The sequence below is a fragment of the Micrococcus sp. GbtcB5 genome, assembly GCF_019091605.1.
GTDB lineage: Bacteria > Actinomycetota > Actinomycetes > Actinomycetales > Micrococcaceae > Micrococcus > Micrococcus luteus.
In genome coordinates this window covers 57,672-109,093 of record NZ_JAGXJK010000005.1, presented here as the reverse complement: position 1 = coordinate 109,093, position 51,422 = coordinate 57,672, and the positions used below count along the sequence as shown (strand labels likewise).

Annotated in this window: 37 protein-coding genes and 2 pseudogenes (1 of these 39 only partly in view); 17 read left to right on the top strand and 22 right to left on the bottom strand. The window is 73.9% G+C overall.

Features of this window, described 5'->3' with window-relative positions; all coding sequences use genetic code 11:
* The 5 genes and pseudogenes from KVS67_RS03050 to KVS67_RS03030 form a co-directional block, all read right to left on the bottom strand.
* Positions 1 to 358, bottom strand: a pseudogene (locus KVS67_RS03050) (transposase); the annotation flags it as partial.
* A 369-nt stretch (positions 359 to 727) separates the two neighbouring features.
* Positions 728 to 1,427, bottom strand: a pseudogene (locus KVS67_RS03045) (transposase); the annotation flags it as partial.
* A gap of 248 nt (positions 1,428 to 1,675) precedes the next feature.
* On the bottom strand, positions 1,676 to 4,378 hold the full coding sequence (gene acnA / locus KVS67_RS03040; protein WP_036314132.1) for an aconitate hydratase AcnA: 2,703 nt from the start codon (positions 4,376 to 4,378) through the stop codon (positions 1,676 to 1,678).
* A 201-nt stretch (positions 4,379 to 4,579) separates the two neighbouring features.
* Positions 4,580 to 6,052 carry a class I SAM-dependent RNA methyltransferase gene (locus KVS67_RS03035; protein ID WP_020625083.1) on the bottom strand — a complete coding sequence of 491 codons (1,473 nt, stop codon included), beginning with the start codon at positions 6,050 to 6,052 and terminating at the stop codon, positions 4,580 to 4,582.
* A 159-nt stretch (positions 6,053 to 6,211) separates the two neighbouring features.
* Positions 6,212 to 8,164, bottom strand: coding sequence for an APC family permease (locus tag KVS67_RS03030; RefSeq protein WP_036382845.1), 1,953 nt, complete (start codon positions 8,162 to 8,164; stop codon positions 6,212 to 6,214).
* Positions 8,165 to 8,298: 134 nt separating this feature from the next.
* Between KVS67_RS03030 and KVS67_RS03025 the strand changes: the two genes are divergently transcribed.
* Positions 8,299 to 9,000 carry a TrkA family potassium uptake protein gene (locus tag KVS67_RS03025; protein WP_020625081.1) on the top strand — a complete coding sequence of 234 codons (702 nt, stop codon included), beginning with the start codon at positions 8,299 to 8,301 and terminating at the stop codon, positions 8,998 to 9,000.
* Positions 8,997 to 9,710 carry a TrkA family potassium uptake protein gene (locus tag KVS67_RS03020; protein WP_036382825.1) on the top strand — a complete coding sequence of 238 codons (714 nt, stop codon included), beginning with the start codon at positions 8,997 to 8,999 and terminating at the stop codon, positions 9,708 to 9,710. Before KVS67_RS03025 ends, KVS67_RS03020 begins: the two co-directional genes overlap by 4 nt.
* Here KVS67_RS03020 and KVS67_RS03015 read toward each other — a convergent pair.
* The 4 genes from KVS67_RS03015 to dut are packed head-to-tail and all read right to left on the bottom strand — an operon-like array spanning position 9,662 to position 11,959.
* A complete protein-coding gene (locus tag KVS67_RS03015; RefSeq protein WP_020625079.1) occupies positions 9,662 to 10,366 on the bottom strand; it encodes a DUF3159 domain-containing protein in 705 nt (234 codons plus the stop codon). The two genes, KVS67_RS03020 and KVS67_RS03015, sit on opposite strands and share 49 nt — an antisense overlap.
* 23 nt (positions 10,367 to 10,389) lie before the next feature.
* Positions 10,390 to 10,707: an OB-fold nucleic acid binding domain-containing protein gene (locus KVS67_RS03010; RefSeq protein ID WP_036382824.1), complete on the bottom strand. Its 318-nt coding sequence runs from the start codon at positions 10,705 to 10,707 to the stop codon at positions 10,390 to 10,392.
* A complete protein-coding gene (locus tag KVS67_RS03005) occupies positions 10,704 to 11,480 on the bottom strand; it encodes a DUF3710 domain-containing protein (protein WP_036382823.1) in 777 nt (258 codons plus the stop codon). The genes KVS67_RS03010 and KVS67_RS03005 overlap by 4 nt, the downstream gene beginning before the upstream one ends.
* On the bottom strand, positions 11,477 to 11,959 hold the full coding sequence (dut, locus tag KVS67_RS03000; RefSeq protein ID WP_036382821.1) for a dUTP diphosphatase: 483 nt from the start codon (positions 11,957 to 11,959) through the stop codon (positions 11,477 to 11,479). Before dut ends, KVS67_RS03005 begins: the two co-directional genes overlap by 4 nt.
* 117 nt (positions 11,960 to 12,076) lie before the next feature.
* Here dut and KVS67_RS02995 point away from each other — a divergent pair, with 117 nt between their 5' ends.
* Complete coding sequence (locus KVS67_RS02995) at positions 12,077 to 12,619, top strand: DUF3093 domain-containing protein (RefSeq protein ID WP_036382817.1); 543 nt, start codon at positions 12,077 to 12,079, stop codon at positions 12,617 to 12,619.
* Between the two features lie 19 nt (positions 12,620 to 12,638).
* Here KVS67_RS02995 and KVS67_RS02990 read toward each other — a convergent pair whose 3' ends face one another.
* The gene (locus KVS67_RS02990; RefSeq protein WP_002858157.1) at positions 12,639 to 12,938 is read right to left on the bottom strand and encodes a DUF4193 domain-containing protein; all 300 of its coding nucleotides are present in this window, start codon (positions 12,936 to 12,938) and stop codon (positions 12,639 to 12,641) included.
* A 291-nt stretch (positions 12,939 to 13,229) separates the two neighbouring features.
* On the opposite strand from KVS67_RS02990, the gene sepH reads away from it, so the two are divergent.
* Entirely contained in the window at positions 13,230 to 14,654 is a 1,425-nt protein-coding gene (gene sepH / locus KVS67_RS02985) for a septation protein SepH (protein WP_036382816.1), read from the top strand.
* Positions 14,655 to 14,684: 30 nt separating this feature from the next.
* Here the strand turns inward: sepH and KVS67_RS02980 are convergent, their stop codons facing one another.
* From KVS67_RS02980 to KVS67_RS02970, 3 genes are read right to left on the bottom strand one after another with little or no spacing between them, the layout of a single operon-like run.
* Positions 14,685 to 15,866, bottom strand: coding sequence for an alkaline phosphatase family protein (locus KVS67_RS02980; RefSeq protein WP_036382815.1), 1,182 nt, complete (start codon positions 15,864 to 15,866; stop codon positions 14,685 to 14,687).
* Positions 15,863 to 16,531, bottom strand: a complete 669-nt coding sequence (locus KVS67_RS02975; protein WP_036382843.1) for a DUF5998 family protein — start codon at positions 16,529 to 16,531, stop codon at positions 15,863 to 15,865. Before KVS67_RS02975 ends, KVS67_RS02980 begins: the two co-directional genes overlap by 4 nt.
* 57 nt (positions 16,532 to 16,588) lie before the next feature.
* Positions 16,589 to 19,318 (bottom strand): GNAT family N-acetyltransferase, encoded by a 2,730-nt coding sequence (locus tag KVS67_RS02970; protein ID WP_036382814.1) that lies wholly within the window; start codon positions 19,316 to 19,318, stop codon positions 16,589 to 16,591.
* A gap of 48 nt (positions 19,319 to 19,366) precedes the next feature.
* Between KVS67_RS02970 and KVS67_RS02965 the strand changes: the two genes are divergently transcribed.
* A complete protein-coding gene (locus KVS67_RS02965; protein WP_036336994.1) occupies positions 19,367 to 21,973 on the top strand; it encodes a DNA topoisomerase (ATP-hydrolyzing) subunit A in 2,607 nt (868 codons plus the stop codon).
* Between the two features lie 10 nt (positions 21,974 to 21,983).
* Here the strand turns inward: KVS67_RS02965 and cydC are convergent, their stop codons facing one another.
* Genes cydC through KVS67_RS02950 form a run of 3 tightly spaced genes read right to left on the bottom strand, consistent with a single transcriptional unit; the run spans position 21,984 to position 28,120 of the window.
* Entirely contained in the window at positions 21,984 to 25,499 is a 3,516-nt protein-coding gene (gene cydC, locus KVS67_RS02960; protein ID WP_122054347.1) for a thiol reductant ABC exporter subunit CydC, read from the bottom strand.
* On the bottom strand, positions 25,496 to 26,518 hold the full coding sequence (gene cydB / locus KVS67_RS02955; RefSeq protein WP_036314110.1) for a cytochrome d ubiquinol oxidase subunit II: 1,023 nt from the start codon (positions 26,516 to 26,518) through the stop codon (positions 25,496 to 25,498). The genes cydC and cydB overlap by 4 nt, the downstream gene beginning before the upstream one ends.
* A gap of 27 nt (positions 26,519 to 26,545) precedes the next feature.
* The gene (locus tag KVS67_RS02950) at positions 26,546 to 28,120 is read right to left on the bottom strand and encodes a cytochrome ubiquinol oxidase subunit I (protein WP_036314107.1); all 1,575 of its coding nucleotides are present in this window, start codon (positions 28,118 to 28,120) and stop codon (positions 26,546 to 26,548) included.
* Positions 28,121 to 28,390: 270 nt separating this feature from the next.
* On the opposite strand from KVS67_RS02950, the gene KVS67_RS02945 reads away from it, so the two are divergent.
* Genes KVS67_RS02945 through KVS67_RS02935 form a run of 3 tightly spaced genes read left to right on the top strand, consistent with a single transcriptional unit; the run spans position 28,391 to position 33,447 of the window.
* A complete protein-coding gene (locus tag KVS67_RS02945; RefSeq protein ID WP_036314104.1) occupies positions 28,391 to 29,422 on the top strand; it encodes a 3-oxoacyl-ACP synthase III in 1,032 nt (343 codons plus the stop codon).
* An 18-nt stretch (positions 29,423 to 29,440) separates the two neighbouring features.
* Positions 29,441 to 32,377, top strand: a complete 2,937-nt coding sequence (locus KVS67_RS02940; protein ID WP_036314102.1) for an alpha/beta fold hydrolase — start codon at positions 29,441 to 29,443, stop codon at positions 32,375 to 32,377.
* Complete coding sequence (locus KVS67_RS02935; protein ID WP_217564740.1) at positions 32,374 to 33,447, top strand: NAD-dependent epimerase/dehydratase family protein; 1,074 nt, start codon at positions 32,374 to 32,376, stop codon at positions 33,445 to 33,447. The genes KVS67_RS02940 and KVS67_RS02935 overlap by 4 nt, the downstream gene beginning before the upstream one ends.
* Positions 33,448 to 33,589: 142 nt before the next feature.
* Here the strand turns inward: KVS67_RS02935 and KVS67_RS02930 are convergent, their stop codons facing one another.
* Positions 33,590 to 35,695, bottom strand: coding sequence for a DNA topoisomerase IV subunit B (locus KVS67_RS02930; protein ID WP_166437737.1), 2,106 nt, complete (start codon positions 35,693 to 35,695; stop codon positions 33,590 to 33,592).
* 252 nt (positions 35,696 to 35,947) lie between these two features.
* Between KVS67_RS02930 and KVS67_RS02925 the strand changes: the two genes are divergently transcribed.
* Positions 35,948 to 36,157, top strand: a complete 210-nt coding sequence (locus KVS67_RS02925) for a hypothetical protein (RefSeq protein ID WP_080981729.1) — start codon at positions 35,948 to 35,950, stop codon at positions 36,155 to 36,157.
* 94 nt (positions 36,158 to 36,251) lie between these two features.
* On the opposite strand, the gene KVS67_RS02920 is transcribed toward KVS67_RS02925, so the two are convergent.
* The 3 genes from KVS67_RS02920 to KVS67_RS02910 form a co-directional block, all read right to left on the bottom strand.
* Positions 36,252 to 37,799 (bottom strand): RNA polymerase sigma factor, encoded by a 1,548-nt coding sequence (locus KVS67_RS02920; RefSeq protein ID WP_254629183.1) that lies wholly within the window; start codon positions 37,797 to 37,799, stop codon positions 36,252 to 36,254.
* Between the two features lie 160 nt (positions 37,800 to 37,959).
* Positions 37,960 to 39,018 (bottom strand): DUF4192 domain-containing protein, encoded by a 1,059-nt coding sequence (locus tag KVS67_RS02915; RefSeq protein WP_012750911.1) that lies wholly within the window; start codon positions 39,016 to 39,018, stop codon positions 37,960 to 37,962.
* A gap of 36 nt (positions 39,019 to 39,054) precedes the next feature.
* Positions 39,055 to 40,011 carry a PAC2 family protein gene (locus tag KVS67_RS02910; protein WP_036384622.1) on the bottom strand — a complete coding sequence of 319 codons (957 nt, stop codon included), beginning with the start codon at positions 40,009 to 40,011 and terminating at the stop codon, positions 39,055 to 39,057.
* Between the two features lie 234 nt (positions 40,012 to 40,245).
* On the opposite strand from KVS67_RS02910, the gene KVS67_RS02905 reads away from it, so the two are divergent.
* The 4 genes from KVS67_RS02905 to KVS67_RS02890 all read left to right on the top strand — a co-directional run bounded on the left by KVS67_RS02905 (position 40,246) and on the right by KVS67_RS02890 (position 45,600).
* Entirely contained in the window at positions 40,246 to 41,778 is a 1,533-nt protein-coding gene (locus KVS67_RS02905) for a leucyl aminopeptidase (protein ID WP_145951433.1), read from the top strand.
* A gap of 115 nt (positions 41,779 to 41,893) precedes the next feature.
* Positions 41,894 to 43,273, top strand: coding sequence for a dihydrolipoyl dehydrogenase (lpdA, locus tag KVS67_RS02900; protein ID WP_036336938.1), 1,380 nt, complete (start codon positions 41,894 to 41,896; stop codon positions 43,271 to 43,273).
* Between the two features lie 98 nt (positions 43,274 to 43,371).
* On the top strand, positions 43,372 to 45,237 hold the full coding sequence (sucB, locus tag KVS67_RS02895; RefSeq protein WP_063189715.1) for a 2-oxoglutarate dehydrogenase, E2 component, dihydrolipoamide succinyltransferase: 1,866 nt from the start codon (positions 43,372 to 43,374) through the stop codon (positions 45,235 to 45,237).
* 18 nt (positions 45,238 to 45,255) lie between these two features.
* Complete coding sequence (locus KVS67_RS02890) at positions 45,256 to 45,600, top strand: hypothetical protein (protein ID WP_010078527.1); 345 nt, start codon at positions 45,256 to 45,258, stop codon at positions 45,598 to 45,600.
* Positions 45,601 to 45,716: 116 nt separating this feature from the next.
* Here KVS67_RS02890 and KVS67_RS02885 read toward each other — a convergent pair whose 3' ends face one another.
* The gene (locus KVS67_RS02885; RefSeq protein ID WP_063189717.1) at positions 45,717 to 47,387 is read right to left on the bottom strand and encodes a serine/threonine-protein kinase; all 1,671 of its coding nucleotides are present in this window, start codon (positions 47,385 to 47,387) and stop codon (positions 45,717 to 45,719) included.
* A 108-nt stretch (positions 47,388 to 47,495) separates the two neighbouring features.
* Between KVS67_RS02885 and lipB the strand changes: the two genes are divergently transcribed.
* From lipB to KVS67_RS02870, 3 genes are read left to right on the top strand one after another with little or no spacing between them, the layout of a single operon-like run.
* Positions 47,496 to 48,197 (top strand): lipoyl(octanoyl) transferase LipB, encoded by a 702-nt coding sequence (gene lipB / locus KVS67_RS02880; protein WP_036314221.1) that lies wholly within the window; start codon positions 47,496 to 47,498, stop codon positions 48,195 to 48,197.
* Entirely contained in the window at positions 48,194 to 49,201 is a 1,008-nt protein-coding gene (gene lipA, locus KVS67_RS02875) for a lipoyl synthase (RefSeq protein WP_036383060.1), read from the top strand. Before lipB ends, lipA begins: the two co-directional genes overlap by 4 nt.
* Positions 49,202 to 49,227: 26 nt before the next feature.
* Positions 49,228 to 50,040 carry a DUF4191 domain-containing protein gene (locus KVS67_RS02870; protein ID WP_036314203.1) on the top strand — a complete coding sequence of 271 codons (813 nt, stop codon included), beginning with the start codon at positions 49,228 to 49,230 and terminating at the stop codon, positions 50,038 to 50,040.
* A gap of 77 nt (positions 50,041 to 50,117) precedes the next feature.
* Here the strand turns inward: KVS67_RS02870 and KVS67_RS02865 are convergent, their stop codons facing one another.
* Positions 50,118 to 50,618 carry an RDD family protein gene (locus KVS67_RS02865; RefSeq protein WP_049146950.1) on the bottom strand — a complete coding sequence of 167 codons (501 nt, stop codon included), beginning with the start codon at positions 50,616 to 50,618 and terminating at the stop codon, positions 50,118 to 50,120.
* Between the two features lie 151 nt (positions 50,619 to 50,769).
* Here KVS67_RS02865 and glnA point away from each other — a divergent pair, with 151 nt between their 5' ends.
* Positions 50,770 to 51,422: the 5' portion of a type I glutamate--ammonia ligase gene (gene glnA, locus KVS67_RS02860; RefSeq protein WP_036314201.1), read on the top strand. It continues 772 nt past the right edge of the window; the window shows 653 of its 1,425 coding nt (coding positions 1–653); the start codon lies at positions 50,770 to 50,772; its stop codon lies beyond the right edge, outside the window.

Here is a 51,422-nt window from a genome sequence, read left to right as displayed (position 1 = left end):
CGGCACGCCATCCGTTCGCTCACCCGCAACTTGCGCTTGAGGTGATCGACGGCGGCGCGGCGCCTGTCCGGGCTTAGAAGTTTCCCTCAGCCAGCTCCTTGAGCGCGGCCTTCTCCAGCTCCGCTTCCGCGAGCAGACGCTTCAGGGTCGCGTTCTGCTTCTCCAGCTCCTTCAGGCGCTTTGCGTCGTCGGCCTTGAGGCCGCCGTACTGGTTCCGCCACCGGTAGTACGTCTGCTCGGACACCCCGAGCTCCCGGCACACCGCCGCGACGTCCTGACCATCGGCGAGCATCCTGTCGGCCTGCCCGAGCTTACGGACGACCTGCTCGGGGGTGTGACGCTTCCTGCTGTTCGTCATGATCTGACCAGTCTCCCTGCCCGCGACCGCGGGCAACAGGACGACTCTCATAACGACTGGACCTACGAAACGGGGTCAGCCCAGTCCCATCCTTGGACTCCCACAGGGTCTCGGCGTCCCGATGTGAGGATTCGCCCGAGAGCCGGCTTCAGAGTCATCGCAGGGCATCACCAGACCGGGCTGAAGCCTCGTCGACCAATATCAACCAGTGCCAACTGAAGAGCACTACATCGCTCACTCTGTTTCACGATGTGCATTTCGGGGGATCCTCTCTGTCCAGGTCCTCACGCTCATACCTGCCGGTGCTGAGCCTCGCCGAGCTTCTCGAGCACTTGACCTGGATCGTCGATCAGTTCGAACACGCCACTCGGGCGTGTCCGACAATGCCGTCGACCACGCGAGCACAGCATTCAGGACCACGGCAGCCCAGTACACGATCGCGTACTCGTCGTACCTGCTCGCCAGGCCCGGCCATTGCTTCAGGTGCGCGTCCTGGCGCTCGATCACGTTCCGGCCCGTGTAAGCCTCCGAGTCCAGGCCCACGGGTCGGCCGCCGGCCGAGCCGCGGCGTCTGCGGTGGCCCTGCTGGTCAGCCGGTTGGGGAGGACGGCCTTGATGCCACCGGCGCGCAGATGGGTGCCGATCGCCCGCGAGGAGTACGCCCTCTCGCCCAGCACCGTCGACCAGCTGATGGGTCTTCGTGCTCAGCCCGCTCCGTGAGCGCCCGAGGCCGTGGTCGGCGGGCTCTTCACGCGGATTCCTTGTCGTTCGATCCAGCCCCCTGTGAGCCGGGTGGTGTTCCTCGCGTGCTGATGGGCGCGGGCGATCGTGGAGTCCACCGAGACCGACCAATCGATCACGATTTCGGCATCCGCTGCGGCGGTCAGTGTTGCCAGCACCGTGTCCCACGTGCCCTCTTCGGCCATGCGGCCGTGCCAGGTCCACACGACTCAGCCAGGGCCCGTAGATCTCGGGCAGGTCCCGCCAGGGGATCGATGCACCTGTACCGGTGGATGATGGCGTCGACCATCGTGACGGCATCGGCGAAAGGCCGGCCCTGCCGGCCTGTGGGGGCGTGGGAGAGCATCTGGAACCGGGACCGTGTCTTCGAGGGTGCCGGCCTTCCCCCGGCTTCATTGTCAGACACGCCCGAGGACCGTCTGGCCCAAGGGTTGGCCGGTCCCTGCACTGGGGGATGAAGAGCGGTCCTGCACCGGCTTCGGCCCCGGCGCCCACGACGACGGCGGCCCGCCGCCCTCCGTGCGGAGGGCGGCGGGTCGCCGTCGTGATGCCCGCGCGCGGGCTGTGTCCCGTGGATCAGGCCTTCGAGGCGATCTGACGGAGCACGTACTGCAGGATGCCGCCGTTGCGGTAGTACTCGGCCTCACCGGGGGTGTCGATGCGGACGACCGCGTCGAACTCGGTGACCTTGCCGTCCTCACCGGTGGCCGTGACCTTCACGGTCTTCGGCGTGGTGCCCTCGTTGAGGGCGGTGATGCCGGAGATGTCGAAGGTCTCGGTGCCGGTCAGGCCCAGCGAGTCGGCGTTCTCACCCTCGGGGAACTGCAGCGGCAGCACGCCCATGCCGATGAGGTTCGAGCGGTGGATGCGCTCGAAGGACTCGGTGATCACGGCCTTGACGCCCAGGAGCGCCGTGCCCTTGGCCGCCCAGTCACGGGAGGAGCCGGAGCCGTACTCCTTGCCGCCCAGGACCACCAGCGGCGTGCCCTGCTCGGCGTAGTTCTGCGCCGCGTCGTACACGTAGGCCTGCGGGGCGCCCTCCTGGGTGAAGTCGCGGGTGAAGCCGCCCTCCACGCCGTCGAGCAGCTGGTTCTTGATGCGGATGTTCGCGAACGTGCCGCGGATCATCACCTCGTGGTTGCCACGACGGGAGCCGTAGGAGTTGAAGTCCTTGCGCTGCACGCCGTTCTCCAGCAGGTAGCGGCCCGCCGGGGTGTCCGACTTGAAGGAGCCGGCCGGGGAGATGTGGTCCGTGGTCACGGAGTCACCCAGCTTGAGCAGGACGCGGGCGCCGGAGATGTCCGACACCGGGTCCGGCTGCATGGTCATGCCCTCGAAGTACGGGGGCTTGCGCACGTAGGTGGACTTCTCGTCCCACTCGAAGGTGGAGCCCGAGGGGGTCTCCAGGGACTGCCAGCGCTCGTCGCCGTCGAAGATCGTGGCGTACTGCGAGGTGAACATCTCGGTGTCGATCGACGCGTCGATGATCTGCTGGACCTCGGTCGGGTCCGGCCAGATGTCCTTGAGGAAGACGTCGTTGCCCTCCGTGTCCTGGCCCAGGGCCTCGTTCTCGAAGTCGAAGTCCATGGTGCCGGCCAGGGCGTAGGCGACCACCAGCGGCGGGGAGGCCAGGTAGTTCATCTTCACGTCCGGGTTGATGCGGCCCTCGAAGTTGCGGTTGCCGGAGAGCACCGCGGTCACGGACAGGTCGTTCTCCTGGATGGCCTCGGAGATCTCGGACTCCAGCGGGCCGGAGTTGCCGATGCAGGTGGTGCAGCCGTAGCCGACCACGTTGAAGCCGAGGTCGTTGAGGGACTCGCGCAGCCCGGACTTCTCGTAGTAGTCGGTCACCACGCGGGAGCCCGGGGCCACGGAGGTCTTCACCCACGGCTTGGACTTCAGGCCCTTGGCGACCGCGTTGCGGGCCAGCACGCCGGCCGCCATCATCACGGAGGGGTTTGACGTGTTGGTGCACGAGGTGATCGAGGCGATGGACACGGCACCGTGGTCCAGCTGGAACTGGCGGCCGTCCGGCATGGCCACGTCCACGAGCTTGGACGGGCGGCCCTCGCCGGCCTCGTCCTGCGTGGCGTAGTTGTGCAGGTCCTTGCGGAACTGGTCCTTGGAGTCGGTGAGCTCGATGCGGTCCTGGGGACGCTTCGGGCCGGAGATGGAGGGCACCACGGTGGACAGGTCCAGCTCGAGGTACTCGGAGTAGGCGACCTCGGAGGACGGGTCGTGCCACATCCCCTGCTCCTTGGTGTACGCCTCCACGAGGGCGACCTGCTCCTCGGAGCGGCCGGTCAGGCGCAGGTAGTCGAGGGTGACCTCGTCGATCGGGAAGATCGCGGCGGTGGAGCCGAACTCGGGCGACATGTTGCCGATGGTGGCGCGGTTGGCCAGGGGCACGGAGCCGACGCCCTCGCCGTAGAACTCGACGAACTTGCCGACCACGCCGTGCTGGCGGAGCATCTCGGTGATGGTCAGCACCACGTCGGTCGCGGTGGCGCCGGACGGGATGCTGCCGGTCAGCTTGAAGCCCACGACCCGCGGGATCAGCATGGACACGGGCTGGCCGAGCATCGCGGCCTCGGCCTCGATGCCGCCGACGCCCCAGCCGAGCACGCCCAGGCCGTTGACCATGGTGGTGTGCGAGTCGGTGCCGACGCAGGAGTCCGGGTAGGCGCGCAGCACGCCGTCGACCTCGCGGGTCATCACGGTGCGGGCCAGGTTCTCGATGTTGACCTGGTGGACGATGCCCATGCCCGGGGGGACGACCTTGAAGTCGTCGAAGGCGGTCTGGCCCCAGCGCAGGAACTTGTAGCGCTCGCCGTTGCGCTCGTACTCGATCTCCATGTTCCGCTCGATGGCGGCGTCGTTGCCGAAGGAGTCGATCTGCACGGAGTGGTCGATCACGAGCTCGGCCGGGGAGAGCGGGTTCACGCGCTCCGGGTCGCCGCCCAGGTCCTGGATGGCCTCACGCATGGTGGCCAGGTCCACGACGCAGGGCACGCCGGTGAAGTCCTGCATGATCACGCGCGCCGGCGTGAACTGGATCTCGGTGTCCGGCTGGGCGTTCGGGTCCCAGGCGGCCAGGGCCTTGATCTGGTCGGCGGTCACGTTGGCGCCGTCCTCGGTGCGCAGCAGGTTCTCCAGCAGCACCTTCAAGGAGTAGGGCAGCTTCTGCGCCCCCTCGACCTTGTTCAGACGGAAAATCTCATACTCGGCGCCCTTGACGTCCAGGACGCCCTTGGAGCCGAAGCTGTCGACGGTGGTCACGAGAGGACTCCTCTTCCCGCCCGGTTTCCTCCGGGCGCTCGTCCAGTGGGGGGTGGTCACCCGCGGCCGCGGACCGCGCCCCGTCCGGGACGGGCGTCGTCTGCGTCACAGGTGCCGCACTGCGTCCCAGGGTACCGCGCCGGTCCCGTGTGACGCGGGCATGGCGCGCGGCGGCCCGCAGGCCGCCACGCGGATGCCGGGTCAGATCTCGACGACGGCCGCGGCCGGGGCGCTCTGGGCGGCCGGCACCAGCACGGTCACCGACTCGAGGTGGTGGGTGTCCGGGTAGAGGTCGAACACGCGGGCGCGCTCCACCTCGTAGCCGCCGTCGCGCAGCCACGCCAGGTCGCGGGCAAACGAGGCGGGGTCGCACGAGACGTACACGATGCGGCCCGGCTCGAGCGCGAGGATGCGCTCGATCGCCCGCCGCCCCGCGCCCGCCCGCGGCGGGTCCAGGACGACGGTGTCCAGCGCGGCACCGCCGAGGCCGCCGTCCGCCACGGGACGCTCGGGGTACTTCAGCCAGCTGCCGAGCACCTTGTCCGTGGGGCCGTTGAGCACCGAGGCCTGCGGCTGGTCGTGCAGGTTGCGGCGGGCGTCCTTCGAGGCCTGGCGGGAGGCCTCCACCGAGTACACGCGGCCCTCGGGTCCCACGGCGTCCGCCAGGTACGCGCTGAACAGGCCGGCGCCGCCGTAGAGGTCGGCCACGACCTGGCCCGGCTCGACGCGCGCGTCCTCGAGCACCGCGTCCACGAGGGTGGCCGGGGCGTGCTGGTGGACCTGCCAGAAGCCGTCACCCGTGACGCGGAAGCGCTTGGTGCCGCCGCGCTCGGACTCCACGGTCTCCTCGACCCAGGTCTTGCCGGTGATGCGCTCGACCTTGACCGGCTGGAACTGCTTCGGGCCGGGCAGGGCCAGGCCGGTGGAGACGTCCACGCCGCACGCATTGGCCGCCTGGCGGATCCGGGTGCGCAGCCGGCCGAGCTTGACCTCGTCCGCCCGCGTCTGCGGGGTGGGCGTCACCAGCACGAGGGGGCGGGAGCCGGAGGCCGGCGTCGCGACGTCCACGCGGGCGGCTCCGGTGAAGTCCCAGTCCCACAGGGCGAGCGCATCGAGGGCCGGCACGCCGAGCGGCATGTTGCGCACGGGTAGGAGGGTCGCCGAACGGTAGGCGTGCATCGCGATGTGCCCCTGGGGGGTCACCGCGAACGCGTTCCGGGTCCGCCAGCGCTGGCCGGTGGGCTCGTCCTCGGAGCCGGCGAAGCACACCTCCGGCTCCACCGCGAGGTCGGCGATGCGGTGCACCGTGTCCCGGAAGACCTGGGCCTTGAGCCGGCGCTGGTGCGGGACCACGATGTGGCCGAACTCGGCGCCGCCCACGGGCGGGCGACCCGAGGCGTGGGCGCGCAGCATGTCCGCGAGCTTCCACTGGTGGATGCGGCGGAACTCGGAGGGCCGCAGCACCTCCACGACGTCGCCGCGCCAGAAGCGGGCCCCGTCCTCGGCCTCGGTCAGGGCCACCCGGACCTTCTCGCCGGGCACGGCGTGGCGCACGAAGACGACCCGCCCCTCGTGCCGGGCCACGCAGTGGCCGCCGTGGGCCATGGCCCCGACCTCCACCTCGATGGTCCTCCCGATCCCGGTGACGTCTGTGGACGTGTCGACGACTGCCATGTCTGGCTCCTCTCGCATCGCAGCGCGCTTCAGGTCTTGCCCTGAGCATCGACTGGTCAGATCATCATCATCCTTGCAGACCGATGCGGCTGTGTCGCCTCGATCGTGGGCGCGCCGTCGGACGGCGTCATCCGCCGCTCCCCGGGGGCGCCGGGGCGGTCAAGAGCCCTGGCCCTCGTGGACCTGCCACGGCACCGAGCCCACCATCACGCCCGGCTCCCGCTGCAGTCGCCGCGTCTGGCGGGTGGCGGTCCGGTTGTGCAGGAGCGTGCGCCAGCCCGGCCGGACCACGTACTCCGGGATGAACACCATGGTCAGGTCCCGCGGGGAGCGGCGTCGGTGCTCGCGCACATGCCGCACCAGGGGGGCCACCGTGTCGCGGTAGGGCGAGGCGATCACGGTGAGCGACATCGGCAGGCCGGCACGCTCCCAGGCGTCGATCACCTCCAGGGTGGCGGCGCGCTCGGCGTCCACGACGACGGCCTCGAGGGAGGACGGCCGCGACGCGCGGGCGTAGGCCAGCGCCCGCAGCGCCGGCCGGTCCAGCGTGGTCACGACGACCACCACGTGGACCCGCGAGGGCAGGGCCCGCGCGTCGTCCTGGGGGTCCGGTGCGAGCTCGCGGTCCACGTCCGCGTAGTGGCGGCGGATCCGCCCCATCACCAGCGAGCCGAGCACGATCGCCAGCAGCGCCACCCACGCGCCCTGCGTGAAGCGGGTGACCAGGACGACGACGCCCGCCAGCGCCGTGACCACCCAGGCCACCGCCGTGATGATCAGGCGCAGCCGGACGGCCGCGCGGGCCCGGGCGCCCGGCGTGTGCACGAGCCGGCGGCGCCACAGCCGCAGCATGCCGGCCTGCGCGAGCGTGAAGGCCAGCAGCACGCCGATGACGTAGAGCTGCACGAGCAGGGCGGTCCGGGCCTCGAAGAACAGCACGAGCGAGAGGGCCACGGCCCCCATCCCGAGGACGCTCCACGTGTGCACCAGCCGGTCGCTGCGGACCCTCAGCTGCCGGGGCAGGTAGCCGTCCTCGGCCACGCGCGCGGCCAGGGCGGGGAACGAGCGGAACGCCGACTTGGCCGCGAACAGCAGGAGCAGGGCGGTGGCCGCGATGGTGGCGACGGACAGGATGCTGCCCGGGCCGTACACGGTGTCCGCGAGCTGGGCGAGCACGGGGGCGGGGGCGCGGTCGGGCGTGACCTCGGCACCCGCGGCGTCCCGGAGGTTCTCCAGCTCCAGCCCGACGACGACGCCGGTGCGCTGGGCCAGGTGCATGACGCCCACGGTCAGCGCGCCGAGGGTGAGGGCCATCACGGTGAGCACCCACCGCACCGTGGGCACGGCCGGCCGGGCCATCAGGCGGGTGCTCGAGACCGGCACCTCGACGCCGGTGAGCAGCACCGATCCCGCGCTGAACGCGCGCAGGGCGAGCAGCGCCGTCGCCACGGTGCCGACGGTCCCGCCGACCCCGGCGCCCTCCTGCGTCCAGCCGGCCGTCGGCGCCGCGCCGAGCAGCCCACGGCCCTCCTGCCACAGGCCCGCCAGGACGAGCAGCGCGGTCAGGGCGACGAACACGCTCACGAGCACGGGCAGCACCCACCGGGACAGCCGCACCCCGCGGAGCGCGGCCAGCAGTACGCCCACGAGCGCGGCCGAGGCCACCAGCACGCGGCTGCCGACGGTGAGTCCGGGGGCCAGCGCCGCCACGAAGTGGGCGAAGGCGGCCACGGAGACCGCGGCGGTGAACACGAAGTCCAGCAGGAGCGCGGCCGAGGCGACGACGCCGGCCCTCGGGCCCAGCTTCATGCCGGCCATGTGATAGATGCCGCCGTGCGGAACGGCGGCGACCGCGGCGCGGAAGGACACGACGATGAGCAGCATCACCGCGACGACGGCCCAGCCGACGGCGGGTCCGAGCGCGAGCGCGGACGTGCCGGCCGCGACCAGGGTGAGGATGACCTCGTCCGGGGCGTAGGCGAGGGAGGACAGGGCGTTCGACGACGTCACGGGCAGCGCCCGCCACCGGTTCATGCGGGGCTCGTCGGCGGCGTGCGACGTCACGGGGCGACCGAGGAGGCCGCGGCGCAGGAGGGAGGACAGCGTGGCCACCGCACCACGGTACCCCCGCCGGGCCCGGACGCCGCGGCGACGCGGATGCTCCCGGACGTGCCCGCCGGATGCGAGGATGGAGCGCGCGTCGGCTCCCCGGCGCACGGAGCACCGCACGAGAGGCAGGGACGGGCATGGCCCACTACGTGATCGTCGGCGGCGGACGGGTGGGCACCCGGTTGGCGGCCGCGCTGGACGCGGCCGGTCACGGCGTCGCCCTCGTGGACCGCGACCCGCGGACCGTGGAGGGGCTGGCCCCCGGCTTCTCCGGCGAGCTCGTGGCCGGCGTGGGCTTCGACCGCTCCGCGCTGCTCGCCGCCGGCATCGACCGCGCGCAGGGCCTGGCGGCCGTGACCGCGGACGACAACACGAACATCATCGCCGCCCGCGTGGCCCGCGAGACCTTCCACGTGGACCACGTGGTGGCGCGCATCTACGACGCCGACCGGGCCCGGCTGTACCAGCGCCTCGGCATCCCCACGGTCGCCTCGATCCAGTGGACGGCCGACCAGGTGCTGCACCGGCTGCTGCCGGCCGGCACCGCCGACGCGGAGCACCGCGACGCCTCCGGCCGGCTGCTCGTGACCGAGCTGGTCCCCCACTCTTCGTGGTGGGGCCGTCGGCTGACCGACGTCGAGTCCACGGTGGGGATGCGCATCGCCTACCTCACCCGGCTCGGCGACGGCCAGCTGCCCCGGCCGGGCGACCGCCTGCAGGAGGGCGACGTGCTGCACGCCGTCTACCCGGTGGACCGCCGGGACCAGGTGGAGGCCGCCCTGCAGGGCGAGGCACGCGTGCCGGACGGCACGGACGAGGACGAGGAGGGACGGGCATGAGGGCCGTCATCGCCGGAGCCGGCGCCGTGGGCGCCTCCATCGCGCGGGAGCTGCACGCGCACGGCCACGAGGTGGTCGTCGTCGAGGCGCGCACGGACGCGGCCCGCAAGGCCGACGTCGGCGGCGCACGCCTCGTCCTCGGGGATGCGTGCGACCTGACCGTGCTCGAGCAGTGCGGCGCCCTGGAGGCGGACGTGCTCGTCGCGGCGACCGGCGACGACCGGGTCAACCTCGTGTGCTCCCTGCTGAGCCGCTCGGAGTTCGGCGTCGGCCGCACCGTGGCTCGCGTCAACAACCCGCTCAACGACTGGCTCTTCGACGAGTCGTGGGGCGTGGACGTGGCCGTGTCCACCCCCTCGATCATGACGGCGCTCGTGGAGGAGGCCGTGGAGACCGGGGACCTCGTGCGCCTGCTCAGACTGGAGGCCGGCGGCGCGGCGCTGTCCGAGTTCCGGGTCCCGGCGGAGCACTGGCTCGAGGGCCGGCGCATCGGCACCGTGTCCTGGCCGCAGGAGGCTCCGCTCGTGGCGGTCGTGCGCGACGGCGCCCCCCGGCAGGCGTCGGCGGACGAGGTCCTGGAGGTGGGCGACGAGCTCTTCTTCCTGGCCGCCGGCTCCGCCGAGCCGGCCCTGCGTCGCCTCCTCGTCGGCGAGGGCCGCGCTCAGGGACGCTCGGAGGCGGCGGAGTCCGCCGGCACGCCGTCGTCCTGACCGGGCGAGCTGACGGACCAGGCGAGCCAGAGCCCCAGGGCATAGAGCGGCAGGCCCATCACCAGGCGGGCCACCCCGAGCGCGGTGACGGCGTCCCCGAGGTAGAGGGGCACCTGCACCGCCAGGCGCAGCGCGAACACGGCCACGAGGATCCAGGTGGCCGCGGCGTAGGCGCGGCGCCGACGCCGGTGGGCCCGCCAGCGGGTGCCCTCGGCGCGCACGAGGCCGAGCACCAGGCCCGCCGCGGGCCAGCCCACGAGGACGGACACCGCGAACGCGAGGCCGTAGGCGGCGTTGGTGACGAAGCCCCACAGGTAGTAGTCGCGGGCCTGGCCGGTGGTCAGGGAGACCACGACGGACAGGACGACGACGGCGAGGCCGGCCAGCACCTGGACCGGCGACTGGCGCTGGACGAGGCGCGCGACGCCCAGCACGAGTGCGACCGCGACGGCCGCCACGCCGGAGGGCCACACCTGCTGGGTGGCGACGTAGCCGACCATGTAGACGAGGGTGGGCAGGGAGGCCTCGACGATGCCGCGCCAGCCACCGACGCTGCCCAGCGCGTCGAGGCGGCCGCGCTCGTCCAGGCGGGCTCGAGACGGCAGGGGGCCGGCCCCGTCCGGGGCGGCGGTGACGGGGCCACGCGGCTCGGTCATGGGCTCTCCTCTCGGGGCCGTGCTCAGAGCGTGGCCTCGGGCGCGTCGACCAGGTCGAACTCGGGGTTGTGCAGGGTGGGCACGCCATCCATCTGGGTGACGCGGCCGCGGACCGTCAGCCACTCCCCCGGCATGACGCCGGGCACGCGGCGCCGCCCGTGCCAGACCAGCTGCAGCGTCTCGGCGGGCGCCATGCTCCCGGGCGCGGGCAGGCGGTCGGCCAAGACCGCGCGGAAGACGGTCGCCTCGTCCACGCCGGGCAGCGTGACGGAGGCGATGACGCCGCGGCGCTCGATGCGGCCCGCGGTGCCGGTCGGGCGGGCCGCGACGGCGGGGCTCACCGGGTCTCCGTGATCTCCGGACCGCGCTCGGGCAGCGCGGTGGCCTCCGGTGCCGTGCCGTCCCCCGGGCCGGCGGCGGTGTCCGCGAGCACGTCCCGGCCCTCGTCCGGGGCCGGGCGGCGACGCTGCAGCGGGCGCGCGTTGGGAGGCGGACGCAGGGGCAGCAGCTCGCGCGGCGGGAGCGGCTCGTCGCCCCGCACCACGACCAGGTCGGAGAACACCTGTTCCAGCGGCTCAGCGGCCTCCGGCTGGAAGGCGGCCTCGCCGTGGAACACACCGCGGACGAACCAGCGCGGACCGTCCACGCCCACGAACCGGGCGACGTTCCACCCCGGCGAGCCGTCCGGCAGCGCCGCCGGCACGCGCGTGAGGATCTCGATGCCGAAGCGGCCGGTCTGCTCCTGCACGGTCGCATGGGCGGTGGTCGACAGGGAGTCGTGCAGCTCGGCGCGCAGGTCGTCCCACAGACCCGTGCGGCGCGGGGCGCTGAACGCCTGGACCTGCAGCGCCGAGCGGCCGAGGCTGACGGTGGCGGCGACGATCCGCTTCGTCGCGTCCTCGACGTCGAGGCGCAGCTTCATGCCCTGGACCGCCCGCAGGCGCAGCGACCCCAGGTCGATCATGCCGGCGGGATCCGGGCGGGTGGCGACGTCGTGCGGACCGACGTCGGCTGCCTCCGGCGCGGCGGCGATCTCGAGGTCGCGCTCCTCCAGCAGCTCGGCCGGCAGGCTGACCTGCTCGTGGCGCACGGTGCGGTTGCGTCCGAAGATCACGACGTCCTCCCAGGGGTGGTGTCGGCGGTGAAGCCGCCGGTCGAGCCGAAGCCGCCGGCCCCGCGTTCGGAGTCGGGCAGCGCGTCCACGGGCTCGAAGCGGGCCCGCACGACCGGCTGCAGCACGAGCTGGGCGATCCGGTCGCCGCGGCGCAGCACGATCGGCTCGGTCGGGTCCAGGTTGATCAGGGGCACCTTGATCTCGCCGCGGTAGCCGGCGTCGATGGTGCCGGGGGCGTTGACGACGCTCAGGCCGTGGCGGACCGCGAGGCCCGAGCGGGGGTGCACGAACCCCGCGTGGCCCTCCGGGATGGCCAGCGCCACGCCGGTCGGCACGAGGGCACGCTCACCCGGGGCCAGGGTCACGTCGACGGCGGTGCGCAGGTCCGCGCCCGCGTCGCCCGGCTGCGCGTAGGCGGGCGGGGCCAGGCCCGGATCGAGGGCGTGCAGGGGCACGGGCAGCTCGGCGGAGTCGGTCACGAGGCCCGACCCTACACGAGCACCCGTCGGCCCGGGGCCGCGTCGAGGCGGCCGGGCGGGCGCCCTTGCCGGTGCCGCGCGGCGGGACCGGAGTCCGGATGTGGGAAGCTGGGACCCATGCGTGATCCCCAGCAGCACCCCGTCGCCGATGCCTCCCGCCGCGCCCCCGAGGGCGCTGCGGCGGGACCCGATCCGGTCCTGTTCGAGGAGCGGTTGACGCCCTCCCCGGGGGTCTGGGCCGTGGCGCTCATGCTGGCGGCGCTGACGATACTCGTGTTCGCGCCGATCGACCTCGGGGTGGGCATCGCGGCCGCCGTCGCGTTCTTCGCCGTCGAGGTCCTGATCCTGGTGGCCACCACCCCGCGCATCGTGGTGCGCGAACGCACCCTCCAGGTGGGCCGCGCCAGCATCGAACGGCACCACGTCGGTCAGGTCACGGGGTATCGCGGCGAGGACGCCCGGGCCCAGCGCGGCCCGCTGCTGCACGGGCTGGCCTTCGTGAACGTGCGCGGCTGGATCGCGCCCGTCGTGCGGATCCAGCTGACCGACGAGCGCGACCGCACACCCTACTGGCTGACCAGCACCCGGCGTCCGGAGGAGCTGGTCGCGGCCCTCGGCGGGACCATGGCCCGGCAGGAGGGGACGGCCGAGGGCCGCTGACCGCCCCGGCGGCGGGGGCTCAGCCCTCGCAGTCGGTGCAGTAGATCAGGCCGTTCTTCTCACGCGCGGCCTGCGAGCGATGGCGGACCAGGAAGCAGGAGGCGCAGGTGAACTCATCCGACTGGGCGGGCAGCACCCGCACCATCAGCTCTTCACCCGAGAGGTCGGCGCCGGGCAGCTCGAACCCCTCGGCGGCCTCCGCTTCGTCCTCGTCCACGACGGCGGACTGGGTGTCCGTGCGCCGTGCCTTCAGCTCCTCGATGGAGTTCTGGCTCAGCTCTTCCTCGTTCTTGCGAGGGGCGTCGTAGTCAGTGGCCATGGGGTTTCACGCTCCGCTGGTGGGGGACGGCACCGGGACCGGTGCCGGCACTGCGCGGGCGGCGTCGTGGGCGGACCACGCGTCACCGGCCTGCGCCGTTGCGCGTAGATTGTGCACCATGGCCGAACCCGTGCCAAATGTTGTCGGGCACGCTCGCCCAGGGCGGATTCGCGCGGGCGCTCGTCCCTCGCCCGGGCCGTGGTCTGCGGCACGGCGGCTAGGATCGGGGCATGCCCGGCCGGGCGTCCGCATGCCCGGTGACCAGAACACGATGTGGGAGGGACCACCGCCATGGCAGAGCTGCGACTGACCGGACCCACCGAGGACGGCGACGCGCTGCGCCTGTCGGGGCCCGAGGGCGAGGAGCACACGCTCCCCCTCTCCCCCTATCTGCGCCGGCTGGTCATCGAGGGCGCCGCGCCCGAGGACGGGCGACCGGCCGAGGACGGCCCCGCGGCCTGGCACGACATGACGGAGATGGACGTCCCCGGGGCGGACGACGAGGACGCCGAGGGACCGGTGGACGCGGCGACGCACGCCGACGATGCCGCGGAGGAGGACGAGCGGGCTCCCGAGGCGCCCTCCGGCCCGGCCCGGCCGGACGAGGACCTCGCGCTCACCCCGCGGATCGACCCGCGGCCCGTGGCCGACGACTCGACCGCGGACGGACCGACCCCGGCGCCGCTGACCGACCAGGAGTCCGTCAAGGCCGCCGCGACCCAGGAGGCCGTGCCCCTCACCCCCCGGGAGATCCAGCAGCGCATCCGTGCGGGCGCCTCCGTGGAGCAGGTGGCCCGGGAGAGCGGGAACGCGTTCTCGCGCATCCGCACCTACGGTCACCCCGTCTTGGCCGAGCGCGACTGGATCGCCCGGCAGGCCCGCGCCGTCGAGGTCTGGGTCGGCGGGCCCGACCTCTACTCGGACCTCGTCCAGGACGGCGGCCCCACCACGCTCGGCGAGCTCGCCGCGCACCGGCTCGCCGAGCTGGGCGTGGACGAGGCGAGCCTCGAGTGGGACGCGTGGCGCGAGGACCAGGCCGGCTGGACCGTGGCCGCCCGGTTCGCCGTGGCCGGTGCGAGGAGTCTGCCCACCCGCGAGGAGCCGCCGGCGCTCTGGACGTTCCGCCCGGCCGGACGCCACCTCGAACCCGAGAACGCCTGGGCCCGCGCCCTGTCCGAGGCGGAGGCCTGGGACCTGGTCCCCCGCGCCCCCGCGGCCGAACCGGTGACGGACGACGTGGACGCCGAGGACGCCGTGACCCCCGCGGGTGCGCACTCCCCGGCCGCCGACCGCGACGCCGATCTGCTGGAGATCCTGCGGGTGCGCCGGGGTCAGCGTGTGGGCGCGGACCTGGAGTCGGACGACGCGCTCGCGCACCTGATCGCTCGCGAGCACCAGGACCGGAGTCGGCGCGAGGCCGCCCAGGCGCCCGAGCGGCTCGCCCCGGTCGACGCCGAGGGGGCCCTGACGACCGCCGACGACGCCCCGGTCGTCGACGCGCCGGAACCGGCCGCCGAGACCGACCGCGCCGAGGACACTGCCGCAGACGTCGCGGACGCGGGTGTCGAGGACGAGGGGGCGGAGCCCGCGCCTCGCGAGCGTGCCGCGCGCCCTGCCATGCCGACCGTCACGCCGCGCCCCCGGGCCCGCTCGGCCGCTCGCCGCGCGTCCGTGCCCAGCTGGGACGAGATCGTCTTCGGCCGCAAGGGCGACTGACCCCGGCCCGGCCCCGGCCGCGGGGCGGGCTCAGCGGTGCCAGGTGAGCAGCGGGACCTCCCGCTCGGCGCGCGTGGGCGCGCCGTGCTGGCCCACCATCTCGAAGGCGTGCGGGGGCACCCGCCGGCCGTCGTAGAGGGCCAGATCCCCGTGCACGGCGACGAGCAGATCCCCGATGCGGGCACGGACCCGGTCCTCGACGACGGCGCCGAACCAGCCGGCGTCGACGGCCTCGTCCCGCGTGAGCACCCACGCGTGCGCCCCGTAGCGCTCGGCCCAGGTGCGCCGCACCCTCGCGCGCACGTCCGGACCCGCGTCGGACCGGAAGTGCAGCTGCACGAGGCGGGGCTCCCCCGCGGTGTGCGCGATCCCCTCGAGCAGCGCGGGGTCGGCGAGCTCCCCGGCCTCGTCCAGGGCGGCGTAGTCCACGCGGCGCGACGGCGGCACGTCGACCATGCCGTGGTCGCCGGTGGCGAGCACCACCGTCCCGGCGGGCACGCGGTCCACCAGGCGCCGCACCGCCGCGTCGATCTCCTCGAGGGCGTGCAGCCACCGTTCCGAGCCCACGCCGTCCCGGTGGCCGGCCTTGTCCAGCTCGTTGACGTAGAAGTAGACGAGCGTGGGCATGCGCGCGTCCTTCATCACGCGTTCGGCGGCCTGGGCGCGGGCGATCAGGGTGCGACCGGCCACGAACCGGCCGCCACGCAGCCCCGCCCGTGTCAGGGCCGAACGCTCGAAGGCGGGCAGCGAGACCGTGACGGCGTCCACGCCGGCCGCGGCGGCGCGCTCGAACACGGTGGGCTTCGGCTGCCACCCCACCGGGTCGGTGGCCTCGTCCCAGCCGCCCAGCTGATTGATCACCACGTCCCGGTCCGGGTCGAGCACGTCGTAGCCGGCCACGCCGTGCTCCCCGACGTCCAGCCCGGTGCCCAGGCTCGTGAGGGAGGCGGCCGTCGTGGTGGGCACGGCCACCTCGAGGACGCGGCCGCCGTCGGCCATCGCCGAGCGCAGCGTGGGGGCGTGGCCGCCGAAGCGCTTCAGCAGGGACCGTCCGAGGCCGTCCACCAGGGCGACGACCACGCGGCGGCCCGCCGGGACCGCGAGCGCGTTCTCACAGCCCGGGACACCGAGGGCGGCCGCGGCGGAGGTCAGGACGGAGCGCAGGGCACGGTCGGCGGGGACCACGCCCGCGGGGAGGGCGGGCCCCGTCACGTGGTGGCCGCCAGGTGGGCGCGGCGCAGGGCCCGGGCGAAGGCCAGGGCGCCGTCGACGGCCCCCTGCCCGTCGGCGTCGGCGGCGACGCGGATCACGAGGTCCTCGCGGGTGGCGGTGCCGGTGTAGCCGTGGTCGAGGTCGCACTGGGGGTCGGCGCAGCCGGCGGGCTGCAGGTCCAGTCGCTGGCCTCCGGCCCACATCAGCCCGAGGGTCATCTCGGCCACGGGGTCGGACGGCCGGAAGCGGGCGGGGTCGGCGTGGCCGGTGGTCAGGACCACGGAGCCGAGGGCGCGGACCGGGACCATCTCGGTGGAGACCTGGGCGAGGACCGCCTGGCCGGCCGGGTCGGCGGCGTGGTCGTCGAGGTGGACGGCCAGCAGGGTGTCCCCGGCGAGCACGAGGGCCGTGATGTGCCGGTGGATCTCCTCGTAGTCGAAGTGCGTGTCCACGTGGACGAGGTGCGCGTCCGGGGTGCGGCCTTCGAGCTCGACGGCGATGGCGTGCGCCACGAGGTCCGGGTAGAAGCCGGCGCGGACGAGCGAGGCGTCGAGGCCGCCGCTGCCGTCCAGGGTGCGGGCCTCGCGCTGCCGGCCCTCGGCCTCGGGGGCGTCGGGGCGGTGGTCGGGACGGCCGGGCTCGTGACTCCTGCGGAACGGGCTCATGTCCCCCATGCTACGGGTCCGGTGCCGGGCCGTCCGGGCCCGCTGTGGACGGCCCGGTCAGCGGCCGCGCAGCGCGCGCCGGGCCGAGTCGGTGCGGCGGGCCGCGTTGGCGACGTGCACCTCGGCCTGCAGCACCGTCACGCCCTCGGGGGCGGCCAGCACGGGCGCGAAGCGCAGGCGGGCGACCTGCGGCAGGTCGTCCTTGAGGACGCTGACGCGGCCCACGAGGTCCTCCAGCGCGGCGAGGTTGACGGAGGGCACCCCGCCGGTGCCGCGCAGCTTCACGGCGGCGCGGGGGGCGCGGACCATGCGGGCCACGTCCCGGTCCGTGAGCGGGGGCACGCGGTGCACCCAGTCCCCCAGCAGGTCCGTGGCGTCGCCGGCGATGCCGAAGGAGACCACGGGGCCCAGCAGCGGGTCCTCGAGCGCCGTGAGCATGCAGGCCTGGCCGGCGGGGGCCATGGCCTGGACCTCGAGCTCGCGCACGCCGAACGGCGCGAGCAGACGGCGCATGTGCTCGACGTTGCGGCGCAGGGAGTCGGCGTCCACCACGTTCAGGCGGACGCCGCCCAGGTCGAGTCGGTGCCGCAGGTGGGGGTCCACGGCCTTGAGCGCCACGGGGAAGCCGAGCCGCTCGGCGGCCGCCACGGCCTCGTCGGCGGTCTCGAACCGGGCCGAGGGCAGCACGGTGATCCCGTAGTGGCCCAGCAGCGTCTCGGTCTCCTCGTCGGAGAGCCGGACGAGTTCGGTGCCCTCGGCACGCGCGGCGGCCGCCTCCACGAGCTCCTCGGCCTCGTGCGGGTGCAGGCCGGTCGGCTCGAGCGGCTCGCCGACCTCCTGGCGGCGCCAGTGGACGTAGTCCGCGAGCGCGCCGAGCACGGTCATGGCCTGCTGCGGCGACGGGTAGAAGGGCAGACCGGGCTGCAGGGAGCCGGGCTCGGCGTCGTCGTCGACGGGACCGGCGGCGCCGAGCGTGGCCCCGCGGTAGCGCGGGGAGACGACGTCGGTCAGGCAGCCGAGCACGGGGATGCGGGCGTCCCGGGTCGCGTCGGCGAGGGCGTGGGCCAGTCGCTCCGGCTCGTCGTCCGCCTGGTGCAGGCCGAGGCGGGCCAGCACCACGACGGCGTCGGCCTGCTCGTGGCGGACGGCGTCCCGGACGGCGGAGACCAGCGTCTCGGCGGGCGGGGCGATGCCCTGCTCGCTGCCGACGAGGCCGACGGTGGCCGTGACCTCCAGCCCGGCCTCGGCCGCGGCGTCGCGGCCCAGCCGGTCCAGGGCGAGGGAGTCGGCCACGAGGACGACGCGGTGGCCCGTGGGCAGCGGCTGGCTGGCCACGGCCATGAGGATGTCGAGCATGGCCTCGTGCGTGTGGGCCTCGAGCACGCCGGTCTGGTCGAGCATCGAGTCCACGGTGCCCTCGGGGGCCTGGGTGGTGCGGGTCTCGTGGCCCGGGGGCAGGAAGCGCCCGGTGACGTCGGAGCGGACCACCACGACGGGCTTGGTGCGGGAGAGCCGCCGGGCGATGCGGGAGAACTTGCGTGGGTTGCCGAACGACTCGAGGTACACACCGACGGCGGCGGTGTGGGGGTCCGCCTCGAAGAACTGCATGGCGTCGTTGCCCGAGACGTCCGCACGGTTGCCGGCGCTGATCGAGGTGGAGATCCCCACCCCGCGGCGCTTGACGCCGGCGGAGACCATGGCGCCGACGGCGCCGGACTGGCTGAACAGCCCGACGGGGCCGCGCTGGGCCAGGCCCGGGGACGGGGAGGCGTTGAGGCGGATCGCGGGGTCGGTGCGGACCAGGCCGGCCGAGGCCGGGCCGATCACGCGCATGCCGTGGGCGCGGGCGAGGGAGACCAGGCGGCGCTGGGCCTCGAGCCCCTCGGCGCCGGCGTCGGCGTAGCCCGAGGTGAGGACCACGAGGCCCTGGGCCCCGGCCGCGGCGGCCTCGGGGATGAGGGCCTCGACCTCGTCGGCGGGCACAGCGACGACGACGAGGTCGACCGGCTCGCCGATGTCGGCCAGGGAGCGGTGGGCGGTGAGGCCCTGGACGTCCTCGGCGGCGCGGTTCACGGCGTGGACGGCTCCCGTGAAGCCCGCCTCGAGGACGTGGCGCAGCACGAGCGAGCCGACGGCCTGCGGATCGCGGGAGGCGCCGACGACGGCCACGGACGCGGGCTCGACCAGCTCGGCGACGCTGCGGGACTCGGCGCGGTGCTCGCGGGACTCGACGACGGCGCGCCACCGGGCGGTGGGGTCGATGGGGAACTCGACGGCCACGACGCCGTCCTCGAAGCGGCGAGTCACCTCGAAGCCGGACTCCTGGAACACCGAGAGCATCTTGCGGTTCTCGGGCAGGACCTCGGCGGTGAAGCGGCGGATGCCGTTCTCGCGGGCGGCCACGGCGAGGTGCTCCATGAGGATGGAGCCCAGTCCGCGGCCCTGCGCGGCGTCGGAGATGTTGAAGGCGACCTCCGCGGCGTCGGAGTCCCCGTAGCGGTCGTAGCGGCCCACGCCGAGCAGTCGGCCGCCGCGGGTGATCACGAACGCCACCCGGTCCCGGTGGTCCACGTGGGTGAACCGGTCCAGGTCCTTGGCGCTCAGCTCGGACTTGTACGTGAAGTAGCGCAGGTAGATGGAGTTCTCGGACTGCCCGGCGTGCATGCGCTGCAGCTCGGCGGCGTCCTCGGGCGAGATGGGCCGCAGGTGGGCCGTCGCACCGTCACGGAGCACCACATCGGCCTCCCAGTGGGAGGGATATCCGCGGACGGCTTCGGTCTCACCCATAGGATCACTGTAGACAATCCCCGACGCCGTGAGGACTCCCCGACCACCATGATGGCCCGTTCATCCCGTTCCCGCCCCGCCGAGCAGGACGCCCCGCGCCCGCTGCCGCTGGAGCAGGAGAACATCGTCGACGTCGACGTCTCCGAGGAGATGGAGGCGTCCTTCCTCGAGTACGCCTACTCGGTGATCTACTCGCGCGCCCTGCCGGACGCGCGCGACGGCCTCAAGCCGGTGCAGCGGCGCATCCTCTACATGATGTCCCGCATGGGCCTGCGCCCGGACCGCGGCCACGTGAAGTCCGCCCGTGTGGTGGGCGAGGTGATGGGCAAGCTGCACCCCCACGGCGACGCCGCGATCTACGACGCGATGGTCCGCCTCGCCCAGCCGTTCTCCCTGCGCCTGCCCGTGGTGGACGGGCACGGCAACTTCGGCTCGCTCGACGACGGCCCCGCGGCCCCGCGCTACACGGAGGCCCGCATGGCCCCGGCCGCCCTGGCGCTCACCGCGGACCTCGACGAGGGCACCGTGGACTTCGTCCCCAACTACGACAACCAGCTCCAGCAGCCGGCCGTGCTGCCCGCCGCCTACCCCAACCTGCTCGTCAACGGCACCACCGGCATCGCCGTCGGCATGGCCACGAACATGGCCCCGCACAACCTGCGCGAGGTCGTGGCGGGCGCGCGCCACCTGCTCGCGGACCCCGAGGCGGACCTCGAGGCGATCATGGCCCACATCCCCGGCCCCGACCTCCCCTCGGGCGGCCGGATCGTGGGGCTCGACGGCGTCCGCGACGCCTACGCGACCGGCCGCGGCACGTTCCGCATGCGGGCCGCCGTCGCCGTGGAGCAGGTCTCCGCGCGGCGCACCGGCCTGGTCGTCACCGAGCTGCCGTACGGCGTGGGCCCCGAGAAGGTCATCGAGCGGATCAAGGCCGGCGTCGACGCGAAGAAGCTCAGCGGCATCGCCGACGTCGTGGACCTGACGGACCGCAAGAACGGGCTGCGCCTGCAGATCGAGCTCAAGTCCGGGTTCAACCCCCAGGCCGTGCTGGCCGCCCTGTACCGGCACACCCCGCTCGAGGAGACGTTCGGGATCAACAACGTCGCGCTCGTCGACGGCCAGCCGCAGACCCTGGGCCTGCTGCCCCTGCTGCGGGTCTACGTGGACCACCGTCTGGACGTGGTGCGGCGCCGCACCGGGCACCGCCTCGGCAAGCACCGCGACCGCCTCCACCTCGTCGAGGGCCTGCTGCTGGCGCTCGTGGACATCGACGAGGTCATCGAGATCATCCGTTCCTCGGACGACACCACGGCCGCGCGCACCCGCCTCATGGGCGTCTTCGACCTCACCCAGGTGCAGGCCGACCACATCCTGGAGCTGCGGCTGCGCCAGCTGACGAGATTCTCCCGCATCGAGCTGGAGGCCGAGCGCGACGAGCTGCAGGCCGCGATCGCCGAGCTCGAGGCGATCCTCGCCTCCGACGCGCGGCTGCGTGAGGTGGTCTCGGCCGAGCTGCAGGCCGTCGCCGACGAGCACGGCGACGACCGGCGCACGGTCCTGCTCGAGGCCGAGACCGCCGCGGCCCCCGCCGCCGGGCCCGCACCGTCCGGGCCCACCCCCGCCGGCGCCGCGGAGGCCGGGGCGGACCTGATGGTCCCGGACACGGCGTGCTGGGCCCTGCTCTCCACCTCCGGACGCCTGCTGCGCACCGCGGACCGCACGCCGATCGCCCCGCAGGGCCGGCGCCGCAAGCACGACGCCTTCGCCTCCGTGGTCCCGACGACGGCCCGCGGTGAGATCGGGGCCCTCACCTCCGCCGGCGCGCTGCACCGCCTCCAGGCGGTCGACCTGCCGGTGGCCGGCGAGCCGTCCGCGGCCCCCGCGATGACCGCGGCCGTCCCCGCCGCGGAGCTGGTGCCCCTGGCCAAGGGCGAGACGCTCGTGGCCCTGGTCCCCCTGGACGCCGTCCTGGCGCTGGGCACCGCCCACGGGGTCGTCAAGCGCGTCCGGCCGGAATGGCCCCTGAACCGCCAGGTCGTCGACGCCGTCGCCCTGAAGGACGGCGATGCGGTGGTCGGCGCCGCCCCCGCCCCGGACGAGGCCGACCAGCTCGTCTTCCTCACCCGCACCGGCCAGCTGCTGCGCTACGCCGCCTCCGCCGTGCGCCCCCAGGGCCCGGCCGGCGGCGGTGTCGCGGGCATCCGGCTGGCCGCCGGGGACACGGTGCTCGCGTTCGGGGTGGCCCCCGCCGCCTCCCTCACCGAGACCGGTGCGGACGCCGCCGCCCACCCACGGCCCGCCGTCGTGGTGACCGTGACGGACGGCGAGGCGGACGTGCTCGGCTCCGCCCCGGGCTCCGTCAAGGTCACGCCGCTCGGGGAGTATCCGGCCAAGGGCCGCGGCACCGGCGGCGTGCGCGCCCACCGGCTGCTCAAGGGCGAGAGCGGCCTCGAGCTCGGCTGGATCGGCGCTGCGCCCGCGCTCGCGGCCTCGCGGGCCGGGGTGGCCCGCGCGCTGCCGATCGAGTACGGGCGTCGGGACGGCTCGGGCGTGCCCGTGGACCAGCGCATCGAGGCCGTCGGTGCCGGCGCCTCCCCCGACCTCGTCTCGGCCCCGCCCGCCGAGGACGACGCCGTGGCCGTGTCCGCGGACTGATCAGGGGGCCTCAGCAACCGACCCGCACAGGGACGTCACCGTCCTCGAGCAGCCTGCCGTCATGGGTGACGATCACGACGATCCTGTCTGCCAGAGCCCGGCGCAGATCCGTGATGAGGGCGCGTGCCTCGTCGGCGTCCACGTGTGCGGTCGGCTCGTCCAGCAGCACGACATCGGCGCGGGCCACGAGAGCCCGGGCCACGGCCAGGCGTTGACGCTGCCCGCCCGAGAGCCGCTGCCCGCCAGGGCCGACGCGCGTGTCCAGGCCCTGCGGTGCCGCGGCCAGCCACGGACCCAGTCCCACCAGCTCGAGCGCGGCGGTGAGCTCTGCGTCGGACGGGGCGTCCGCGACGCCGCGGGCCAGGGCGAGGTTGCCGCGCGCCGTGGAGTCGAAGATCAGGGCGTCCTGCGGGGTCCAGGCGACCCGGGCCAGCGCCGTCGCGTCCGGGCGGACCGGGTCCGGCTGGGGCGTCGGGGGCACGGTCTCGAGCGTGTACCGGCCGGCGGTCAGGGGCAGGAAGCCCAGCAGCACGGCCAGCAGGGTCGACTTCCCGGATCCGGAGGGCCCGGTGACGACGGCGACGTCCCCGGGGGCCAGGTCGAGCTCCAGGTCGGTCCACAGCGGCGGCGCACCGGGGTGGGCGAAGGCGGCCTCGACCAGGCGCAGGCGGCACACCCGTGCCTCCGGCTCTGCGGCCTCCGCCGGCTCAGGCGGCGCCGCGGCAGCTCCGCCCTCCTCCGGGCCGAGCAGCTCGCCGGTCGCCCGCGCCCGATCCGCCAGGGTGCCCCAGTGCTGGGCGGCGGCGGCCAGCGCCCCATAGGGCTCGGCCCAGGAGAGTGCGAGCAGCACCACCAGGGCCGCGACCGGCGCTGAGGTGCCGGTGTGGGCCGCCGCGGCCGCCGCGGCCACCGCGATCCCCCCGGAGGCCGCGACCGCCAGCGCCCGGCCCCCGCCGGCGGCCCACGCGGCCCGACGGCGGGGACGCTGCAGCCGGTCGTCCAGCACCGCCAGTCCCCTCAGCGCAGGCTCGGTCAGCCCCAGCCCGCGCAGGTCCCCGGCCGCGTTCAGCACGGCGGCCACACGGTCGACGAGCGCGCCCTGCCCTCGCACCTGGGCCGCGGTCTGGCGGCGGTCCAGGACGGCGACCAGCGCGGGGATCACCACCAGGGCGACCGCCCCGGGCACCAGGGCCACGACCGCCAGCTCCGGGGCCAACGCCCAGGTCAGGGCGGCGGTGGCCAGCCAGGCGAGCAGGGCCGCCGGGGCAGGCACGAGCACCCGGGGCACCGCGTCCCGAAAGGCGTCCACGTCCGAGACCAACAGGGACAGGGCGCCGTCGGTCCGGCCCACCCGCCCCCACAGCCGGGGTTGACGGCCCAGCGCGTCCCACAGGCGCAGCCGCAGCTCCGTGGCCCAGCCGAACACGGCGTCGTGGGTGGTCAGCCGGTCCAGGTAGCGGAACACGGCCCGGGACAGGCCGAACCCGCGCACCAGCACGATCACGGCCAGCAGGTAGAGCACCGGCGGCCGCGTCGAGGCGGTGACGATCAGCCAGCCGGACAGTGCCGCCAGCAGTGCCGCGGACACGTGGGTCCCGGCGGCCCAGCCGATGCCGGCCCAGAGCTTCGGTTGCCGCCACGGCAGCAGCCGCAGTCCGGCCCGCAGCGAGACCTGTCGCGGGGTGACCGGCTCCGGCCGCGCACGCCCCTGGGCGGCGGCGACCGGCATAGCCGTGGCCGGGGATCCGGCGGTCGGACCGGCGCCGGGGGCCAGCCGGACGATGGCGTCGGCGGCCGTCAGCAGGGTGGGATCGTGGGAGGCGGCCAGCACGGTGCACTGCGGCGTGCTCAGCCCGGGCACCGCACCGGAGGGCAAGGCCGCGAGGGTCTCGACGACGACGGCGGCGACGGCGCCGTCCAGGTGGGCGGTGGGCTCGTCCAGGAGTACGAGCCACGGGCCGGTCCCGTCCGCGGCGTGCAGGCGGGCCAGGAGGCGGGCGACCGCGACCCGCCGGCACTCCCCCGGACTCAGATCGGCCGGGTCCCGCTCCTGGAGACCCTCGAGCGCCACGGCGGCCAGCACGGCGGAGCGAACGGGACCGGGCAGCGCACCCCCGGCGGCCAGGTCCAGTTCGCCGGCGACCGTGCGCTCGGTCAGCACGGGGTGCTGCCCGATCCAGAGGGTGCGTTCCGTGTCGACTCCGGCGACCCGGCCGGTGGCCTCGGCGGCGTCCTGGCGCAGCAGGCCGGCCAGCAGACGCAGGACGGTGGACTTGCCGGTGCCGGAGGGCCCGGCCAGGGCGGTCAGATGCCCCGGGGGCGCGGTGAGGTCGAGACCCTCGAGCACCTGCCGTCCGGCCATCCGGACGCTCAGGTCCTGCACCAGGACGCCGCCGTCCCGGTCCGGCCCGGAGGCCGGCCCGAGCGTGTCGAGCACGGGGGCCGGGACGGGGGCGTCGGCCGCGGCCCGGGCGCGGGACTCGGCCTCGCGGCCGTCCTCGGAGGCGTGGAAGGCCGCGCCGACCTCCCGCAGCGGCAGGTAGAGCTCGGCGGCGAGGATGAGGACCACCAGGCCGTCGAGAAGCGCCATCTGCCCGTTCACCAGGCGCAGTCCGATGAACACCGCCATGACGGCCACGGACAGGGAGGCGATCAGCTCGAGGGCGAGACCGGAGAGGAATGCGGTGCGCAGCGTGACCATCGTGGCCGCGTGGTGCCGCTGGGAGACCTCCTGCAGAGCGCGGCGCTGGACGCCGGCCCGGTGGAGTCCGACGAGCACCGGCAGGCCGCGGGCGAGCTCCAGCAGGTGCCCGGCCAGCCGGTCGAGCCCGTCCTGGGCGGCATCGATGCGCTCCTGGGTGTGGCGGCCCACCAGGATCATGAACAGGGGAACCAGGGGCAGGGTGATGGCGGCCACCACGGCGGAGACGAGGTCGTGGGTGAGGATCCACACGCCCAGGGCCGCCGGGACCACGGCGGTGGCGGCCAGCGCGGGCAGGGCTTCGGTGTAGTGGTCGTCCAGGCTCTTGAGGCCGTGGGTGACCACGACGGCATCGGCGCCGGAACGGGGGCGTCCGCCGTCGGCGGCGGCCAGCCGTTGGGCGACGACGGCGGCCCGCACCTGCTGCTGGGCCCCCAGCGCGGCGCGGCGGCCCACCACGCGCTGCCCCGCCTCCGCCAGGGCACGCAGGGCCACCCCGGCCGCCCCGAGCAGCACGGGGCCGCTCAGGGTCTGCGCGGCGGGCACAGGGCCCACGGGGGCCGGCGGGTGGAACAGCAGGTCGAGCAGCCGGGCGGAGTCCTCGGGGTCCAGGGTCATCGCCAGGCCGGTGATCAGCCGGGCCAGGGATTCGGCGAGCAGGATCCAGCCGAGCGCGCGCAGCACGGCGAGGGCCAGCAGGGCCGGCAGGGCCCGAAGTGCGGCCGGGGTCATCGGGGGCCGGGCCCGACGGGTCGGGCCCGGAGGCGGCCCGGCCGCCGAGGCGGAGCGCTCGACGGCCGGGGCGGCGGGGCGGCTGGGGCTCACAGCGGCTCCACCAGGTGGGCCTCCGGGATGTGGGTGTCGGCCAGACGGCGGCGGAACATCCAGTAGGACCACCCCGTGTAGGCCAGCACGATGGGCACGAAGATCAGGGAGATCACGGCCATCAGGCCCAGGGTGTACGGGCCGGAGGAGGCCAGCTGAGCGGTGAGGCTGAACTGCGGGTCCACCGTGGAGGGCAGCACGACCGGGTACTGGGTGACCATGATCGCCGTCCACGCCAGCACCAGAACCAGCGTCAGGGACGTGAAGGCCAAGCCCTCGCGGCCGGCCCGGGCGGCCACCACCGACGCGGCCACCGCCACGACGGCCAGCACCAGCAGCGCCCAGGTCCACGGGCGGTCGCCGCGGGCCACCACGAGCCCTGCCCAGACCAGCAGCGGCAGCACGGCCAGCGGGGTCCACGTGGACAGGAAGCGGGCGGCCGACCGGCGGGGGGCGCCGTCGGTCTTCAGGCCGATGAACGCCCACGCCTGCGCCAGGGAGAAGCCGACCACGGCCAGACCACCGAGCAGCGCCGGGCCGGTCACCCACACGAAGGGGCCGCCCACCCGGTCCCCGTTGGCGTCCAGCGGCAGGCCGGTCGTCGTCAGCACGAGCAGCACGCCGGCCATGAAGGCCGCCAGGAACGAGCCGATGCCCAGGGTCCAGGTCCAGATCTCCCGGCCGGCGTCGGTGGCGGCCTTGCCGCGGTACTCGATGGACACCGCCCGCAGGATCAGACCGAACAGCATCACGAGCATCGGCAGGTACAGGGTGGAGAACACCGCCGCGTACCAGAACGGGAAGGCCGCGAACATCGCTCCGACGGCGGTGATCAGCCACACCTCGTTGCCCTCCCAGACGGGGCCGATGATGTTCAGCAGCACCCGGCGCCGTGGCTCGTCCCGCGCCCAGAAGCGCACGAGCATGCCGACCCCGAGGTCGAAGCCCTCGAGGGCCAGGTAGCCGAGCCAGAGCACGGCGATGATGACGTACCAGTAGACGGGAAGGACCTCAGCCATGGTCGTGCTGTCCTCTCTGCGAGCGGGTCAGTAGGCGAACGCGAGCACGTCGTCGCGGTCGCGCTTCTGTTCATCGGAGTGCTCGGCGGCGGTGAGCTCCGGCATGGCGGCCGGGACGCCGCCGCGGACGAACCGGGTCAGCAGGAAGACCTCGACGCCCAGCAGCACCGCGTAGATCCCGACCAGGACGATCAGGGACACGAGGACCTCTTCACCCGTGACCCCGGGCGAGACGGCCGCGGCGGTGAACATGTACACCTGATCCACGCCCATCGCCGGGTTCGGGTACACCACGAACGGCTGCCGGCCCATCTCGGTGAACACCCAGCCGGTCATGTTCGCCGCGAACGGCGCCCCGATCGAGGCCACGGCCAGGCGCATCCAGCCACGGGAGGCCGGGACGGTGCCGCGGCGGGAGAACCACAGCGCGCCCAGTGCCGCGAGCGCGCCGAGTCCGCCGAAGAGGATCATGAGCCGGAATCCCCAGTAGGTGACCTCCATCAGCGGCAGATAGGAGATCTCGCTGCCGGCGCGGTCGCCGTAGAGCTCGGAGTCGGGCAGGTGCGTGCCGTACTTCTGCTCGAACTCCGGCAGCAGGGTGTTGATGCCGCGCACCGGCGTGGTGAAGTCCTCGTACGCGAGGTAGGAGAGCAGGCCCGGCACCTCGATCACGCCCTGGACGTCCTCGCAGGTGGTCGCTCCACCCGAGCGCACATCGCCGAGGGTGAGCACGGAGAACGCGGTGCCGTCGTGGCAGGCGGCCTCCGCGGCGGCCATCTTGGTGGGCTGGAAGTGGATCATCTGCTGGGCCTGGGCATGGCCGGAGAATGCGGTGCCGACGAAGCCGATCAGGGCGACGGCCGCCCCGGCGCGCAGCGAGGTGAGCCAGACGCGGTGGTCGGTGCGGTCCCGGGCGGCGGTGCCGGCGTCGCCGACGACGACCCGGCCCGCCTCGTCCACGACGTCGATGCCGTCCCGGCGGCGCTTCCACAGGTGGTACCAGGCGATCCCCACGAGGAAGCCGCCGGCCACGGCCCAGGAACCGAAGATGGTGTGCGGGTAGTGGGTGAGGACGATCGGGTTGGTCAGCACGGCGCCGAGGTCGTTGAGCACCGGGCGGCCGTCGACGACCTCATAGCCCACCGGGTGCTGCATGAAGCCGTTGGCCACCATGATGAAGTAGGCCGAGAGGTTGATCCCCAGCACCGCGCACCACAGGGCGGCCAGGTGGAGTCTGCGCGGGATCCGGTCCCAGCCGAAGATCCAGATGCCCAGGAACACCGATTCCAGGAAGAACGCGATGAGCGCCTCGAGGGCCAGCGGCGCCCCGAAGACGTCCCCGACGAACCGGGAGTACTCCGACCAGGCCATGCCGAACTGGAACTCCTGCACCAGCCCGGTGGCCACGCCCATGATGAAGTTGATCAGGAACAGCTTTCCCCAGAACTTCGTCATCCGCAGGTAGTGGTCCTTGCCCGTGGCGACCCAGAGGGTCTGCAGGACGGCGACGACGAGGCCGAGTCCGATGGTCAGCGGGACCATGAGGAAGTGGTAGACGGTGGTGATGCCGAACTGCCACCGTGCGAGTTCGAGGGGATCCACGAGGCTGCGCTCCTGAGACAGGCGTTCGACCGCGACAACGCGGTCGCTGGATACCACCACCCTAGTCCGTCGGACGTCGTGACATCGCCGGACGGCGCCGGGCCGACGACGCCCTGACCGTGTCCGCGGACTGTCCCGGCCGAGGCGACCCTGTTCGCCTCGGGCCGATCGAGGCCTCCGACGGGCGCCCCGCCCGACCCCTCCGATACAGTGGGCTGTCGTCTCACCGCAGGTGAGCGCCCCCTCCCCGACCCCCGCAGATTGGTCCTGGTGACGAACGTGTCCGGCAACGCCAGCTACGAGTACTCCCGCGCCGCCCTCCTGGCGGTCACCGAGGTGGAGGCCCCCGTCGAAGTCACCTCGCAGGACCTCGACGACCAGCTGGCGGAGGTGCTCACCCGCCTGCGCCTGCCCGGCTCCCTCCTGGAGCGGGTGGCCGGTGTGCGCAGCCGACGGAACTGGGACGAGACCGAGGACTTCCAGGAGGCCGCCGCGCGCGCCGGCGTCGCGGCCCTGGAGCAGGCCGGCGTCCCGCGGGAGCGGGTGGGCCTGCTCGTGAACACGTCGGTGACCCGGGCCACGCTCGAGCCCTCCGTGGCCGTGCGGATCCACCACCTCATGGGGCTGCCCACCTCGGCGACCAACTTCGACATCACGAACGCGTGCCTCGGGTTCGTCAACGGCCTCATGCTCGCCTCCACCCTGGTGGACGCCGGCCAGATCGACTACGCGGTCGTGGTCGCCGCCGAGGACGCCTCGAAGGTGCAGGCCGCCACCGTGGCCAACCTGCACGCCGAGACCACGCACCGCGGCAACTTCATGGAGCAGTTCGCGTCCCTGACGTTGGGCTCCGGGGCCGCCGCCGCCGTCGTCGGCCGCATCGAGGACCACCCGGACGCCCATCGGATCGTCCGCGGGATCACCCGCGCCGGCACCGACCACCACGGCCTGTGCGTGGGCGACCACCACGGCATGTACACCGACTCCACCGCCCTGCTCAAGGACGGTCTCGAGCTCGTGATGGACGCGTGGCACGACGTCCCGGCGGAGTGGGCGTGGCCGCAGGCCGACCGGTTCATCACCCACCAGGTCTCGCAGATGCACACCGACGCGATCGCGGAGTCCGCCCACCTGGACCCGGCGCGCATCCCGACGACGTTCCCCACGCTGGGCAACGTCGGCCCGGCGTCGCTGCCCATCACCCTCGTGCGGGAGATGGACGCCCTGGAGGACGGGGACACGGTGGTCTGCCTGGGCGTGGGCTCGGGCCTGAACACCGCGATGCTCGAGATCGAATGGTGAGCTGAAGGAGCCAGAGCCATGCCCCAGATCCCCGCCGCCCCCGCCGCCCTGCCGCCGGCCGACCGACTGCCCGGCTGGGACCCGGCGTGGTCCCGCCTCGTGGAGATCCGCTCCGCCGCGGACCCGGAGGGGACCGTGCGGACGCTGCACGTGGCGGACACCGGACCCGTGCTCGCGGCGGCCGGGGCGGAGATCGTCGGCACGATCGTGGCGGTGCACGGCAACCCGACGTGGTCCTGGCTGTGGCGGTCCCTGCTCGCGGAGACCGTGCGCCGGGCACGCCGGGGCATGGCCGCGTGGCGCGTCGTGGCGCCGGACCAGCTGGACATGGGCTTCTCCGAGCGCCTCGCGCACGCGGGCTACCCGTCCGCCGCGTCGATGGGCCGTGCCGGCGACACCTACCGCACGCTGGGCGGCCGCATCGCCGACCTGGACGCGCTGCTGGCGGCTCTCGGGCTGCGCGACCTGGCAGCCACCGGCCACCCGCTGATCACGCTCGGCCACGACTGGGGCGGCGTCGTGTCCCTCGGCTGGGCGGCGCGTCATCCGGAGCTGGTGGCCGGCGTCGCGACCCTGAACACCGCGGTCCACCAGCCCGAGGGGGCGCCGATCCCCGCCCCGCTGCAGGCCGCCCTCGCCGGGCCCGTCCTGCCGGCCTCCACCGTCACCACGGACGCCTTCCTCTCCGTGACGACCTCCCTCGCCACGCCGGCCCTCGACCGCGAGACCCGGGCGGCCTACCACCTGCCCTACGACGCGGCGGCCCGACGCGGCGGCGTCGGCGGCTTCGTCGCGGACATCCCGGCCGACCCCGGCCACGGCAGCCATCCCGAACTGCAGCGGGTGGGCGAGGACCTCGCCTCCCTGGGCCGCACCGACGTGCCCGCCCTCATCCTGTGGGGCGCCGACGACCCGGTCTTCCTGGACCGCTACCTCGACGACCTCCGCGACCGCCTGCCCCGCGCGCGCGTGCACCGTTACGAGCAGGCGGGACACCTGCTCGTGGACGACCGCGACATCACCGCGCCCCTGCTGCAGTGGGCCCAGCTGCTGCGTGGCGGCCAGCTCTCCGACCCCGCCTCGGGGCTGCCGGGCCCCGTCCCGCACGCCACCACCGACGCGGCCGCCGACCCGGGCCTGGAGGTGGACCTCGGGGAGGAGCCCGGAGCCCGCGATCCCGGGGTGGTCCGGCTCTGGGACCACCTGCGCGACTGGGGCGCCCCCGGCTCGGACCACCGCGAGTACACCGCGCTGGTGGACATGGCCGGCGCCCAGGCCGGCCGCTCGCTGGTGGGCACCGCCCGCCGACCCGTGGCCGTCACCTGGGGTGAGCTGCAGGAGATGGTCTCGGCCATCGCCACCGGGCTGTGGGCCGCGGGCATGCGGCCGGGCGACCGGGTCGCCATGCTCGTGCCGCCGGGTCGCGACCTGTCGGCGGCCCTGTACGCCGTGCTGCGCGTGGGCGCCGTCGCCGTGGTGGCCGACCAGGGCCTCGGCGTCAAGGGCATGACCCGGGCGATGAAGTCGGCCCGCCCCCGGTGGATCATCGGCCGCACCCCCGGGTTGACGCTCGCCCGTGCCCAGTCGTGGCCGGGCACCCGGATCTCCGTGACCGAGCCGGGCGCCGCCCAGCGCCGCCTGCTCGACGTCTCCGACTCGCTCTACGCGATGGTGGACCGCCACCGCGACCCGGCCGCGGGCGACGCCGTCGACGAGCACGGCACCGTGCTGCCCGAGCCCGCCCTGGACGCAGACGCCGCGGTGCTGTTCACCTCCGGCTCCACGGGCCCGGCCAAGGGCGTCGTGTACACGCACGAGCGGCTGGGCCGCCTCGTGGCGCTGATCTCCCGCACCCTGGGCATCCGCCCGGGCGGGTCCCTGCTGGCCGGCTTCGCCCCGTTCGCGCTGCTCGGACCCGCCCTCGGCGCCGCGTCCGTCTCCCCGGACATGGACGTCACCCAGCCGGCCACCCTCACCGCGCAGAAGCTGGCCGACGCCGCGATCGCCGGGCAGTCGAGCGTGCTGTTCGCCTCCCCCGCCGCCCTGGCGAACGTGGTCGCGACCGCCGACGGGCTCGACGCTCCCCAGCGCGAGGCGCTCGACGCCGTGCGGCTCGTGCTCTCGGCCGGCGCCCCCGTGCACCCGCAGCTGATGCGGCAAGTCTCGGACCTCATGCCGAACGCCCGGGTCCACACGCCGTGGGGCATGACCGAGGGGCTGCTGCTCACGGACATCGACGGCGACGAGGTGCAGCGCCTGCGCACCGCCGACGACGCGGGCGTCTGTGTGGGCTCCGCGCTGCCCACGGTGTCCCTGGCCATCGCGCCGCTCCTAGAGGACGGCAGCGCCGACGACGTCATCCTCGACCCCGCGCGGGGCCACGGCGTCCTCGGCGAGATCGTGGTCAGCGCCCCCCACCTGAAGGACCGCTACGACGCGCTCTGGCACACCGACCAGCAGAGCAAGCGCGACGGGCTGTGGCGGCGGGACGGCCGGGTATGGCACCGCACCGCCGACGTCGGCCACTTCGACGCCGAGGGCCGCGTCTGGCTCGAGGGTCGGCTCCAACACGTGATCACCACGCCCGAGGGCCCGGTCGGTCCGGGCGGGCCCGAGAAGACCGTCGACGCGCTCGGGCCGGTGCGGCGCAGCGCCGTCGTCGGCGTCGGGCCCCGGGGCACGCAGGCCGTGGTCGTCGTCGTGGAGGCGGCCGTGCCGGCCACGCGCCCGGCGCGACGCCCGGGTCACCACCGCGACGGCCGACCCAAGCAGGGCCTCGCCCCGACCGCGCTGGCCTCCGCCGTGCGCGCGGCCCTCGAGCCGCTGCCGGTGGCCGCGGTGCTCGTGGCGGATGAGATCCCCACCGACATCCGGCACAACTCCAAGATCGACCGCGCCCGGGTGGCCGACTGGGCGGAGGCCGTGCTCGCCGGCGGGAAGGCGGGTGCGCTGTGAGCGGCTTCGGCTACGACGTCGGCCTCGACGCCGCCGGCATGCCCGACCTCGTCGAGCGCCTCGAGTCCCGCCGCGTCCTGGTGACCGGCGCCTCGGGGCTGCTGGGCGCGGGCGTCGCCCGGGTGCTCGCCGATGCCGGCAACGACGTGACCACCCTGCAGCGGCGTCCCTCGGGCGTGCCCGGTGCGCGGGACGTGCGCGGGTCGGTGACCGACCCGGCCGCCGTCGAGGAGGCCCTGACCGGCGCGGACACCGTGGTGCACGTGGCCGCGAAGGTGTCCGTGTCCGGCCCCAAGCACGAGTACGAGGCCGTGAACGTCGAGGGCACGCGCATCCTCCTGCACGCCGCGCAGCGGCACGGCGTGCGACGCTTCGTCCACGTCTCCTCCCCCTCCGTGGCGCACGCCGGCGACTCCATCGTCGGCGAGGGCGCCGGAGCCGCCAGCCCCGAGCACGCGCGCGGACCCTACGCCCGCACGAAGGCGGCCGGCGAGCGTCTGGCCCTGGCCGCCGACCGCGACGACTTCCGCGTCCTCGTGCTGCGCCCCCACCTGATGTGGGGGCCCGGGGACCTGCAGCTCACCGACCGGATCGTGCAGCGCGCGCGGGCCGGGCGGATGCCCGTGCTCGGCACGGGCGCTCCCCTGGTCGACACGCTGTACACGGCCAACGCCGTCGAAGCCGTGGTGGCGGCCGTGTCCGCGGCGGACGTGCACCACGGCGAGGCCCTCGTGGTGACCAACGGCGAGCCGCGACCGGTCGGCGAGCTGATCCGCCAGATCGCGCTGGCGGGCGGCGCCACGGAGCCCGAGCGCCGCGTCCCGGCGGGCCTGGCCCGGCGCGCCGGCGCCCTGATCGAGCGGGCGTGGGAGCGTGACCTGTTCGGGCTGCGGTCCCGGGGCGTGGGCTCCGACGACGGCGAGCCGCCGCTGACCGAGTTCCTCGCCGAGCAGCTCTCGACCGCCCACTGGTTCGACCAGCGTCGCACCCGTGAGGTCCTCGCGTGGACGCCGACCGTGAGCATCGACGAGGGCCTGCACCGCGTCGCGGCGTACTACCGCGACCGCTGACGTCCGCCGCGGTCGGCACGGGCGCCCGCCCAGGGCTTTCGTTCGGGAAACGGCGGCGACTGCGCCGCCGTCGCCTCGGTGCCCGCCGTTTCCCGAACGACGACGCTCCTGGGGCCGCCGTTTCCCGAACGAAAGTGGGGGGTCAGGCGTCGATGCGCGCGCGGTCCAGCTCGTCGGCGTGGGAGACGATGAAGTCCTTGCGCGGGGCCACCGCGGAACCCATGAGCAGGTCGAAGACGCGCTCGGCGGCCTCCACCTCGGCGATGTTCACGCGGCGGAGCATGCGGTGGCGCGGGTCCATGGTGGTCTCGGCCAGCTGGTCCGCGTCCATCTCGCCCAGACCCTTGTAGCGCTGGATCGGCTCGCGATACGAGCGGCCCTCCCGCTCCAGGCGGGCGAGCGTCGCGTGCAGCTCCTGCTCGGAGTACGTGTAGATGACCTCGCGTTCCTTCACGCCGCGGGTCACCGCCTCGATCCGGTGCAGCGGCGGGACGGCCGCGTACACGCGCCCGGCCTCGACCATGGGCCGCATGTAGCGGAAGAAGAGCGTCAGCAGGAGGGTGCGGATGTGGGCACCGTCCACGTCCGCGTCCGTCATCAGCACGACCTTGCCGTAGCGGGCCGCGTCCAGGTCGAAGCTGCGCCCCGCGCCGCCCCCGACGACCTGGATCAGCGCCGCGCACTCGGCATTGGCCAGGATGTCCGAGACGGAGGCCTTCTGCACGTTCAGGATCTTGCCCCGGATCGGCAGCAGGGCCTGGAAGTCGGAGGACCGGGCCAGCTTGGCGGTGCCGAGCGCCGAGTCGCCCTCGACGATGAACAGCTCCGAGGAGGCGACGTCGTTGCTGCGGCAGTCCGCCAGCTTGGCCGGCATCGTCGAGGTCTCCAGGGCGTTCTTGCGCCGCTGGTTCTCCTTGTGGGTGCGCGCGGAGATGCGCGACTTCATCTCCGCGACGACCTTCTCCAGCAGCGTGTGCACCTGCTGCTTCTGGGCGCGGGCCGTGGAGGTGAGGCGGGCGGTCAGCTGCTTCTCCACCACCTGGGAGACGATCCGCCGCACCGCGGAGGTGCCGAGGATCTCCTTGGTCTGTCCCTCGAACTGCGGCTCGGCGAGCCGCACCGTCAGGACAGCGGTCATGCCGGCCAGCACGTCGTCCTTCTCCACCTTGTCCGACCCGGCCTTGAGCCGGCGCGCGTTGGCCTCGACCTGGGCGCGGAACACCTTCAGCAGTGCCGCCTCGAACCCGGACTGGTGGGTGCCCCCCTTGGGCGTGGCGATGATGTTCACGAAGGACCGGAAGACGGTGCCGTAGCCGACGTCCCAGCGCAGGGCGACGTCCACCTCGCACGTGCGCTGCACATCCTGCATGGAGGTGCGCCCGTCCTCGCCGAGCACCGGGACCCGCTCCTTGAAGGTGCCGGAGCCCTGGATCCGCCACACGTCCGTCACCGGGGTGGCGGGCGTGAGGTGCTCCACGAACTCGGAGATGCCGCCGTCGTACTGGAAGACCTCCTCGACCGGGCCGTCGGCGCCGGGCGTGCCGGGTCGGCGGCGCAGGTCCTTGACCGTGATCCGCAGGCCCGGGATCAGGTAGGCGGTCTGGCGCGCCCGCGCCTGGAGCTCCTCGGCGGAGAACGTCGCGTCCTTCACGAAGATCTGCTCGTCCGCCCAGTAGCGCACGCGCGTGCCGGTCTGCCCACGTTTGGCCTTCCCGACGACGTCCAGCGGCGAGGCGTCCGTGGACGGCTCGAACGGGGCGTCCGGCGACGGGCGCGACCCGTCCTGGAAGCGGCCCGGCTCCCCGCGCCGGAACGACATCTGATGGACCTTGCCCCCGCGCAGCACCTGCACGTCCAGGCGCGAGGACAGGGCGTTGACCACCGACGCGCCCACGCCGTGCAGGCCACCCGAGGCGGCGTAGGAACCGCCGCCGAACTTGCCGCCGGCGTGGAGCTTGGTGAACACCACCTCGACGCCGGACAGGCCGGTGCGCGGCTCCACGTCCACGGGGATGCCGCGCCCGTTGTCCTCGACCTCGACGGAGCCGTCCGGATGCAGGGTGATCTCGATCGACTGCCCGAAGCCGGCCAGGGCCTCGTCCACCGAGTTGTCGATGATCTCCCAGAGGCAGTGCATGAGGCCGCGGGAATCGGTGGAGCCGATGTACATGCCCGGCCGCTTGCGGACGGCCTCGAGCCCCTCCAGCACGGAGAGGTGGCGGGCGTTGTACTCGGTGTTCGCGGGCACGGGGGCGGGCCTTTCGGTGGACGACAGCGGCCGGTCCAGCCTACTCCGCGGGCCGGACACGCCGGGCTCCGCGCCGGACGTCGCGGGCCGCCCGGCTGGGCTCCTCGCGTACGCGGGTGGCGAAACGCGGGTGGAGGGCGGGCGCGCGGGGAAGTTCCCTGCCATCCTTGCTGTTCCATGGGACAAGAGGAGGACCGGCCCGCCCCCACGGCGACGCCGCCCTCCGGACCCGAGAGATCTGAGGAGGACTCCATGTCCATCACCGCCGTGGCCGAGCCGGCCGCCCTCACCCGTTCCGACCGCTGCGACCGCTGCGGTGCCCAGGCCTACGTCCGCGCGGTGCTGCCCTCCGGCGGCGCCCTCCAGTTCTGCGGCCACCACGCCCGCGCCGTGGAGGACGCGCTGCGTCCCCAGGCCGCTCACTGGCAGGACGAGACCGACCGCCTGACCGCCGGCGCCTGACCGCGGCGCACGCCTCGCGCGCCGGCGAGGCGCCCCGCACAGCCGAAGGGCCGGACCCCCGCGGGGGTCCGGCCCTTCGTCATGCCGCCTCGGCTCAGTCCAGGTAGTCCCGGAGCACCTGCGAGCGGGACGGGTGGCGCAGCTTGGACATGGTCTTGGACTCGATCTGGCGGATGCGCTCGCGCGTCACGCCGTAGACCTTGCCGATCTCGTCCAGGGTCTTGGGCTGGCCGTCGGTGAGACCGAAGCGCATCGCGACCACGCCGGCCTCGCGCTCCGAGAGCGTGTCCAGGACGGAGTGCAGCTGCTCCTGCAGGAGCGTGAAGGACACGGCGTCCGCGGGGACCACGGCCTCGGAGTCCTCGATGAGGTCGCCGAACTCGGAGTCGCCGTCCTCGCCGAGCGGGGTGTGCAGCGAGATCGGCTCGCGGCCGTACTTCTGCACCTCCACGACCTTCTCCGGGGTCATGTCCAGCTCCTTGGCCAGCTCCTCCGGGGTGGGCTCGCGGCCGAGGTCCTGGAGCATCTGCCGCTGCACGCGGGCCAGCTTGTTGATGACCTCCACCATGTGCACCGGGATGCGGATGGTGCGGGCCTGGTCCGCCATGGCGCGGGTGATGGCCTGACGGATCCACCACGTGGCATACGTGGAGAACTTGAAGCCCTTGGTGTAGTCGAACTTCTCGACGGCGCGGATCAGGCCGAGGTTGCCCTCCTGGATGAGGTCCAGGAACAGCATGCCGCGGCCGGTGTAGCGCTTGGCCAGGGAGACCACCAGACGCAGGTTGGCCTCGAGCAGGTGGTTCTTGGCCTTGCGCCCGTCCGCGATGATCAGCTGGATGTCCCGGCGCTCGCGGTAGTCGTCGGAGGCCTCGTGCTGCACGACGTGCTCGGCGTAGAGGCCGGCCTCGATGCGCATGGCCAGGTCCACCTCCTGCTCGGCGTTGAGCAGGGCGACCTTGCCGATCTGCTTCAGGTAGTCCTTCACCGGGTCCGCCGTGGCGCCCGCCACGACCACCTGCTGCACCGGGGCGTCGTCCTCGGAGTCGTCCATGACGAACGCGCCCTTGGACTGGGCCACCTTCTGGCCCGTGGCGGCCTTCGTGCCGGTCACGGCCTCCGCGTCCATCGCCGGGCGCTCCGGAGCGTCCGAGCCGTCCGCGTCCTCGTCGTCCGAGTCCTCGGTGGCGGTCTCGTCCTCCACCACGTCCTCCTCGACGGCGTCCGCGGCCTCGGTGCGCTCGCGCGCCTCGACGAACTCCTCGTCGTCCTCGGCCTGCTCGGCGGAGGCGGCGGACGCGGTGGCCTTCTTGCCCCGGGTCGTGGCGGACTTCTTCGTGGCGGTGGTCTTGGCCGCGGCGGGCTTCCGGGTCGCCTTCTTCTTGGCCGTCGGCGTGGCAGCGGTCTTGGTCGCCGCCGACTTCGTCGCGGTCGTCCGCGTCGTGGCGCTCTTCGTGGCTGCCGACTTCTTGGCTGCCGACTTCTTGGCTGCCGACTTCTTGGCTGCCGTGGAGCGGGTGCGCGTGGTCGTGGCCTCGGAGGCAGTGGTCTCCTTGCCGTCCTGCACACCGCTGGTCGTCGAAGTGGTCACTCGAGGCCTTTCCGTCTCGTCCGCGGCCACCCGCGGATCCTTGCAGTCCATAGACACGTGACCCTGTCAAGTCGCGGCCTCGGACGACCGACGTCGTCCGGGCCCGCCGACTGCAGGGTCCGTGAGTGCCAACGACGGCTGAGACCGATCTATTCCGAACCCGGGAAACGGGCTGCGGTCGGCCGTGCCGTCGTGAAGCCGCATCATTCTCTCATGGGCGGCCACCGTCGGGCCGCCACGCGGTGGCCGGGTCGGTCGCCCAGCCTGCGACGCACCCCGCGGCCACGATGCGTCGCAGGACGGAGACGAACGGGTCGCCGGGACTCAGCGCCGCCGCCGCGGTCAGGTGGGCGTCCGCGTCGGAGCCGTGGCCGCGGGCCCAGCCGACCCACCCGGCCAGTGCCAGGGCCTGAGCCGCCACGGCCGGCGTCGCGACGGGCACGAGCGCGCGCAGCCCCGCCCGCAGGGCGTCCAGCCGGTCCCAGGCCGGCGCCCGGCGCGAGGCCGCGGTGAGGATCCGTTCCTCGTCCCCCGGATCCCCCGTGGCCGCGCCGGACGGCGCGGCGGCATGGAGCAGCAGGCCGTCGCGCCAGGCCGGACGCGTCAGCGGCGAGCCCAGCACGGCGGGGGCGGGCGCACCGCGGCCACGCGCCGTGCCGGTCAGCACCGGCTCCCACTGCGCCAGCCACGCGCGGCGTGCCGGGGGCGCGTCCTGCTCGGGCGGCCGCCACCGCGCGTCGTCGGGCCGGGCCGCGGCGGGACCACGACGCGGGACCGGGTCGGACACCGCCGCGCGGTCCCAGACCGAACCGCGGGTCATCAGGTGCAGGGACAGCGGCGCGGCTCGGGGGTCGAGGGTGCCCTCCTCGGCGATGCTGCTCCCCCACCAGGGGCGCGCCCGTCCGTGCGCGCACGTCCAGGCCGCGGCCAGGGGGCGACCCGCGGACGCCAGGGCGTCGTCGAGCGCCGCGGCCCAGCCGGGACGGGTCAGCGTGGCTCGGGCGCCGTCCGGCAACGCGAGGCAGAGCGTCGCGTCCGCTGCCGCGTCCCGCCGGCACACCTCGGCCACGGCGCAGGCCCAAGCGTCGACGTCGACCTCCTCGGGAGGCAGATCGACCCGCACCACAGCGCGCAGGCGCCCGTCGTGCAGGGTGAGGAGGACGAGGCTGTCCTCGGGCAACCGCCCGAGGGCGTGGCCGACGTAGGCGAGCAGGTCCTCCGGGCCGCGGGCCGGCAGGACGGGGGCGTCGAGCGAGGTGGGGGCTTCCATGCCGCCACCCTCGCCGACCGGGCCCCCGCGGTGGAATCAGTCCCCGTCGTCGGTGGACGGACGGCCGGGTCCGTCCTCCTGTGCAGGAGCGGACCCGCCGCCGGCGTCCCGCGCGGCGAGGTACGCCTCGACGGCGGAGGCGAGTTCGTCGCCGTCGGGCAGGCCCTGCTCGGTCTCGAGCAACGACCGCTCCTGGTCCTCGGCGTTCTGGTCGTAGTTGCGCTCCAGGCCGGCGATCATCTGCTGGATCTCCCCGGACCCGGAGACCTGGCGCTCCAGCTCGGCCTCGATGTCCCGCGAGGCGTCTCGCAGGTCGTCCGAGGGCAGCATGAGCCCCATGGCGGCCCCCGCGTACTCGAGCGCGGCCACGGCCGCCTGGGGGAAGGACGCCTCGGCCACGTAGTGCGGCACATGGACGGTGTAGCCCGCCGTCGGCAGGTCCGCCTCCTCGGCGCGCAGCTCCAGCATCTGCAGCAGCCCCGCGACGATGTCCGCCTGCGGGCTCCAGGTGGACAGCCCCTCGACGGCCTCGGCGCGGGACCCGTGGGTCGTGACCCCGAGCCGCCGCGTGTGCGGCACGGGCAGCGGGGCCGCGTCGAGGAACGTGAGCGAGTCCACCTCCCACTCCTGCGCGAGGCCGAGCACGGCCTCCGTCACCGCCTGCCACCGGAAGTCCGGCTCGGGGCCGGACAGCAGCAGGAAGGGGTGGCCGAGCAGGTCCTCGACCAGCTGCACCTCGAGCGCGGGCAGGCGCAGATCGCGGTAGCGGTCCCGGTCGAACCGGAGCCGGGGACGCCGGGCGCGGTAGTCGAACATCGAGTCGACGTCGAAGGAGACGACGGTCCGATGGGTCAGGTGCTCATGCAGGGCGGCCCGCACCTGCCGAGCGACCCGGCCCGCGTCCATGTGCCCGGTCAGGGCCACGAGCATGCCCAGGCCGGGGGGCACGGGCGCCCCCTCATGACGGGTGTACAGCGGCGCGGCGTCCTGCACGTCTCGTTCCCCTTCCGGTGGTCTGTCTGCGGGAGAGCCGTCCCCGCCGCCCGGATGGCGACGGACGCGGATCCCTCCCTATCCTCTGGCGTCAGTCAACCACGGCACGGCACACTCCTATTCCGCGCCCGCGCGCCCTGGACGGGCGCGCGAGCCCTCTGGCTAGGATGACGCGGGACGGCCCGGCCCACCCCGCCGGGCGCATCCCCCCACCCCCGGAAGAGAGGCCCGTCCGTGATCACCCTGGACCGCCCGACCCTGACCGCCTGTGCCCTGGAGGACCTGACCGCCTCCGCCCTCGTGGTGGGGGTGGGCACCGGCCCGGACGGCCCCGTGCTCCTGACGGACGCGCTGCCGGCCGAGGCGGCCACCGCCCTCGAGGCCTCGTTCGAGCTGCTGGGCGTGCGGGGCGCCGAGGACGAGATCCACCGCCTCCCGGGCCTGGGCGGCGTGCCGGTGCCGCTGCTGGTCCTGGCCGGCGTCGGCGGTCTGGACGACGACGGCGAGGCCGCGGACGAGTCCCTGCGCCGCGCCGCCGGGGCTGCCATGCGCTCCCTGGCCGGCACCGACGCCGTGGCCCTGGCCCTGCCGGCCGACACCCCGGCCCGACTGGCCGCCGTCGCCGAGGGCGCCGTCCTGGGCGCGTACGCCTTCACCGCCCAGAAGTCCGAGCGCGCCCGCGCCGAGACGGACACGTCCCGTCCCGTCCGCGAGGTCGAGGTCGTCACCCCGCTCGCCGCCGCGGACGCCGACCCCGTGCTGCGCCGGGCCGCCGTCGTGGGCGACGCGGTCTGCGCCGTGCGCGACCTGGTGAACACGGCCCCCTCGCACCTCTACCCGGCCACGTTCGCGGACGCCGTCGCGGAGGACCTCGCGGACTCGTCCGTGAGCGTGGACGTGTGGGACGAGGACCGCCTACGCGCCGAGGGCTTCGGCGGCATCCTCGCGATCGGCCAGGGCTCCTCCCGCCCGCCGCGGCTCGTGCGCATCGAGCACGCGCCGGCCGACGCCGCCGCGCACATCGCGCTGGTGGGCAAGGGCATCACCTTCGACACGGGCGGCATCTCGCTGAAGCCCGCCGCCTCGATGATGACGATGAAGTCGGACATGGCCGGCGCCGCCACCGTCTTCGCCGTCGTGCGCGCCGCCGCGGCCCTGGACGTCCCTGTGAAGGTGACCGGCTGGCTGGCGCTGGCCGAGAACATGCCCTCGGGCACCGCCATCCGCCCGTCCGACGTCATCACGATGTACGGCGGCAAGACCGTGGAGGTCATGAACACGGACGCCGAGGGCCGCGTCGTCATGGCCGACGCCCTCGTGGCGGCCACCGACGAGCGACCCGACGCGGTGCTCGACGTGGCCACCCTCACCGGTGCCCAGCTGGTCGCCCTCGGCGTGCGCCACACGGGCGTCATGGGTGACGACGCGCTGCGCGACGAGGTCGTCGCCGCGGCCGACGCGGCCGGGGAGCTCGCGTGGGGCATGCCCCTGCCGGAGCAGCTGCGCGCCTCGCTCACTTCGCGCGTCGCGGACATCTCCAACATGGGCGACCGCTTCGGCGGCATGATGACCGCCGCCACCTTCCTGCGCGAATTCGTCGACGCCGGACGGTCGGAGGGCGACGCCGCCGCACGGACCCCCTGGGCCCACCTCGACATCGCCGGCCCCTCCTTCAACGAGTCGGCCGCGTACGGCTACACCCCGCAGGACGCCACCGGCGTGATGGTGCGGACCCTGTTGGGTCTCATCGAGGGGCGTGCCCGGTAAGGTTGGTCCCGATGTCCACCGCGTCCCCGGCCGCGCGGCCCGCCGCCGACGGCCGGGGGTGGCGGTGACGCACCACCACCACGATCCACCGACCCCAGCACCAAGGAGCAACATCGTGGCCGACAAGGCAACCGCTCAGGAATTCGACGTCCTCGTCCTCGGCGGTGGCTCCGCCGGGTACGCCGCAGCCCTGCGTTCCGTGCAGTACGGCAAGTCCGTCGCCCTCGTGGAGAAGTCCAAGGTCGGCGGCACCTGCCTGCACTGGGGCTGCATCCCCACGAAGGCCTACCTGCACGCCGCCGAGGTGGCCGATGAGACCCGCAACGCCGCCAAGTTCGGCGTCAACGCGACCCTCGAGTCCGTGGACATGGCGAAGGTGCGCGACTACAAGGACGGCATCGTCGCCGGCAAGCACAAGGGCCTGGCCGGCCTGCTGAAGATGCGCAAGGTCCAGGTCATCGAGGGCGAGGGCAAGCTCGTCTCGAAGAACGAGGTCGAGGTCGACGGCACCCGTTACACGGCGGAGAACATCGTGCTGGCCTCCGGCTCCGTGGCCAAGACCATGGGCCTGCCCATCTCCAAGAAGATCATGACCTCCACGGAGGCCCTCGAGCTGGACTACACCCCGAAGTCGGCCATCGTGCTCGGCGGCGGTGTCATCGGCTCCGAGTTCGCGTCCCTGTGGAACTCCTTCGGCGTCGACGTCACCATCATCGAGGGCCTGAAGACCCTGGTCCCCAACGAGGACCCGGCGATCATCAAGGTCCTCGAGCGCGAGTTCAAGAAGAAGGGCATCAAGACCAACCTGGGCACGTTCTTCGACAAGGTCGAGGAGACCGACTCGGGCGTCAAGGTGACCCTCGCGGACGGCAAGGAGTTCGAGGCCGAGGTCTGCCTCGTCGCCGTCGGCCGCGGCCCGAACACCGAGGGCCTCGGCTACGAGGAGCAGGGCGTCAAGATGGACCGCGGCTTCGTCCTCACCGACGAGCGTCTGCACACCGGCGTCGGCAACATCTACGCCGTGGGCGACATCGTTCCCGGTCTGCAGCTGGCGCACCGCGGCTTCCAGCAGGGCATCTTCGTGGCCGAGGAGATCGCCGGCAACAAGCCGATGGTCGTCGAGGACATCAACATCCCGAAGGTCACCTTCACCGAGCCGGAGATCATGTCCGTGGGCTACACCCAGCCCAAGGCGGAGGAGAAGTTCGGCAAGGACAACGTCGAGGTCGCCGAGTACAACCTGGCCGGCAACGGCAAGTCCTCGATCCTCGGCACCGGCGGCATCATCAAGATGATCCGCCAGAAGAACGGCCCGATCGTGGGCGTGCACGGCATCGGCAAGCGCATCGGCGAGCAGATCGGCGAGGCGCAGCTCATCGTGAACTGGGAGGCCTACCCCGAGGACGTCGCCCAGTTCGTGCACGCGCACCCCACGCAGAACGAGGCCCTGGGCGAGGCCGCCATGGCCCTGTTCGGCCACCCGCTGCACAGCTGACCCACCGCACTGACCATCCCGGGTCCGTGCGTCGGGCCCACCTCGCAACCCCGGGTGGGCGCCCCCGGCGCCCACCCCTCATGAGGAGCATCGGAACCATGTCTGAAACCGTGAACCTGCCCGCCCTGGGCGAATCCGTCACCGAGGGCACCGTGACCCGCTGGCTCAAGGCCGTCGGCGACGAGGTCGCCGTCGACGAGCCCCTGGTGGAGGTCTCCACCGACAAGGTCGACACCGAGATCCCGTCCCCCGTGGCCGGCGTGCTCGAGGAGATCCTGGTCGAGGAGGACGACACGGTCGAGGTCGGCGCCCCGCTGGCCACGATCGGCGACGGCTCCGGCGGCGGCTCCGCCGACGCGTCGGAGGACGACGCCGCGGCCGAGGAGCCCGCCGTCGAGGAGGCGCAGCAGGACGACGCCCAGCAGGAGCCCGCAGGCGAGCCGGCTCCGGAGGAGCGCGCCTCCACCGACCAGGGCTCGGACGGGGCCCCGTCGGCCGGCGGCGAGGCCTCCGAGGTCACCCTGCCCGCGCTGGGCGAGTCCGTGACCGAGGGCACCGTGACCCGCTGGCTGAAGTCCGTCGGCGACGAGGTCGAGGTCGACGAGCCGCTGCTCGAGGTCTCCACCGACAAGGTCGACACCGAGATCCCCTCCCCCGTGGCGGGCACCCTCCTGGAGATCCGTGCGGAGGAGGACGACACCGTCGAGGTGGGCGCCGTCCTCGCACTCGTCGGCTCCGGCTCCGCCGGCGGCGGCTCCGCCCCGTCGGAGGGCTCCTCCGGTCAGGACGAGGCGTCCGCCGAGGAGATCGAGGACAAGGCGACCGAGGCCGAGGCCCCCGAGGAGACCGAGGAGGCCGCCGAGGCCGCCGGCGCCGAGAAGTCGGAGAAGACGCCGGAGGCGTCTCCGTCCGAGGAGGCCTCCCGGCGCGAGTCCGCCGAGCGCGACTCCGCGCAGGCCGAGTCCGCCGAGGCGCCCTCCGCCACCGAGCCCGGCCAGGGCTACGTGACCCCGCTGGTGCGCCGCCTGGCCCACCAGAACAACGTGGACCTGTCCACGGTTCGCGGCACGGGCGTCGGCGGCCGCATCCGCAAGCAGGACGTGCTCGCCGCCGCGCTGGCCTCGCAGGCCGCCGCGGGCGGGTCCGAGGCTCCGGCCGAGCAGGCCTCCGAGGCTGCCGCCCCGTCGTCCGCCCCGGCCGCTGCGTCCGCCCCGGCCGCGAGCTCCTCCGTGGACCCCTCGGTCCGCGGCGAGGTGGAGAAGGCGCCGCGCATCCGCCAGGTCATCGCCCAGCGCATGCGCGAGTCCCTCGACCTGTCCGCCCAGCTGACCCAGGTGCACGAGGTGGACGTCACCCGCATCGTGCAGCTGCGCAAGAAGGCCAAGGCCTCCTTCCAGCAGCAGGCCGGCGTGAACCTGACGTACCTGCCGTTCATCACCAAGGCGGTCGCCGAGGCCCTCAAGCAGCACCCCAAGCTGAACGCGTCGTTCTCCGAGGACAACAAGGAGATCACATACCACGCGTCCGAGGACATCGCGATCGCCGTGGACACGGAGAAGGGGCTGCTGGTGCCCGTCATCAAGGACGCCGGCTCCCTGAACCTGACGGGCCTCGCCCAGAAGATCGCCGACGTGGCCGAGCGCACCCGCACGAACAAGATCTCGCCGGACGAGCTCTCGGGCGGCACGTTCTCGATCACGAACATCGGCTCCGTGGGCGCGCTGTTCGACACGCCGATCATCAACCAGCCGCAGGTCGCGATCCTGGGCACCGGTGCGATCGTCAAGCGCCCCATGGTGGTGACCGACGCGGACGGCAACGACTCGATCGCCATCCGCCACATGATGTACCTGTCCCTGACCTACGACCACCGCCTGGTGGACGGGGCCGACGCGGGCCGCTTCCTGACGACGCTGCGTCAGCGTCTCGAGGGCGGTCAGTTCGCCGACGAGCTTGGTCTCTGACGGAAAGGGAGAAGGACTGTGGATATCCTGCACAGCATCCTGGTGGCCGTGCACATCGTGTCCGCCGCAGCGATCGTGGGCGGTTGGTTCGCGCACTTCCGCAACCCGACCGTCACCACCTCGCAGTGGTGGGGCTCCGTGGGCATGATCGTCTCCGGCGTGGTGCTTTTCGGCCTCGCCATGAGCGGGGAGCCGAACCACATGAAGCTGGGCGTCAAGTTCCTGATCGGCGTCATCGTCTTCGTGGCCGCCCTGATCGGCCGCCGCAAGTCCAACCGCGGGGAGGTCGTGCCCACGGGCCTGGCCCACGCGGTGGGCGGTCTGGGCCTGGTGAACATCCTGGTCGCCGTCCTCTGGCAGTGATCAGCCCAGGCGGCTGACGCCGCACCACGCCGCGGGCCCCGGGGAGCTTCTCCCCGGGGCCCGCGGCGTCCCCCCGTCTGGACCGCCGGCCTCCGGCGCTGGATCCGGGCCCGGGGTCAGCGCGGATCGACGGTCTCGACCCGCCACGTCCGACCCGCCGCGCCGCCGTCCCGCCCCTCGGGGCCCTCTCCGTGGCCGCTGCGCAGGACCAGCACGACCTCCTCGGCCGTCGCCTCCCGATGCGCCGCCACGCGTCCCGCGCGGTCCAGCACGGTGTGGGCCGACGTCCGGAGCACGGCGTCGACACGCAGCGCGTCGTCCCCGGCCCGCCGGGCGGGACCGGCCTGCTCCACCGTCACCTCGAGGCCGGAGAAGGCGAACCCCTCGTCCGTCAGCCGGCGCAGCAGATCCCGGTCGTTCTCCCACGCCGGTCCCCCAGGCACGGCGTAGGCGTCCAGTCGCGCGGGCTCCGGGTCGGTGAGCGCGGCCGTCCGTGCGTGGCCGACCGCGGCCAGCGTTTCGCCCACGTCGACGGCGTCCTCCCCGGCGGCGTCCTCCCCGGGGGCACCCGTGTCCGGCACCCTCGCCGGCGCCCCGCTCTCCCGCGTCCCGTCCGCCGGGCCCGCCGCGTCCACCGCGGTGCCGGCCGGCACCGCGCCCGCCGGCTCCGGCGCCCCCTCCGCTGCCGAGCCCGGAGCCGCCGGCCACCACAGCCCCACGGTGCCACCGCCCACGGCCAGCGCGGTGGCCAGCCCTGCGGCCAGGAGGACGCCCCGGCGTGGCGCCGCCCCCCGTCGGCGCGCGAGCGCGCGCCGTCCCGGACCCGCGCGTCGTCGGCGTCGCCGCGTGGGCCCGGAGCCCGGCAGCACCGTGGGCAGCAGGTGCGCCACCTCGGCGGGGGCGGCCTCTCCGAGCGGGACCGGCTCGGGCCGGGCCGTCGCATACACGGCGGCGGCGGCCTCCTCCGCGCTCGGCCGCGCCGCCGGGTCCGGGGAGAGCGCCGCATCGAGCAGCAGCGCGAGCTCGGGGGATGCTTCGGGAACCAGGACGGGCAGCGGCGCCCGATGCCCGGCGGCCCCCGGCGCGCGACCGGTGAGCGCGTACCAGCCCAGGGCGGCCCACGCATGGACGTCACTCGGCGCCCCCACCGCCGGAGACGCCCCCGGTTCCGCCCCGGCCCCCTGCACCGCGGCGAGCGCCTCGGGGGCCGCGAAGCCCGGCGTCGCCCCGGCCCCCGACGCCCCGCCGACCACCCGGGCGACGCCGAGGTCGGCGAGGGCCGGGCTGCCGTCGACGCCGAACAGGACGTTCGCCGGGGACACGTCGCCGTGCACCACCCCCTCGCGGTGCAGGCACGCGAGAGCCTGGGCGATCGGGACGAGCACGGTGACGGCCTGCCCCGGGCTCAGGGGTCCGACCCGCTGCACCATGTCCTGCAGCGTGCCGGCCGCGCGGTGCTCGGTGAGGACCCCGAGGCCCCGGTCCGTCTCCACCACGCCGAGCACGCGCAGCAGATGGGGATGCGCGACCCGTCCGGCCTGCGCCTCCGCCGCCAGCGCATCCGGCGCCGCACCGGCACGGGGCACCTTCAGGGCGGCCCGGACGCCCCGACCGTCCTCGACGAGCCAGACCTCCGCCTGGGCGCCCGCGCCGAGCAGCCGGACGGGTTCCCAGCCCGGGGCGCGCGGCGCAGCCGTGCCCGGCTCCGACGACCTCTCCGGTTCGGTCTCCGGCCCGCCGCCGACGCGTCCGGCCGCGCCGCCGTCCGCCTCGTCCCAGTCCCGCATCGGTCTCCCCTCTCCGCCGCGCCGTCCGTTCCAGCCCAGGGTGCCGCATGTCCCCGAGCGTCACGGCGGTTGTCCACAGGTCCGGGCCCGAGGACTACAGTGGACGTCATGCCCGAGACACCCCTGCCGCCCCTGCGCGTGCTCGGCCTGGCGCCCGACCTGGTGGACTACCACGCCGCCTGGGACGCCCAGCGCGCCCTGCACGCGGACGTCGTCGCCGGCCGCTCCGACGGCGAATTCCTCCTCCTGGAGCACGAAGCCGTCTACACGGCCGGTCGCCGCACCGAGGACGCCGAGCGCCCCACGGACGGCGCCCCCGTCGTGGACGTGGACCGCGGCGGCAAGATCACATGGCACGGGCCGGGCCAGCTGGTCGGCTACCCCGTGGTCCGGCTGCGCGACCGTGCCCACGTCAAGGACTACGTCTGGTTCCTCGAGGAGCTGCTGATCCGCACCGCCGCCGAGTTCGGCGTCACGGCCGTCCGCGTGGACGGGCGGGCAGGCATCTGGGTCCTCGCGGACCGGGACGACGACGGCACGGCCCGCCCGGACCGCAAGGTCGGCGCCATCGGCCTGTCCATCCACGACGGCGTCTCGATGCACGGCTTCGCACTGAACTGCTCCAACTCCCTGGCCCCCTACGAGGGCATCATCGCGTGCGGCATCACGGACGCCGCCACCACCACCCTGTCGGTCGAGACGGGCCGGACCATCACCCCGGCCGACGTCGTGCCGGTGCTCACCCGTCATCTGGACGAGCTCGGGCCTGCGTACATCGCCGTCACCCCCACGGAAGGTATCCCCGCATGAGCCTCGCCCCCGAAGGACGCCGCCTGCTGCGCGTGGAGGCGCGCAACGCCGAGGTGCCCGTCGAGCGCAAGCCCGAGTGGATCAAGGCCAAGGTCCACATGGGCCCCGAGTACATCGGCCTGAAGAACAAGGTCAAGTCCGCCGGCCTGCACACCGTGTGCGAGGAGGCCGGCTGCCCCAACATCTTCGAGTGCTGGGAGGACCGCGAGGCCACGTTCCTCATCGGCGGCGACATCTGCACCCGCCGGTGTGACTTCTGCGACATCACCTCCGGCAAGCCGCGCCCCCTGGACATGGAGGAGCCGCAGAAGGTCGCCGAGAACATCCGCGAGATGGACCTGCGGTACGCCACCGTCACGGGCGTGGCCCGTGACGACCAGAAGGACGGCGCGGCGTGGCTCTACGCGGAGACCATCCGCCGCATCCACGCGCTCAACCCGGGGACCGGCGTCGAGATCCTGCCGCCGGACTTCGGCGCGGTGCCGGAGCTCGTCCAGCAGGTGTTCGACGCGCGGCCCGAGGTGTTCGCGCACAACCTGGAGACGGTGCCGCGCATCTTCAAGCGCATCCGCCCGGCCTTCACGTACGAGAAGTCCCTCCGGGTGCTCACGATGGCCAAGGCCGACGGGCTCGTGACCAAGTCCAACCTCATCCTCGGCATGGGCGAGGAGGACCACGAGATCGACCAGGCCCTGGTGGACCTGCACGAGGCCGGCTGCGACATCATCACCATCACGCAGTACGTGCGGCCCTCGAAGCTGCACCACCCCATCGACCGCTGGGTGAAGCCGCAGGAGTTCGTCCAGTGGTCCCAGCGCGCCGAGGAGATCGGTTTCCAGGGCGTCATGGCGGGCCCGCTGGTGCGCTCGTCGTACCGCGCGGGCAAGCTCTATGCGCAGGCCATGCAGCGCCTCGGCCGGACCCTGCCGGAGAACCTGGCGCACCTGGCCGGGGAGAAGACCGCCCGCCAGGAGGCCTCCGCCGTCGTCGCCCAGATGTCCTGAGCCGCCCGACTAGACTGGACCCCGTCATGACGAAGAACAGCCAGCCCCCCGCGTCCTCCTCCGGCTCCACCTCCGCCACGCTCAAGGAGGTCAAGGCCATGCAGCGCGAGCGTCGCCTCCGCGAGAAGGAGCAGGCGAAGGCCCAGCGCCGGGACAAGCGCGCCACGAAGGGCCCGGGCGTGATCTCCCAGCTCAAGCAGGCCTACGCCATGACCAAGGCGCACGACCCCAAGGTCGGACTGTGGATGCTGCTGGCCTTCCTGGGCGCCCTGGTCGTCGGCCTCGTCATCGGCCTCCTGCTGGACAACTGGATCACGTGGCTGCTCATCGCGATCCCGTTCGGTGTGCTCGCCGCCGTCGTCATCCTGAACCGGAAGGCGCGCCGCGCCGGGTTCGCCCAGCTCGAGGGCCGCCCCGGCGCCGCCGGCGCCGCGCTCTCCACGCTGGGCCGCGGCTGGATCGTGTCCGAGCAGCCGGCCGCCGTGAACCCGAAGACCCAGGACCTCGTCTACCGCGCCGTGGGCCGGCCGGGCGTCGTGCTGGTGACGGAGGGCCCCTCCCCCCGCGTCGCCGCGCTGGTGGTCAAGGAGGAGAAGGCCATGCGCCGCTTCCTGCCCGGCGTGCCCGTCACCGTGGTGGAGTCCGGCAACGGTCAGGGCCAGGTCCCGCTGCACGAGCTGCCCGGCACGCTCAAGGGCATGAAGAAGGCCCTCACGGCGCAGGAGGTCCAGGCCGTGGACAAGCGTCTGACCGCGCTCAACACCAACCGGCTGCCCATCCCCAAGGGCGTCGACCCGAACAAGGTGCGCCCGAGCCGGCGCGCCATGCGCGGCCGCTGAGCGCCGACGCCCCCCTTTCGTCGTGTCCGGCCTCGCGTCGAGTCGGATCCGGCGTCGTCCGGCGCGGGCCGGTGCGCTCACATGCGGATCTCGACGGTGCCGGCGACCTTGTCGTGCATGCCGCGGCCGTCCGGGCCGACGACGACGGCCGGCAGCACGAGGCACAGCAGCGCCGTGCGCACCACCACGCGGTGCACGGGGGCGGTCCGGCCGCCGAGGCGCACCACCTGGGTGCGGCACACGGCCTTGCCCACGGTGGTGGCCAGCAGGGTGATGCCCAGGATGTGCATGGTGGCGAAGACCATCAGGGTGGCGATCGCGTCGGAGTCGAAGAGCAGCCAGGACACGCCCAGGGCCAGGAACCAGTCGATCACGAGGGCGACGGCGCGGCGGGCCGCAGTGGCCATCGAGGTCGGGCCGTGCTCGGGGAGGCCCAGCAGGTCCCCCGGCCAGCGGCCGCCGGCCAGGCCGCCGCCCGGACCGTCCACCCAGCCGGCGAGGTCGCGCCGGGTGATCAGCGGCTCGTCGCGGCGGGTCGGTTCGGGCTCTTGCGCGGGGTCGGGTGCTCTGCGTGCCACCGGCCCAGCCTACCGGCGCGGAACCGCGAGGCTCGCCGTGGGGCGTCACCGACGCCCACGGAGGCCGCCGGGCAAGTAGGGTGATGACACCCGCCACGCCAGCGCCGCCGTGCCGGACATGCCACCATCGTCACGACCACAGGAGCGCACCATGTTCACCTCCCCCGCGGACGTCCTCGCGTACATCAAGGATGAGGGGATCGAGTTCGTCGACGTCCGCTTCACCGACCTCCCCGGCATGCAGCACCACTTCAACGTGCCCGCCTCGAGCGTCGACGAGGACTTCTTCGTCACGGGCCAGCTCTTCGACGGCTCCTCGATCCGGGGCTTCGCCGGCATCGCCGAGTCCGACATGCAGCTCATCCCGGACGTCGCGACGGCCTTCGTGGACCCCTTCCGGGTCCGCAAGACCCTCACGATGAACTTCTCCATCGTGAACCCCCGCACCGGCGAGCCCTACCTGCGCGACCCGCGCGGCGTGGCCCAGCGCGCGGAGGCCTACCTGAGCTCCTCCGGCATCGCCGACACGGCGTTCTTCGCCCCCGAGGCCGAGTTCTTCATCTTCGAGGACGTCCGCTACGAGTCCTCCCCCCGCGGCTCGTTCTACGCCGTGGACTCGGACGAGGCCTGGTGGAACGCCTCCCGCGAGGACGAGGGCGGCAACCTGAGCCACAAGACCGGCCTCAAGGGCGGCTACTTCCCCGTCTCCCCCACGGACAAGCAGGCCGACCTGCGCGACGAGATCTGCTCGGTCCTGGCCGAGGTCGGCCTCGAGGTAGAGCGCTCCCACCACGAGGTGGGCGC

Bases quoted from the DNA above. Each gene is read 5' to 3' on its own strand.
- KVS67_RS03020 (WP_036382825.1), top strand. From the start codon at position 8,997: ATGAGGGCCGTCATCGCCGGAGCCGGCGCCGTGGGCGCCTCCATCGCG.
- KVS67_RS02940 (WP_036314102.1), top strand. From the start codon at position 29,441: ATGCCCCAGATCCCCGCCGCCCCCGCCGCCCTGCCGCCGGCCGACCGA.
- KVS67_RS02885 (WP_063189717.1), bottom strand. From the start codon at position 47,387: ATGCGGGACTGGGACGAGGCGGACGGCGGCGCGGCCGGACGCGTCGGC.
- lipB (WP_036314221.1), top strand. From the start codon at position 47,496: ATGCCCGAGACACCCCTGCCGCCCCTGCGCGTGCTCGGCCTGGCGCCC.
- KVS67_RS02970 (WP_036382814.1), bottom strand. From the start codon at position 19,318: ATGGGTGAGACCGAAGCCGTCCGCGGATATCCCTCCCACTGGGAGGCC.
- KVS67_RS02990 (WP_002858157.1), bottom strand. From the start codon at position 12,938: ATGGCCACTGACTACGACGCCCCTCGCAAGAACGAGGAAGAGCTGAGC.
- KVS67_RS02965 (WP_036336994.1), top strand. From the start codon at position 19,367: ATGATGGCCCGTTCATCCCGTTCCCGCCCCGCCGAGCAGGACGCCCCG.
- lipA (WP_036383060.1), top strand. From the start codon at position 48,194: ATGAGCCTCGCCCCCGAAGGACGCCGCCTGCTGCGCGTGGAGGCGCGC.
- cydB (WP_036314110.1), bottom strand. From the start codon at position 26,518: ATGGCTGAGGTCCTTCCCGTCTACTGGTACGTCATCATCGCCGTGCTC.
- KVS67_RS02975 (WP_036382843.1), bottom strand. From the start codon at position 16,531: ATGAGCCCGTTCCGCAGGAGTCACGAGCCCGGCCGTCCCGACCACCGC.
- KVS67_RS02925 (WP_080981729.1), top strand. From the start codon at position 35,948: ATGTCCATCACCGCCGTGGCCGAGCCGGCCGCCCTCACCCGTTCCGAC.
- KVS67_RS03015 (WP_020625079.1), bottom strand. From the start codon at position 10,366: ATGACCGAGCCGCGTGGCCCCGTCACCGCCGCCCCGGACGGGGCCGGC.
- KVS67_RS02920 (WP_254629183.1), bottom strand. From the start codon at position 37,799: ATGGACTGCAAGGATCCGCGGGTGGCCGCGGACGAGACGGAAAGGCCT.
- sucB (WP_063189715.1), top strand. From the start codon at position 43,372: ATGTCTGAAACCGTGAACCTGCCCGCCCTGGGCGAATCCGTCACCGAG.
- KVS67_RS03025 (WP_020625081.1), top strand. From the start codon at position 8,299: ATGGCCCACTACGTGATCGTCGGCGGCGGACGGGTGGGCACCCGGTTG.
- KVS67_RS03035 (WP_020625083.1), bottom strand. From the start codon at position 6,052: ATGGCAGTCGTCGACACGTCCACAGACGTCACCGGGATCGGGAGGACC.
- KVS67_RS02870 (WP_036314203.1), top strand. From the start codon at position 49,228: ATGACGAAGAACAGCCAGCCCCCCGCGTCCTCCTCCGGCTCCACCTCC.
- KVS67_RS02995 (WP_036382817.1), top strand. From the start codon at position 12,077: ATGCGTGATCCCCAGCAGCACCCCGTCGCCGATGCCTCCCGCCGCGCC.
- sepH (WP_036382816.1), top strand. From the start codon at position 13,230: ATGGCAGAGCTGCGACTGACCGGACCCACCGAGGACGGCGACGCGCTG.
- KVS67_RS02915 (WP_012750911.1), bottom strand. From the start codon at position 39,018: ATGGAAGCCCCCACCTCGCTCGACGCCCCCGTCCTGCCGGCCCGCGGC.